This window comes from Microcoleus sp. S28C3 (assembly GCF_036700785.1).
Taxonomy (GTDB): domain Bacteria; phylum Cyanobacteriota; class Cyanobacteriia; order Cyanobacteriales; family Microcoleaceae; genus Microcoleus; species Microcoleus asticus.
On record NZ_JAUBPO010000041.1, the window covers coordinates 1 to 57,671 of the forward strand.

Below are 57,671 nucleotides of genomic sequence, written 5' to 3' on the forward strand. Positions count from 1 at the left end.
AATCCAAACTACCGAAAACTCCTAGAATACGGCTCTCTCAGAGCCTGACTCTCCCAAAATATGTCCGAACTGTTGTATTAAGTTTAATTAGGGGAGTTCTGCCAACCGCTTCCAGAATATTATTGTAAGTCGCCATCAGAATGTCTCTAGTATTTTATAATGTTGTATTGCCGTTTGATGTTGAGAAAAAAACTTCCGACTAAACTCCACCCAATGCTTGGGCAGTAGCGTGTTCTATAGCTGCTTGAAATTTCGGCAGGGCACGGGAAATCATGTCTTGGTTGGCAGTCAGAGAAATTCGGAAATAACCCGGTATTTCCTGGGGTGTCCCAGGGAAGACAAAAACATCGTGGCGAGCTAGCAATTCGGCAAAAGCACAATCGTCTGACCAAGGTGACTCTACTAACAAAAAGAATGTCCCTTCAGGTATTTGTAATTTGTAACCCATTTCCTGGAGTGCCTTCACCATCCGATCCCGCTTGTGTTGTAGATGCTCCATATCGATGGTGAGTTCATCCAAATCTGTGAGGGCGTATTGCATCAGGGCACTGGGGAAACACCAACCAAAGGGACTACCTTGCAGTGTCCGAATTATGCGCCGTATTGACTCACGTTCAGGCATTGTGGGTGGCAAGGCAATATAGCCGATGCGTTGACCGGGAGCCATCCAGACCTTACTGTAGCCATAGATCAGGAAGGAAAACGGGTAGAACTGGGTGGGACTGGGACAAGTTCGTCGATCGAATACAATGCGGCTGAAGGTTTCATCGGAAATCAGGTAGATTGGTTTACCGTAGCGATGGGAGGCATTGGTGAGCAGATTTGCTAATTGTTGTAGGGTTGTTGCTGAAAAAATCTTGCCTGTGGGGTTGTGGGGTGAATTGATAACGATCGCTCTGGTACGTTCAGTTATGGCAGCGGCGATCGCATCGAGATCCAGATCGAAAGTAGTTGGATTGACTGCAACGCCAACCGGAACTGCACCAGCGACATGAATCATCCGCCTGTAATTTAGCCAAGGTGGGGTGATGATAATCACCTCGTCTCCTATTTCGGTCAGCATCTGAAGACAAATATTCAGACTAATCAGACTACCGTTGGTCAGGAAAATATCTTCAGGTGCGATCGCGATCCCGCGTTGCATCTTCAGACCTTCTGACACAGCGACTCGTGCTTGTGGAAGGTTGTCTTTGTAACCGAACCAACTCTCATTTTGCGGAATGCTCCAGCGCTGAAGGGCTTCTACAAAGCCTGGTGGGGGCAGTTCGTGAGCGTCACCCTCAGTAAAATCAATGCTCCCCGGTTCATGCTTGCGATTCATGTAGTTTGCCTTGGCAAGAAGTTCGCTGGGGGTCGGGGCTTGAATCGCCTTGAGCAGTCGGGACGAGATTGTATGAGTTTTTATATCGAAATTCTCTTTAGTATCGGCTTCTTGTGCCTCCTGTGGCGTTTTACTTGGTGGTTGTTTTTGATCTGCCATAATATTAGTTAAGTTGACCTACTTATGTTAATCATAATCGCTGTTAGGACTTACGCACTGAGTGCCAAATTGTGTCATTCTGAGCGATCGCATTAGCGCAGTGGCTCCGCAGGATCTAGAACCTCAAACCCTTGTCCTGAGAATTACGGTGCATAAGTCCTAATTAGGTTACAAAAGTTTTGGCGTTGGTGAACAGAGGTATGATTTGGCTCTCACCGATGACGGAGGCAGGTCGAATAGCGTTCAAATCAGAGTATCTAAATAATTACTTGAATATGGAATGGGAACTTCCTCGAATTTGAGGAGCGTGAATTAGTAAACGAATTGAATGTTTGAGCATTTCTTCGGATTTAGAATTAAAAAATAGTTTTTCTCTTCAATCGAGCCAGAGCGTATCTGAGTCTTGTATTTTCACCTTCAGCAGTTGCGAGCCAAGCAGGTGTTCTGGACGACGGTTGCTGTGCTAATTCCTGTTTGGCTGTCATACTTTTTAGCAAATGTATTGACATCGAGTTGTGCAGATTTTTTGAGCCAAGTCTTTTTCACTTGCTTACCGTTGAAAGAAACAGTAATGGTGACTAACCGCTCTCTAGCCGATTTTGTGGGAGACGAACAACAGCTTGGCTAGATACGGCTAGGTATAGACCGATGAGAACTAGGGCAAAACCTACCCAATTCGAGAAACTTAACTTTTCCCAAAATATTGCCCAAGCCAAAATGCTGCTAAATACTGGCTCTAACAAATGTACTAAGGAGACAACCACTGAGGACAAGCCACCAACGCTATAGGTTAAAAGTCCTTGACCTAAAACTTGGCAGACGAGGGCGAAAAAAATGACGCACAGCCATCCATTCAGTGAAGAAGGAAAAACCCGCTCTTGAGCGAACACAAGCATCGGCAAGATGGATAGGGTAGCGATCGCACAAACCCACAACTGAATTGTGATGGGGTCAAATTTGGTTCTCAGTTGTTCTACCACCAGCAGATATGCACCCATGAAAACCGCAGAAAGGATGGCAGCTATGCCTCCTGTTACCTCACCAGCAGCCATTTGTATTTGCTCGATTTCAATGGCGATCGCTCCCCCAATGGCGACGACCATCCCAATCAGAAATTGGCGGTTAAAGCCTTGACCGAATAACAACCACGCTCCTAAGCTGGTAAAGATCGGGGTGAGATTGTGTAGGATTGTCGAGATAGCGACGCTGGTTTGAGTCAGCGACCAAGCTACAAAGGCTAAGGTGGCAGCAAAAAAAATCCCAGCACCCAGCAATAGCAAAAGCTCCTGACTGGTGTATGAATGCTGTTGAACGGGTTTGTCACCAGAAAGTCTCTGACGTATCGCCTTGTATCCTTGCCACAGCCCGAATACGACACTACCTAGCCAAAAGCGATTAAATATTGTAGCATTGGGGCTGAGTTCAGCTTCACTCCATCTAATGAAGATAGAGCCAAAAGATAGGGCGACTACACCGACAAATAATGAGGCGAGCGCCATCGTCGTTTTATTGGATTCATTCATTAGGGGTGAAACAACTATAAAACATAAAAAATTATGATTGGCTGTGAAGCAACTGTGCTTCGTAGCGATTGAGAAGTCTTCTCTAGCAAATCCAGGAGCTAAATGCTGGTTTTAGTTTTTTTATATTTCTATTTTTGAAAAAGCATCCCTTTCATTAATTAACACCTATCTAATACTATGTCAAGCACTATTTTTTACATACTTTACGGATCTGTGGAGCCGGTTTCCAAATGAGGACGATCGGCAGTTCTACGTTTCTGTTAGCTATTTTGCCTGCTCCAGGATGGGGTGCATTGTTGCTTAACTTCGGCATTCTTGGTGTTGTCGTTATTGTTCTCTACCTACTGTTTGGTATTTTGCGGAGGGTTTTCCGTCAATTTACCTCCGACCTGGTGTTAGTTGCACTCAACGTCTCACAAACGCCGCTGACACTCATTGTGTTCGCGATCGGTTTCAAGCTGGCATTGCAGACGCTATCTATCGCTCCTACAATTTACATTACTTGGTTCCAGCGAGGCTTGACCGCTTTTCTTGTCCTTATCGCCACCTTTTGGGTGGTTCAATTGCTCACCGAGGTTGTGCCTTATGCTTTTAGCCAGTATGCCGCACGCTCCGAGGCAATGTGGGATGATGTTCTCACTCCGATACTACAAAATGTTCTCCCTTTAATTGTTTACTTGGTGGGTGGACTGCTGTTTCTCCAGGCATTCGGTGTTGACATCCAAGGTTTGTTAGTTGCCATCGGAGGAATCAGTTTTATCTTGGGGTTTGCGCTAAAAGACATTCTGGCAAACTTCTTCAGTGGGTTAGTCTTGCTCATCGATACACCGTTTCGCTTTGGGGATGTGATTGAGCTAGCCAACGGTAGAAGAGGCGTGATCAAACACATTGGGCTGCGATTAACCGAACTGTATCTCATTGACACGCACTCACAGATTTACATCCCCAATGCCGCGTTTGAAGGGCAGGAAATTATTAACCTCAGCCGTCCGACCAATCATTACTACTACACGATCGCCATTCCCATCAAAGCAGATGTTGCGCCGGCTCTAGCCATCTCCATGATGGAAAAAGTCGTGCTGGCGCACCCCGATACCATGGGCGAAATTGACAAGAAGTTAGAATTAGTTGACGAGTTTTATGGTTGCTCTATACCTGGGATAAAAGCGCAACAGAAGCGAGAAACGGGACGGCAACGCTTGTTAGCTGAGACTGAGGTGAATACTTTACTAGCTGAGATTGAAATGGGTTTGGCGCACCTAGCCGATCTCATCTCCCAATTAGAAAGGGGTGGATTAGATGTAGAGGAGCGGCGAACAGTGCAAGCATACTATCTGGAACTTTGTCAAAAGATTGGACTGGAATCAACAAAGTCCGATCGCCATGACCGTCGCAGACGCTTGCTCAGTGAAGCTACGGGAACAGTATCCGAGAGTACGTTGATTGGGCTGATACGCCGTTGGTATAAATACTGGTTGAAAGACCCTGACCTATTTCAAGAAGACCAGCAAACGTTGAAGCAAGAGTGGGAACAGAAGATTGATTTGTTGAAGATCAAAGTTAACAAGCTGTTATGGGCAATTAGTAATCCCAAAGGGTTAGACACGCGATTAGACGAATTGGTAGAACGCTTTCGCGAATGGTTGCGAGAAAACTTCAAGAGTTCACGCAATGAATGGCAAGACCCCAAAATCTGGATCAATGACTTGAAGGGAGATTACACGCGAGACACGCTGGTGCGGTTCTATGTCGATGACATCAAGTTGGAACATTGTGAACGGGGACAGCGGATTCTCAGCGAAATGCGGCGCGAGCTCGTCTGGCATTTGCGTCAGTCATATTTGTCTAATTGATTGTGAGAATGTCGGTCAATATTCTCAAGGCAGCTTCACGCTAGGTAGGGGTGAGAGCAACATTGCAGAAGCTGTTAGACATTCGCGATCGCAAACGTATTAAGGAGGCTTGCACGATCGCCGAAGAATACATCAAGGATTTGGAATCGGCTCTCATCAGCGGCAAATTCCTTCACGAGACATACCGTTTTGACCTTACGCTGGTTGATAAAGCTCCATACTTTTCGCCGGAGGAGGAGTTTGCCCGCAGCACCGTATTCGTGGAACTTGCATAAATATCACATTCTTTGCCTCACCTGACACAATCGGTTTAAACAGACATCTTGCATCATTGTCAATAAGTCTTTCAAGGATGGGCATCCTGCCGCCCCACAAGAAAATTCATCTTTTGTGGAACAGGCCGGAAAGCCTGTTCTTGAGATTGGTGCAAGATGTGAATTTAAGTAGACCTCTGGTCGCATTCTTAACACTCCCCTTCTCTTGTAAGATGATGTTAGCGAATCAGGGGTGATATCAAATCCGGCTAATTGCACTGACTTCCCTGATACCTCATGCGCCATGCCTCATATCCCCTGCCCACTTCCTTGTGTGGCTGATTAACCGGATTTGATATTATCAGACCCCGGACGGCTTCCATTTTCTCGTTTCTCGTTCCCAGACTCAGCCATATCTTAATTACTTAATTTTTATAAGTATGGTAAAATTCGACGAACATAAACTCAAAACATAAGTTGATAAATCAACAAAGGATAAGTGATAAATGTGACAAGCAAAATGAAAAAATTCTCTCAAAATCAAGCTTGGTAATCAAAGCCGGGTAAAAGACTTTCTCCTCACCGATCAATTTGTATCAAAAATTTTATCCCAGGTATCCCAAGAGCCTGATATAATGTCAATCTATCGTGATTTGTTTTCATCGGAAGGTAGCGAACTGTATGTCAAGCCAATATCGCTTTACTTTCCCCCAGAACAGATTAGCAAGCTGACTTTTGCTGATTGTGTATTAGCTGCACAAAACCGTAATGAATTGTGTATTGGCGTAATAATTAGTACCAGAGCCAAAGATAAAAATCAAAGCTTTGGTATTGATTTAATACCTTTGGATAACCAGTTAAATCTCACCTTAGATGATGGACTGATTACTTTAGCTGAGGATGAAACTTGATGGCGCTATCGATGTACAATGTACAATAGTTGCAATAATACGGAGCGATGAACTTTGGTCTGAGAGGGGGTATATAAAGTTAATCTAATTTTTTTCCTCATTTAGAAAATAGCTTGTTGAGTATACATACTTTGTGCAGTTCCTGTGAGTACAAGCTTAAGTTTTCTAACAACAGAACGAGATAAATTATGAGCATAGAATCTATCAAAGTTCAACAATATACAACCACCACAGCCGACTGGCGACTAACTCCTGGCTACTTGCATGAAGGCAGATCGGATTTTGAATCGGCACATATTTTGTTAGGTCGTTTTTTAGCCGATAGAACTTCAGAAGACCCGCTTTTGGAAAAAGAACTATTTGCCAGCGACGGCATTTTTGAGTGGGGACACGCCAAGCCTTTAGAAAAAGTGATTAATTCACAGTCAGACTTGGAGTTTCTACTGTTGCATCCCAATTTGTTACGCAACTGTATTACTATTATAGAACCTTGGGAACACGTAGGCGTTAACGCTAATGGCGAAGATGTTCGGGCTTCCAAAAATGTCGCATACATTGCTCAGAAAGTCGCCGATATGGACTCAGTATTACTACCTGTTTGGTCAACAGGAGTCCTCGATCCAGAAATAGTTGTTCCGGCAATTAACTCTGGTTATGCAGTGGTAGTCGAAGGTGGCCATCCATCGACATACGATGCCTCTACCTGGACAAGTCCGGCCTGTCCGCGAGAGGATATGTTTGCATTAGTGGAAAAATTATTGATCTCGCGATCGCCCACCAGTGCCCCGGCAATATTCATTTGTGTAGGACACCAGTTAGCTGCTGAATGTCACATCCGACTCATCCGGCGTGCAGTCAAACAAGTCCTCAATATGACATCTTTAGAACGCGATAAGGAGAGCAAAGCACTCAGATCGTTGCAAGGAGTCTGCCAGCGCATCGAAGCAATGGGCAAGACACTCGAAGTCAAAAAGCGTGATGGACGAGTTGTTGCTACAGGCTGGAATGACGAGCATTTTGCCGTGACGCGCAATGAATTAAAAGAAGTAGGCGATCGTGTGTTGTTGCCTTATCAGTCTCCCGACGGCGATGCTTTAGGTATTCCTTGGGAAATTATTCATGCTCATGATGTCACAGCCGACAGCCATGAAGGCGTGATTGACACAACAATTCAATATGAGGCAAGAGTGTCAATTTCGATGTTTCATTCCGATGAAGTCAACGAAGAAGCAATATTGTTTGCCAACTGGGCTTACCGCAGTATTCATGACGCTATTGTTCCCTATCGGCACATCATAGCTGGTAGCTCTCTGAGTTGGCTAATACAACTGCCCGACGCTATTGAAATTCTTTGTTCAACAGCAGAGGAAGATGGTGAAATAGTTACCGAATGTTCGGCAACCTGCATTAATTACAAAGACTTTGAAACTAAGAAAATTAGACGCTCGTTTACTTGCCAATTTCATCCAGAACTGCTCTCGGATTTGCGTGCGATCGGTAACAGTAAAGCTCCCTCCTATTCAACTTTGAAAAATGATGATGGTGTCCGCTTATTTGTCCGACTCCTGTATGCGGGAATGCAAGAGTAATGCTATTAGCTTGCGCCACGATTTGCGTGGCGCAGATACTACTTTGAGAAGTGAAGATGACAATTGAACTGAAACCATCACAGCAACAGATAGAGCAGACACCAGGTGCGATCGCGCAGCCACTCCAAGGGAGTATCGGACTAACTTCATTATTTCTGGCGATCCTTGCCTTATCCTTTGCCGCCATCTTCATCAGATTGAGCGAACGGGAGCTGGGTCCGGTTGCGACAGTATTCAATCGCTTCTGGGTAGCCACTATCATTTTAGGATTAGGGAAGGTGTTCGAGACCTTTAGGGAAAGACACTTCCACGACTCCTTGCTCGAAAAGGAGCATTACACAGTCAGCGATGTAGTCTTGTTGCTAGTAATGAGTTGTTTGTTCTCAGGCACATTAATAACCTGGGCTTGGTCACTCACCCAGACAAGTGTGGCTAACTCTAATCTGCTGCATAACGTAACCCCGCTGTTCACGACTCTGATGGGATGGCTGTTTCTCAGTCAATGTTTTGAGGGCAGATTCCTCATTGGCATGGTAATCGCCATCAGCGGATCAATCTTAATTGGACTGGGCGATTTGCAGGTAGCGAGTGATAACTTCACAGGTGACTCGCTGGCCCTACTATCTGCTGTCTTTTCTGCAGCCAATCTGCTGACTGTAGAAAAACTTCGAGCCAAGTTTTCAGCAACAACCATACTTTTGTGGTGTTCCTGCTGCGGGGCACTGTTAACTTTCCCCATCGTTCTGCTAACGGAAGATGTACTTTTTCCCTATTCCTGGGCTGGCTGGTTAACAATAATTGCCCAAGCCTTGGTCTGCCAAGTTTTGGGTCAAAGTCTTCAGGCTTATAACCTCAAAGGATTTTCTTCTGGGTTCGTTGCCGTGTTCTTGCTGCTCGATCCGGTGATTACTGCTATACTTGCTTGGATAATTTTTTCAGAACAGTTAAGTCCTCTGAACTGGTTGGCTTTTTCTATAGTTTTGGCAGGCATATACATCGCCAAGCCTAGTCAAGGAGCCGAAAAAGTTACCCCTTTTGGAAATTAAAAGTCAAAAAATATTTTTTCTGTGTTTAAGTAATGGAGGTTTTTAGTCAGGGTAAGCTCATCTAATTTGGTATAAATTGTACTTGACAATGAGTCAAATAAGTGAGATGACAGCAATGTCACCCATAAAATATTTAGGAATACACTTTATGTCTCAGGGTTTTGAGAGCAAATCTACCTCTGCCAAAAAAAGCTCTCTTCCTCAACTACCGCTTCGGGAAGTAGCAGAGATTCAATATATTCAACGCCCGTTTAGTCGCACATTTTGCAGATATTAAAGACCCCAGAGTCGAGCGAACTAAGAAACATCAACTCACCGAGATCCTAGCGATCGCAATTTTTGCTATCATCGCCGGAGCGCAAGGGTGGGAAGACATTGAGAATTATGGCATTAGTAAAAAAGGCGTTGCTTAATCAGCGTATGAAAAAAATAACTTATAAATCCCGAAGTTTTGTGGATGCTGGTTTCTATGACTTGCATATTTAGGCTTTCATACCCTAAATCAGCAACGCCCCAACGAGACTTTTGTCAAGTTCCCGGAATCTCGATCGAAGATGGGACGCTTGATTCCTAACTCCTAACTAATCACTGCTGACTAACTAATGCAAAAACTTGCGAACTTGATATTCGCGACTTTCGGCGATCGCAATTTGCAAATCGCCCATTTGGGCATCCAACTCATCTATTGTGCTTTGCGGAACCGACTTCCACTGCTCCCTAGTCTCCCAGCGAATCAACATCACCACCTCATTTTCCACCGCATCCACCCAAATTTCTTTGCCCAAATAACCTGGGAAATTTCTTAGTCCGGCCGTCCAAACTTCTTCATCTCGCCGAATAAACGCCTCCCACTTTTCGGGAGGTACTTTAAATCTCAGCCACTCAATTATCATATTATTTTCCCATTTTTAATCACTCGATTTTAGATTTTATGTTTTAGATTTTAGCATTGACTCTAAAACCGCACTCTGGGCGTTTAAACAGGCGTTACTAAAAAAATGTTGGACGCGCGAATTATAGCGGTAAGGTGTGCCGAAGAACACCTACATACAGAAGTTCTGCCTCCAAGACTGTTCAACTAAAATCTCAAGTTTTTTGCTCTGGGTGACTTTGGGCGAGAGCTTGTCTCCAGCTTTGGGTGAAGTCAATTAATCGTTGCCGATCGCAATTTTAATTATCAACTCAGTTCCCTGTCCCGGACGCGAAACACAGTGCAACTTACCGCCGTGCTTTTCTACTACTAAATGTTGGGATATTGCTAGACCCAAACCTGTGCTAGTGTCCGGACATTTAGTGGTAAATAAAGGGTCAAAGATGCAGCCGAGGACTTCTTCAGTCATGCCAGGGCCGTTGTCGCTAATCGCGATCGCAACTTCCTTTCCCTCTACCACGGAGGTCCGAATCCGAATTTCGGGATTGAACATTTCAGATGCCGGCCTGACCGAAGACAAGAAAGATTTATTTGGCATTTTACCAGGCTTTTCGGAATTTCTCCCCCCTTCTTCTAAAGCGTCGATCGCATTTGTCAACAAGTGCATGAACACTTGGTTTAAGTGTCCCGCATAGCAGCGGACTCGCGGCAAATCCCCGTATTCTTTAACTAGAGATATCCCCGGGCGTCCCCCTTTAGCTTGCAGGCGATTTTGCAAGATCAGCAAAGTGCTGTCCAAACCTTCGTGGATATCTGCCGGCTTCATTTGGGCTTCGTCGGTACGCGAGAACAACCGGAGCGATCGCACGACATCCCGAATCCTTTCGGAACCGACTTTCATTGAATTTAACAATTTTGGCAAGTCTTTTTTAATAAATTCTAAGTCTAATTCGTCCATCAGATATTGAATTTCCGGCACGGGATGGGGATAATACTTTTGGTAAAGGTCGATCGATCGCAGCAGTTCTTGAATGTAGCCCGTGGCGTGGCTGACATTGCCGGAAATAAAACTAACTGGATTGTTAATTTCGTGGGCTATTCCTGCTACTAACTGCCCCAGAGAAGACATTTTTTCTGTTTGAATCAGTTGAGTTTGAGTTCGCTGCAAAATTAACAGCGTCTGCTCTAATTTCGCCGCTTGCTGCCGCAGGCGTTCTTCTGATTCTTGCAAAGCCAAAAGAGAGTGTTTGCTTGCTGTAATATCTACTCCCACAAATACCGCAGCCGCACTGTTATGGTATTTTTGAGCGACAATTAAATAAGTTTTATTTTCTCCTCGGATGCTCGCTGTTACTTCCTGAGATGTCTTCTTTTCAGGGTTGGCAAAGAAATCGTATACTAAATCGTTAAATTTGGGACTTGTCTCTAAAAAACCTACTTTTTGACCGGCAAATAGTTCGGCAGGCATTTTGTAAGCGCTAGCTAAATGTCGGTTTACTCCCAAGTAGCGCAAATCGGAACTTACCCACGAAACTAATCCCGGCACGGCGTCCAAAACAGCTTGAAGTTGCTCTTTCGCCTCTACAAGCCCTGATTCTGCTACTTGGCGAGCGGAAATGTCGCGGGCGATCGCGCAGCGGTATTCGCAGCCGCCGTATTCTAAATAATTGACTTTAACTTCGACGGGAAAATGGGCACCGTCTTTGGTTGTATAACTGGTTTCAAAAGTGAGGTTGGTTTGCTGCTTGAGTTGCTCCCAGTGTTCTGGCCAATCCGATGCTGACAACTGCGAATCGATGTCGCTCACCCTCAGGTTAAGCAGTTCCGATTCCGAGTAGCCGAAAAGATGGCAAGCAGCTTTGTTCGCATAACAAATTTCACCGTCGGAGGTAGTAAAAAAGATTGTATCAGCAGCATTTTCGAGGGCAATTTGAGTTAGTTGCGGTATTGTTTCTAACTGCTTGCTTTTGGCCTCAGACTGAAATTTATTATAGCCATGTGTTTGAGCGAGATCCTCAGCTATCTCAGAGGCCAACAGGATCAAACCGCCGATCGCACCTTCGTTATTTTTCCAAGGTTGAAATATCCATTTTACCGACGCGCTGAAAGAACCGCCTGCGATTTTTCCTGATACAGATGCGATCGGTTGCCCTGTCACAAACTCGCTGTATTTCAAAACTCCGGTCAAACAAGCCTGGGCGTTTTGCTCCCAATATCCCGGGAGATTCGGGAACAGTTCCCAATGAGATCGGCCGATCGCCTCCCCGCGGCCAATCCCGCAATCTGTTTCCCAGCGACGAGAAACCGACAGATAGCGCATTTCACAATCTACCATTGCCACGGCGTCGGCGGAGCGCTCAACAAACCGCCGAAATCTGTCTTTACTATCGGACACGGCTGCCTCTAGGGGTTGTTGGGCGAGCGGGACAGTCCCGTCGGCGTACTTTCCCAGTCCCTGACTTTTTTGCTGAACTGGCTTAGTTTGCACGGTTTGGGATTTCCTCCATAGCTGTCTAGTTTGAAAAATTCTGTTTGAGACCAAAAATGCTGTGTTTCCCTGATTGGCTCTCTAGGACGATCCCCTTAGAGGGTATCACCCATCAGTGATATCATTTTTGATGGGGATATGTCTATAGGCATTACTGTCAACTTAAGAGCAAATCTAGTGTCCGAGTGCTGTTTGACGATTAGCCACAGATCGGCGGAGCGCCCCCGAATACTCGCAGGAGACTGGAGTTCTCTCTTGCGTCCCCCGACTATTCGGGGGCGCAAGAGGGGAACGAGACTAGGCAAAAACGAGATAGACAAAGGGTTTTAGGGGATAGTTGACACCAATAGTCTATAGGTAGTCAAGAAATTTTTCCCCAAACTTGGAGATTGAGAAGATTTCCTGGTAATTGTTCGGTATTTTATACAATTTCCCAAAAGAATGCAACTGTAGGCCTGCGATCGAAACCTTGAGCTTCATCAGTCATTCCCCATTCTTTAATTGAAAATCGAAAATGGAACATGGTATGAGATCGTGTAGCCAGTGCGATCGCCCAGATAGCTTGAGAATTTAAGAGACCGCTCAAACAAATTTGTGCGTAAATTCACTGGTAAAATCCACTCTCCCTTTGCGTAACATTGCAGGATCTAATCTTTCAGTAGTGTTGCAAGTCATCAAAACTACGAGCTTTTGTCCAAATTGAATCCCGTTATCGTCGATGACACTTTGATACAAAGTTCCATCCAGCAAACTCAAAATGTGTTCAGTTTTGTTAGTGCGTTGACCCTCTGCGGTCGATCGATCTTGAGCCAAATTATCAGCCTCATTGATAATAATACAAATCCGCTCTAAATAACTCGGAGGCACAAAATTTTCCACAGCATCGTGGTCTAAGATAAAAATTACATAACCCAGCGGCACTAAAATTTCCTTTGCTACCGCTTGCGTCCAAGCAGTTTTGCCCGTCCCCGGTTCGCCGCTGACCAAAACAGCCAACTGATTTTGATCCAGAATTGCTTGCTGAACTGTATCGGTAAAACTTTGAACCTCCGCAGAAAACGTCCGAATGGGGAACTGGCTGTGAACCTGTCCGACGCGGCTTTTGTACCCGCCCAGAATCACCGCTAAATTGTAAGTTGCCTTGCTAACGAGCGGCGCAATATCTTGGGAAATCAGAGTGTAGCAGCGTCTTCCCCTGTCGTAGCTGTCAATTTGCAGCCAACAGCCTAATCGGGCCCAATAAGCATAAACAGTACCCAAAACTTCCAAGCGTTCCCAGCTAATAAAGCGCTCCGGGGAATAAGAAAAATGTCGCTCCATAAAAGACTGGGTGATCGCATCCGGTTTTCCCAGCAAATCCAGAACTTTGAAAAGAGTAATTTCTTGGAGTTTGTTGAGAACGTAGTCAATGGGAATGCTAGCGCGGCTGACCAATTGTACCACCGGCGTTTCGGTAACTAAAACGTCTTTGTAGCGGTAATCCGGGTAAACTGGCTGCGGAGTAATGTAATCCCAAAACTCATCAATTTCGTAGCGAGTATTTTCCGAGAATACATTTAAAATATTTGCCCACCAGGTATATTGATGTCGTCCCATTGCATCGGCAATGTCGCTAGCTGCACCTAAAGTTTTTTGAGCTAGTTCTAAGGGGTCGCTAGACGCTAAGTGTAGCAGGTGATCCCAATCAAATTGACGGTAAAAAGGTCGCCACCCAGAGCCGAGAAGCCCTCGATTTTGAGGATTGTTTTGATTGAAATTGTTGTCGCGATCGCCCATATCTGCCGCACTCATTTTGCAAAACTCCTACTTACTCTTATGTTAAAACATTTTTTGTACATTTTATACAAAAAACCGGAAATTTATCAACTTATTTTGAGATAATTGGGTGGCACAAAATCTACTAGCCAAACTTTGTTAGCTGAGCAGTAAAATGTATGGCCGTCGCGTTGCATTGCTGCGGCATCTACAGTAAAGATAGCCGGGATGCCATGTCTTCCACCTACTTGGCGCGCCGTCGGGATATCTACCGACAAATGAACATGATGCCGCGACATTTTCCTAATTCCTTGACTGAGAATAGACTCGACGGCAGTGCTGCCTGTTCCGTGGTATAAAATATCCGGGGGAAGCGCGGGTTCTAACTGCAAGTCAACCTCTACGCTGTGTCCTTGGTTGGCACGAATTAGAGTGCCTGTGGAGTTGAATGAAAAGCGTTTTTTGTCGTTTTGCACGACTACTTCCTTGAGTTCTGCAAGCTGAACAGGGAAGTTATTTTTTTGGCACGCAGCGAGGAGTTCGCTAACAGGAACCCAGCCGCCTGGAGCGAGTTGAATGCCGATGCGATCCGGAGCGTGTCGCAAATGTCGGCTGAGGTATTTGCTAATTTTGACTAAGCGTGAATTATTCATTTGGTTTTTTCAAATAAAGTCTTTTTTTCTCATATATACAGCAGATTCCAGGCAAATAGAGTACACCTTAATCCCAAGCACTTACCAAAATGGTTGACAAACCCTTGCAACCGTACTCCATAAACCTGGAAATTGCTGTATATTTACCAGCTTCTAAATCTGTGGCTAACTGTTCCAACCATTCTCGCCAACTTTTAGTAATAAAGCCTCTGTAACCATCATCGTGGCACATAAAAATAATTTGCCCAACTTGACCTCCTAGTGCTGGATCTAAATCCAAACAAAGACTGTCGCCGCTGAGGTCGGAAGCGATCGGAATCCATTTAGGATTCCACCATAATTCTGTCCGAATCAGTCCATCTGAAGCGCAGCCATAATCATTGCCATCTTCCTCATTAAAGTCGCCTGTATCCAGTAATTTTTTCCAAGAATTCCACTCTCTTATCATTCCTTCTAAACAAAGAAAGTGCCCGTACGGCATTACTGAATAGCTCTCTTCAAACTGACCGTTATGAATGCGGTAAGATGATTTTACATCTTCAGGAAACTCGATTTCTAAAAATTGTTCGGCTGCTTTTATAGCTTCAGGGGTTGCTCCCGGTTGCAGATTGTTCAGGATTTCTGGCGCATTAGCGGCAAGCCAAGAGTCAATGCGATTCCAGATGGTTTTCATGATAGTGAAACGTTAATTTATAGCATATTTAGATACTAAATTCGCTCCGTTAAGATTTTTGTCGCAATCGCAGATTTATCCTAAGGCAGCCTAACCCAGTTGCATTCACTTCTTAACTCCGCCAAAAATAGCAAAATTCAGGTAGCGCCAGTGACATCCGGCGTCTGCAAAACCAGCTTCTGCCAGCCACTTAGTCTGCTCTTCCACAGAGGAGGGAATATCTTCTTCTAAATATTTTTGGAACCAGGCTGCATCGTCTTCTCCGTTAGCTTTCATGTACTGCCGCCACAACTGTTCGTATTGCTCAGTCAGCCGGGGAGTAGCACCTGTGACAATATCTCGAATTAGCAAGATTCCCCCTGGATTCATGGAGTGGAAAAGTTTCTGAAATAGCTGTCGTTTACCTGCGCTGTGGAGGTGGTGGATTGCCAACCCAGAAACTACCAAATCGTAGCCGCTGCCGAAATCGTCTTCGGCAAAGTTTCCTTGCTGCAAGGTCAGCCTTTCTCGGAAAGCGGACAAGTTAGTTTGGCAAATTTTTAGCATATTTTCCGCTATATCAAAGGCGAGGACAGTTGCCCGAGGAAATGCTGACAAAATCACAGCCGACAGTATGCCAGTTCCCGCGCCTAAATCCAGAACTTTTATGTTAGCATTAGTTTCAGAAACGAGTAACTGCAATATTAGCTCGTGTTGCTCGCGATACTGCGGAATGAGGCGAGGAATTAAGCCGTCATAATTAAATGCTCTTTCTTCAAATTGCTCGCGTACAGCGTCTAAATTCACAGACTATTTTTCTCAAAATGTTAATAGTTGAGTGCGTCAATAGTGCGTCAATACACTTTGACTGCTCTCGTTTGAGGGTATACTACATTTTATAATACAAATAATATACAGACCTGTCAAGATCTAGAAGGAATTAATTTAACAGAAGTTGCGGACGATCGCCAGACACGGACTTTATTCGCCAAAACCCGCCAATGATTTGGGAACTGTCTAGCCCTGCATATATATCTGCTGGAGAGGATATGAGGTCAAAAGCCACAAACCCGAAAGCCTGCGCAAGAGGAGACTTTGCGCCAGATCCGAGGAGTAATTGTGAGCAAAAAATTGACGCTTATGATACCAGTTTAAAACAAGAATGCAACTTGAGGCTCGCGATCGACACCCTAAATTTCTCCGTAATTCCCCCTCGTAAAAGATAAAAGATCGAACATCAAAGCAAATTAGCCAGCAGCCGATGGTCGGCTAGATATCAGAAAATCAGTCCTCAGATTGACAAAGTTTAGCCAACTATCAACAAAAATTGAGGTGACTCCCGAGTGGATGTGGTACCTGCCAAATTTTCAGGAAGATGTAGAGATACAAAATATTACACCCGCCGGCGCGGGAAGCAAAATAGTGATAATGAATCAGGATGCGAGTAGATTAGGTGTCAGCCGTCAGGGGAAAATAGAAGCAATGGAAATCCAACAACGGAGCAAGGATAAGACCGATCGCCAGCAACCGGACACGACCGATCGCCCAGGCAAAATTTCTACGGTAAAAGAACTAGATTCGTCGCTGCAAGAATGTTTAGATTTTAAGGGGGCGATCAACAGATCGGCACTTGCGGTGAGGACGAACGCGCGAGGAATTATCACCTACGTCAGCGATCGAGTTTGCTCAATGTCCAACTATTCGCGCGGAGAATTGATCGGCAGCCACTTTGGCATCCTCCATTCGGAATATAAGTCTTCGGAATTAATCAAAAATATGCTGTCAACAGTTGCCAAAGGTGAAGTTTGGCAAGGAGACATTAAGAATACAACCAAGAATGGAAGTGATTATTGGGTGTACGCAGCAGTAGTTCCGCTGTGGGGCTGCAAGGGAAAACCCTGTCAGTATTTGGCGATCGGATTCGACATCACCGATCGCAAAGCCGTTGAAGCAGCCCAAGCCGAAGCAAACCGGGCAAAAGACGAATTTCTGGCGATCGCCTCCCACGAACTGCGATCGCCCCTGAGCGCGATTTTGGGATGGGTGCAGCTAGCTCGATCGCGCCATTTAAACGAAGCCACCACCAGCCGCGCTTTGGAAATCATCGAGCGCAACGCCAAATTACAAAACCGGCAAATAGACAATCTCCTCGACCTCTCGCGGCTGCTGCGGGGGAAAGTGTGCCTGAACATCGGCCGAGTTCACCTCCCGTCTATCATAGAATCTGCGCTCGGCACCCTCCGCCCCGCCGCCGATGCCAAAAACATCCGCGTAGAAACACATTTTGACCCCGCCGTCAGCTACGTTTTGGCAGATGCAGAACGCTTGCAGCAAGTAGTTTGGAACCTCCTTACCAACGCCATCAAATTCACCCCTGAATCGGCACGAAACCCAGTTCAAGTGCGGACCGAGCCTACTGCGTCGGGCGTCTTGATTCGCGTCAGCGACAGCGGTTGCGGGATCGATCCCAAATTTCTGCCACACATCTTTGACTACTTCCGCCCCGCAGAGAGCTTCCAGACCAAGGAACAGCACCGGCTTGGTCTGGGGCTCTCAATTGTGCGGCAGTTGGTGGAACTGCACGGGGGAAGTGTTTGGGCTTCGAGTCCCGGCCTCGGTCAGGGGGCGACCTTTGGGGTGCTGCTACCGATTGCCAAGAAAAATGCACCCGACGATCGCACTGCTGCGATCGCCCAAATGGAAAGCAGACCTGGATCGGTCTCCAAACCCCTAGCGGGAAAGCAAGTCCTGGTGGTGGAAAGCACCGCCGAGATCCGGCAATTTCTCAAAACTGGTCTCGAAGCATTTGGAGCCAAGGTAATAGCAGTGGGTAGCGCCGGCGAAGCGATGGCCGAGTTGCAACAGTCGCGGCCCGACGTGTTGGTGAGCGATATGACCGTTTCCGGAGCCGACGGCTGCGATTTGATCCGCCGCATCAGAGCAATGGAAATGTCCGAGCACAGGGAACTGCTGCCGGCCGTGGCGCTGACGGGAGGCATCCACGAAGAAGATTCGGCATCGGCGCTGGAGGCGGGCTTTCAGAGGCATTTGTCGAAGCCGGTGGAAGCGAATCAGTTGGTGAGCGCGATCGCCCAATTGGCAGGACTGACTGGATTCGGCTCAGGAGAGTGGGGTACGGGAAATAGCGGGGCGATCGCACCCCACACCCCGCTGCCGGAACATCACAGTTTTGACGACAAAAATAATGGCGAAGAATTAACACCAGACAGCAGAGAATTACCGCTGTTGCTGGTAGTAGAAGACAACGATTTTCTGCAGGCTTACCTCCAAACTTTATTAACTCCGTACTATAGAGTCGCCCTGGCGAGTGACGGGGTTGAAGGTTTAGAAAAAGCAAAAACTTTGCAGCCAAATTTGATTGTGAGCGACCAAATCATGCCGAGACAAAACGGACTAGATTTGCTCAAGGAGATTCGCAGTACGCCAGAATTGAAATCGACTCCGGTAATCTTTTTGACAGCGCGATCGGGGATGGAAGCTCGGATCGAAAGTTTGGATGCGGGTGCTGACGATTATATTGCAAAGCCTTTTGACGAGAGGGAATTGCTGGCGAGGGTGAGAAATTTGTTGCGATCGCACTCAGCCGAACAGCAGTTGGCGGTTCTCAACCGTCAGTTGCAGCAGCAGAAACAGCAGTTGGAAACTGTGAATCGAGCCTTGCAGTATTTAGCAACTTACGACAGTTTGACTGAGGTAAGAAACCGCCACTCTTTTAATGAATACCTCGATACTGAATGGCGGCGTTTGGCGAGGGAAGAAGCACCGCTGTCTTTGATTATGTGCGACATCGATTATTTCAAACTTTACAACGACACTTACGGGCACCAAGCGGGGGATGAATGTTTGCGGCAAGTGGCGGCGGTTCTGCAGCGTTCGGTAAAGCGATCTGCCGATTTAGTAGCGCGTTACGGTGGAGAAGAATTTGTAGTAGTTTTGCCGAATACGGATATTCAAGGTGCGGCTTGCGTAGCTGAAATGATCGCACAACAGGTGCGGGGTTTGCAGATAGCTCACGCTAAGTCTGCTGTCAGCGAATACGTGACCCTGAGTTTGGGTGTAGCTTGCTGCATTCCGGCGCCGATGTCGCAGCCGGGGACGCTAATTGCGATCGCCGACGAGTCGCTTTATCGGGCGAAAGAATCAGGGCGCGATCGGGTTTCGGTTGCTTCATTTGAAGGATAATATAATAGTTAAATCAACTTGTATGGTGCGTCTGACATCGATCGTTTCGATTTAAACAGGTTTTTTGGATGTCACGCACTATACCAATGTGCTTGCAAAAGTGTGCGAATTTAAATTGCTATAAAATAGTTAAAAGAGGTCGTGCCATGACAGCAACATTAGACAAGCCAAAAGACCAGCGCCTAATTCACTCCGGGATTGATTGGCCACAATTCAAGCTAATCGAGCAGGGGTTTTCTGACACCCCCGGCATCCGACTTTTTTATTTCAAAGGTGAGGTAGAAATCTTGGCAGTTTCGCCAGAACATGAAGTCTTCAGCGGTGTCGTCGCCCTGTTGCTGGGTACGTATTTTTTAGAAAAAGAAATCGATTTTACTCCCACAGGAAGCTTTACCCAGGAAAAAGAAAGAAAAGCATCCGCACAAGCAGACCAATCTTACTTAATTGGCGGACCATCCGGAGGCATTGCAGACCTCTCGATCGAAGTTGTATTTACTAGCGGCAGCGAGAGCAAGTTGAATCGCTACCAAGCCTTGGGAGTGCCGGAAGTTTGGTTTTGGGAGGATGGAGTATTTGGCCTGTATCATTTGCGATCGCACGGTTATGAAAAAATTGAGCAAAGCGAAGTTCTGCCCGGTTTAGACATCAACCTGCTGTCTCGCTGCTTGCTGATGGCTTCTAAGGTTGAAGCAGTTAAGGAATTTCGGCGCGGGATTTCTGCGGTTTAGAGGAAAAGTGGCTTGGGCGATCGCTCCCCCATTTATAAATATATTGTTAGGATACAATACTCACCTTTATATTCTTTCATTTGCTGGCGCATAGCTGCTTCAATTTTAGGATAAAAATCAGAATTTTCCACTTTTGTTATGATTGAATGCGAGCGCTTTTTCCGCCTGTCTAATTAGGCATATCGTGCAGCTTGGTTGCGGCTATTTTTAAGGAAATAAAGCTTCAATGCTGTATCGAACTTTGCAGTATAATCTACTTGCATAATTTAAAAAAACTCCCCATTTGGAGGAATTTTAACATCAATCTCTTCCTCCGACCCAACCAATACAAATAAGTTGTAGGTTCTCTCGTCAACAAAGATGATGTGAATAGGTTGCAATGCCAAATAGGTCAAGTAATAACTGCTTCGATAAATTAACCACAATATTTGTAGGGATGGCTTTCACCAACAATCTTTCATTAATATCGACAATATCTATCAAGCCGCCCTCACCCAGGCTAGAAACTCGCCTCTATTATCGCATTTCTGTTTGCGATCGCACTTTCACACTCCAAGATAACGTCTGTCAGTGCAGCAAAGAGTTATTGAACTTGGTTTGTGGCTCTTGACACCAGTGTATTACGAATGTAGTATATAGTTGCGGTAGAAAAGCTCGATCGACCGACACCAGCAAACAAAAATTAGAAAAAACCTATGCAACCCATCCGACAAGGCGACGTAATTCTCACCCCCGTACCGAAAATCCAAGGAGAAAAAAAATCTCACCTAACTCTCGCCGAAGGTGAAGTCACCGGACATTCTCACCAGATTATTGAGGGACAAGCTGAACTTTACGAAAAAGACGGCACTTTGTACTTGCGGGTGCTTTCACCGACAGCTTTATTGAGCCACGAAGAACACCATGCGATCGCAATTCCCGAAGGTAATTGGATGGTGCGAATTCAGCGGGAATATGAGCCCCAAGGTTGGAGGTATGTCGCAGACTAAGGTTAAAAAACTAACGCCTGAACAAGCAGCTTTGATTCCAGTTTATCGGGAAAAGTGGAGAGCGATCGCGCTTTCTACTGGCCCGATAAATCGCTCGCAAGCTGCGGAAACAATAAAATCGGCTTACAGTGCGATCGGCCTAAAAGCACCGGAAATCATTTTTGTCGATCGCCCCTACGAAGCTGCCGATATAATCGTCAGTCGATTGGACAATCCCAGCAGCGAACTGCGGAGCGAATTTGAGAGAAAACTTCGCAGCCAGCTAGAAAAACAACTGCGACGTTATTGGCGGGGCCAACTCGAAAGCGAACTGCAACACCAACTGCAAACTCAACTGGAAGCTCGACTTTATACTCAACTGCAAACGCCATTGTGGGAGGCGCAGCGCGAGGATTTAGTCCGTGAAATAGCCAGCAAATTGCCATCGCAACAATCGATCGATCCGTGGACTGGAGAAATCAACTGGCAGACACAGGGAATTACTTACGATCGCATTTGTCAAGAATTAGAGGTGACAGAATTAGATAGTTGGCAGGAATACACTCTATTAAGCATCGAGTTTGACGATGATTTTGATAACGCGGGTAATGCAAAGCCTGTTTATTTGTTAAAAATGACTTGTCCGAGCACGGGACACATTCATGCGTTGCGAGTGCCGCCTGATGTGCGATCGGCTAAAGAAGCAATTCGCTGGGTAAATTGGGATATTGATCCAGAGGATTTTTCCGTGCAAACCTGAGTAATACCAATTTTAAAAAGTCTTGCTACAATCATCAGTCTTATACCAATTGTTAAAAGTCACAGAGCCCCGCGCCGGACTTAGGATCAGGCGTTTCCCTAGCCGATCGTCTGTACTTTACTCAACTGAAAACGGCTATTTTGACAAAAACCTTAATTCATCAAACAGTAATAACATCCCCGCATTGTGCCAGTTCAAAGGGTGGAATGCACAAACCCTCGATCGCCCAAAAACGGTTAATAACATGAAGAAGAAGCCCACCCTCGGATCGAAGGTGGGCTCTGTTCATGCCAGCTTACCGACAGCTAGGCAATCGGGTCTCTTCGCTGGTAGACGTAAAAGCTCAGAAAAAGATCCGAACGTCCGAAAAAACTTATCGCCCACCATTAAGCTTCAGTTTACCCAACCGGATCGGGAAAATTGCGCCTGCAGCGCTGTTCCCCTGACATCGGGGAACACTGGGGCTTCAACTTTTCAATAGACTCCTACAAAAAAGCGCGTCTTGGGCCGGCAGGATGCCCAACCCCTCCTCCCCACCAGAATTAAAATTGTTCGATAAGTCTCATATTCTCCTGTTTAACTTTGATTTCTCAACCGATTAGGCATCGTGATCGTGTGCAAAGCGACGGAACAGGAAATCTAGGGCGTAGTTCCGCAAATTGTAGTATTCCGGATCTTCCATCATTTGAACCCGATCGCGCGGACGCGGAAAAGGAATCTCCAGAACCTCGCCAATTGTCGCCGACGGGCCGTTAGTCATCATCACCAGTCGATCGGCCAAAAACAGCGCTTCATCAATATCGTGAGTAATCATCAACACCGTACAGCGGTGATCGTTCCAGATTTTCAGCAACTCTTCTTGCAATTCCTCCTTAGTAATTGCGTCCAGAGCACCAAAAGGTTCGTCTAAAATCAGCACTTTCGGGCGAATTGCCAAGGCGCGGGCGATCGAAACCCGCTGCTTCATCCCCCCCGAAATTTGCGGCGGTCTTTTCTCAGCAGCTTCTGTCAATCCCACCATCGCCAAATGCTCTTTGACGATCGCATTTTTTTCGACCTTCGACTTATTCGGAAATACAGCATTAACCGCCAGGTAAACATTTTCAAACACCGTCCGCCAAGGCAGCAAAGCGTAACCCTGAAACACCACCATGCGATCGGGGCCCGGCTTCGTAATCGGCTGCCCGTTAATCGACACAGTGCCCTGGCTGGGATGGCTAAAACCCGACACCATATTTAACAGTGTTGATTTGCCGCAGCCCGAGTGTCCGATCAGAGTAATAAACTCTCCCTCAGCTACATTCAGATTGACGTTTTCTAAAGCCCTGTAACCGTTTGGATATTCTTTGTAAACATTGTCCATCACCAAAAAAGGTTGGCGGCGGCCTTTTCCCCGCTGGATTTGAGTTTTGGTGTTCGTCTCGTTTTTAGTGGTGTTGAGCATGGATTTAGGAAATTGTGAGTGGGTGATTCGCAAAGAAAGAAGGAAGTTCGGCAACGAGCAATGTACGGGATTTAACGGATGTAACGGAGGTCATGAAGAGGGAATTGCTCATTAGCAATTAACAGCTAAAAACCAAAAACTAACAATTAGCAATTCCCTTGTTTTTATCCAACTAAAAACTGCTCTAAGCAGCTCTGCGGCCGGAATCGAGTACAACTTCCGCCATCGTGAAATCGCGTTTAATCGCCAGATTGTTGAGATAGCCGATCGGATCGTCAGCATTAAACACCGAGCCGTCAAACAAGCTGAGAGAACCGCGAGTGTAATTAATATCAGCCATCCCCAGCTCTCGCGCCGCCGTGCTGAACGCACCGACTCGCACCACCCGTTCCAGAATTTCCACCCAGTTGCGCGGGAACACAGTATCGCCCCAGCGCGCCATCTGCACCATGTGCCAGAGTTGTTCGGTCCGGCTTGGGCGATTCACCCCCTCTCCAGAAAACAAGTGGTGGGCGTATTCCCGCATCGGAGTATCGAGGTTGCAAGCAAAAGAGTTCGGGTCGCCGAGTTGGATGTAATTTTTGTCGGTGGCGACGTACTCCCTTCCCGCGACAATTTCCGAAACCTCTTGGGCGTGATTGGGATCGGCGCAATAGTTGCAAGCTTCCAGCAAAGCTTTGACTAGAGCAATGTGAGTGTTGGGATAAGCATTTGCCCAGTCTTCCCGAACGCCGAGAATTTTCCCGGGGTGTCCGGGCCACAGTTCCAAATCTGTCGCCACCGTAAAGCCTACTCCTTCCATCGATGCCCGCAAGTTCCAAGGTTCGCCGACGCAGAAACCGTCAATAGTGCCGCCCTGCAAGTCAACGATCATCTGAGCCGGTGGGATATTTTTCAGCAACACATCGCGATCGGGGTCAATGCCGCCGGAAGCCAGCCAGTAACGCAGCAACAGGTTGTGCATCGAAGAAGGGTGAACGATCGCCATACGGTGCGTTTGCGCGGGCGTTCTCTGGAGCATTTTTTTAAAGTCTGCCAGAGTGTAGATCCCTTGGTCGTAAAAGCGCCTCGCGAGGGTAATTCCGTTGCCATTGCGGCTCATGGTGAGGGCTGTAACCGTCGGAATCGGCTTCTCTTGGTGGCCCCCCAAGCTCAACCACAGCGCCATTCCAGAGGGCATTTGAGCTGCGTCTAAGTAACCTGCGGCGATGCCGTCTACGATGCCGCGCCAGCTTGTTTCCCGCACGAGGTGGACTTCATCGAGGCCGTGCTTGGCAAAAAAGCCTTTTTCTTTAGCAACAGCGAGGGGAGCGCAGGCTGCGAGGGGGACGAAGCCGAGTTCGAGGTTGACTTTTTCTAAGCCGTGACGGGCGATCGCGGGTACTTTCCGCGCCCGCAGTTTTTTGACGCGCTTCTGCTGGTTGAGGAAGTAAATCATTTCGCTACGTAGAGCGTAGTAGCTGGGGTGTGAGACTACTTCCATCCGTTTGCGGGGGCGGGGGATGTCTACTTCGAGAATGCCGCCAATCTTCGATTCTGGGCCGTTGGTGAGCATGACGATGCGATCGCTCAGCAACACGGCCTCATCCACATCGTGCGTTACCATCAGGGCGCTGATTTCGTACTCTTGGCAAATTTCCATCAACTTTTCTTGCAAGTTGCCGCGAGTCAAAGCATCCAAAGCGCCGAAGGGTTCGTCTAAGAGTAACAGTTTGGGGCGCAGGGCCAGAGCACGGGCGATCGCCACGCGCTGTTTTTGTCCGCCCGACAGCAGTGCGGGTTGCTTCTCGGCGTGGGCCGTCAAGCCCACCATATCGATGTGTTTTTGAATGATTTCGAGGCGTTCGGCTTTGGGTAAGCCGCTCATTACCGAGTCTACGGCTAGGGTAATGTTTTCTCTGACCGTCCGCCAAGGTAGCAGGGAATAGTTTTGGAATACTACCATGCGATCGGGGCCTGGCTGGGTGATTCTTTGCCCTTCAATTGTCACCAATCCGGATGTCGGCAAATCCAAACCTGCCACCATATTGAGCAGCGTAGATTTGCCGCAGCCCGAGTGTCCAATTAATGAGATAAATTCGCCTTTTTTAATTTCCAGATCGATGCCTTTGAGGGCTATGTATGTGCCACCGTCTGATAAATTAAAAACTTTTTCGACTTGTTCTACTGCAATCAAAACAGACATGATTTTCTTGCCTTTTTTGTAGGTTTGTTATTTTGCTAGATCTTGATTGTTGACTGTTGACTGTTGACTGTTCGCTGTTCGCTGTTGATATATAACAGCTCATAGCTAATAGATTCCTGAAGGCATAAAACTTGTCTTTAAACTAACCAAAATACTTTATTGAATCCTTCAAGAATAGTTTAAAAAATTGGTTTCTGAGCCTCGGAGTTCGTAATTCCTGTAACAGTCACCCGTCAACAGTCACCCGTCAACAGTCAACAGTCAACAGTCAACAGTCAACCGTTAACCCATCGAATTAGCTACTTTCCTTGAGGGGGAGCAATCTTTTGCTGCAACCAAGCCATCATGCGATCGAGCAACAAACCAACAGCCCCAATGTAGAACACCGCTAACAGAATTTCGCTGATGTAGTTTTGCTGGTAAGCATTCCAAATAAAGAAGCCGATACCTGTAATCCCCGACATCACAATTTCCGCAGCAATAATCGCCAGCCAAGCCAAACCGATCGCAATTCTCAATCCTGTGAAGATATAAGGAAGCGCTGACGGAAACAAAATATTCATGTAATATTCCTGACGAGAAAGTTGCAGCACTTTCGCCACGTTGTTATAGTCGTCGGGAATTTGGCGAACACCTTCAGCCGTGTTGATTAAAATTGGCCAAACTGAAGTGATAAAAATCACGAACAAAGCAGCAGGTTCGTTTTGTTGCAGTGCAGCCAGGGCAATGGGCACCCAAGCCAAAGGCGCCACCATCCGCAAAAACTGGAAAATCGGATCTAAAGCCTTGTTCAAGAAGGGATTCGTACCTACCAAAACACCCCCAGCAATTCCCACAGCAGCGGCTAGAGTGTAGCCTTTTGCCACCCGTTCCAAACTAGCCAAAGTTTGCCAAAACAAGCCGATCCCGTAGGTTTTGGAATTCATGAAAGGATACAGCAACAAAATCCGCGTCCGTTCGTCAGTCCAAACGCTGAGCGGCCCCGGCAGTTTGATCAGTCCCGTACTTGACAAGAATTGCCAAACCAACAGAAACCCCAAAACTCCTAAAATTGGCGGCAAGATATTTGGGGAATGCTTCTTCCAAAACTCGCCAAATGCTCCTTGGACAGCGACTCCGCCTCTCCGATTTGTGCTGACAGCCATCTTGATAATCTCCTATGTTTCTGCTGTTTTTTTCGAGAATAAATTAATGGTAGGGCGTGCATTGGTGTTAACAAACACGTTAAACCTTTAGTCCCTAGCGGACTGAGAGAAAGATCGTTAATTTGACACCAATGCGGGGCCGTATCCACCCTACAATTCGAGACTAAATTATGCGAATCTAAGACATCATCACACTTTTTTAATTGCTAAACTCTTGAGGTAAGCTTCTGGCTGAGCCGGATTAAATTCTGTACCGTCAAAGAACTTCTCAACGCCGCGAGACGTACTTTTCGGAATGTCAGCATCAGCAACTCCGGCTAATTTTGCTGCGGCTTTCCACAAATCTTCGCGGTTGACTTTATCGATAATTGTCTTAGAATCTGCCAAGGTTGTTGTCGGCAGGAAACCCCAGCGAACGCTTTCGGTTAAAAACCACAAATCGTGACTCTTGTAGGGATAAGAAACGTTGCCGAGGTCGTCTTTCCAGTACAGCGGACTCATCTTGAAATCGTCGATCTCTGGTTGGCCGTCACCCATGAGGTACTTGCCCTGGTAGGGAGGTGTCAAAACTGCCGGAGCTACGTCAAAGTAGTTTCTACCAGAAGTAATGGCTACTAATTCTGGGCGATTTTCTGGTTTGTCGCACCACTGCTGCGCTTCGATCAGTCCTGCTAGCAGGGCTTCTGTGGCCTTGGGGTGTTTGTCTACCCAGTCGCCACGAATAGCGAGATATTCCTCTGGGTGATCTTTCCAGATTTGGCCAGTCAGGGCGGACATGAAGCCGATGTCCTCTGTGACGATTCGCAGGGGCCAGGGGTCGCCGGTACTGAAACCGTCCATGCTGCCGGTTTTCATGTTGGCTACGGTTTGCGCTGACGGTACTGTTAGCAACTCGGCTTCTGTGTCGGGATCGATGCCGTTAGCTGCTAGCCAGTAGCGAATCCAAAAGTCTTGGTTGGCTTTGGGGAAGGTGTAGGCTGCTTTGAAGGGCGTGCCTGCTTTTTTGAGGCCTTTCATGTAGTCTTGGGCCGCTTGGTCTAGTTTGAGCCCGATGCCTTTGCCTCGGTGTTTGGCTGCGATCGCAATTCCATTTCCCTGAGTGTTCAACTGGGCCAGAACATACATCGGGATTTGGACGCTGTTTTTCGTAATCAACCCTTTACTAATTTGATAAGGCATGGGCATTTGCCACTGGCCGCCGTCAATGCCGCCGCCTGCAGATCCGATTTCTACGTTATCTCTTGCCGAACCCCAGTTGGCTTGCTTGGCAATCGTGACTTCGGTCATGCCGTATTTGGCAAAAAAGCCTTTTTCTTGGGCAATGATTAAAGGTGCTGCTTCGACGATCGGGATGTATCCCAATGTGATTTTAGTGCTTTCAATTCCTTCGACTCTTTTCTCGTTGGCAACAGCCACTACTGAGGTAGCTGCGGGTATCGCGCCGTCAGCACCGGCAGTTGCACCGGGTTCTGGGGGATTTCCCAAACAACCTTTGAGCAGTATTGAACCCAGGGCAGATGCACCTGCTGTGACGATAAATTTACGCCTGGAAAATTGATCGGAAAACTTTGTCATAGCCTAGCCTCGCTGCAATTCATAATCTTCTGTAACAACATTCACTGAAGGTTATCAAGGCGCTTTTTTGCTGTTCGCTAATCGGGTTGAGCGAACTGTTTTGAGCGCAGGTTGGCAGAAGCGAGCTAAAGATTTATTGCTAGCATAAGTCTTTAAACTATCCCTGCTGATTTGACTTTTTTGATTAATATCGATATTTCGATCGGCCGAGTTGTGTGAACTCACTTTTTGCGAGTCGCACGTTTTCTTGACTTGGTTATTAACTCTACCGTACTCTTGCGGAAATTATAAAACAATTATTAAATTTGATTGATAAGTAAATCTTTTAGGATCGCGCTATCGATAACGAACCGTTGTGAAGGGCGATCGGGTTTGCTTATCAAAACTGCTTCAAACCAAGACTTGCTGGGTAAGGGTTGTAGCGAATGGCGATCGGGGGGCCTTCAAATCTATTGTCAATAAGCGGCCAACATCGCAGCCACCGCACATTTACTTTGTTAATATATGTCTACTTTTTTAAGGTGGCGGTTAATTGTATTTTAAAATACAGAAATAATTAATGTTTTACGGTATTGCGGTTTTCGGTTTAATGGGTAGTGGTAGGGTGAGTAATACCAATTTTTCCTGAGGCTGCATAGAATTAGAGCCCCCAGCCCCCTAACAAAGGGGGATCAAGAATTCTTTCGTCCCCTTTGGTTGGGGCGATTGAGGGGGATAGGGAGATGTGCAACTTCACATTAAATTGGTATAAGACGGCAAATAACTTTTTTTTCCAATATAATTACCACCTAACCCACCCTAAAAATTAATTTATGAATTTGACAAAAGGTGCAGCAATAAGACTAACAATTCTCTTTGTTTGTCTCGGAATAGGCGGTGCTTATTCATGGTCAATCATGTTCAATCCGGCTTCTTTAGAACAAGCTGAAGCACAAGCTAAATTATTAGAGCAAATCTATGTAAATGGCAATTATATTGAAGCATTTCTCTGGTTTTCCTTTGCTATGGGTTTCGCTCTTAATGCAGGAAAAACCTCAGGAAAAACCAGAAATCATCGCCTGAATACTACCCTAATTTTTTTCTTGTTTGGTGGCTCAGATATTGTCGAAGTACAAACCGGCGCGTGGTGGAGTCCTTGGTGGTTATTTGTTTGGAAAGCTTCTTGTGTTGTATCTATGGTGATCTTATTTTGGGTTTATTTACGCGATCGCCCCCTTGCTAATAAACCATAAATAACTGGTTCCCAGGAAGATCCCGCTCACCGAGGTTCAGAGTCCGAGCATCGCTCTTCTAGCAGGAAAATAGGAGGCAGAGTCCGGATCTGTGTTAACAGGCGATCCGATCGCCCAAGCTGTAGCGATGGGCCTGCGCTCCTTTTGACTTGGATGCCGCAGGTTTGACACGCTTACGGCTGCGATCGCAATTCATGACTCAATGCTATCAATTGTTAGTCTGCTAGCCCCAAAAACTGAGCGCCATTTAGACAATTGAATTTAGATTTTGGGCTGCATCGTTCAATTGTTGAGTGCCTAATTTGGTTTGAGTAATACCACTAGCAGTTTCTTTTGCCGATAGATTGATGCTGTTCATAGCATCGACTACTTGTTGAATGGCAACTGCCTGTTGTTGGGCAGTTAGAGAAATTTGTTGATTGTTCAATACCACATTGTTAACAGCCTTTGCCACTTCCGAGAAAGCTGCTGCCGTTTCTTGACTAATCTTGGTTCCTTCTTCTACTGTTTTAGTTCCTTCCATTGTCACCGTTACGGTGGAATCGATCGAATTCTTGATATCAGCGACCAGGTTGTTAATCTTCTCGGCAGATTTCTTACTTTGATCTGCTAGTTTGCGGATTTCTGTGGCTATGACAGTAAAACCTTTGGCGTTTTCGCCCGCCCGCACCGCTTCTACTGAGGCATTCAGTGCCAGCATATTTGTTTGATTGGCTAAATCTGTGACAGCACTAGAGATATTGCCAATCAGATTGGTTTGTTCGCTCAATTGCAGAATTTGTGCCGCAATCGCCCTGACATTTTCTTTCAATATTGCCATCGATTCTAGAGTTTGCTCCACTGCTAGTGCTCCCCTTTCAGTGATCTTTAAAGCTTGCCGTGCAGATTCAGCACCAGCTTGGGCTTGCTGGGCTGATTGTTGGGAAGCAGCGCCCAACTCATCCATGGTGATGGTAGTTTGATTTACAGAGCTAGATTGCTGCGTGGCTGTGCGTTCCTGCTGTTCAACTGTGGCAGCAATCTCTGTGGAAGAACTGGCGATCGTATTTGCTACCTGATTGATTGGTCGGATAATTTTATCAAAAATAAATAATACAATAAATGAACCCAATACTACAGCAACAACCGTACCTCCTATAGAAACAGTCGTCGCTAATTGCTCCGACTGTTTTGCTATTTTTGTTCTTTGAAGCAGTAGATTATCTTCTAGCTTAAGCATTTCTGCCAGCTTATCCCTGATTTCATCCATAAATATCTTGCCTTTACCTGACATCACCAATGCTCTTAGTTCTGGTTCTTTTCCCGCTCTTTTCAGGGAGATTGTTTCCGCTAATTCATCGAGTTTTTGCTGACCCAAATTTTCAACTTCCTCCAACTTTTTAACTTGTTCAGGGTTATCTTTTATTAACTCTTTTGTCTCATTTACTGTTTGATTAAAGGCGACAGTCCCCTTTTTGTAAGGTTCTAAAAATTCCTCCTTACCAGTGAATATAAACCCGCGCTGTCCTGTTTCAGCATCCACTAATTTTTTTTCTATGGCTTGCAAGTTTGTCTTAACTACATAAGTGTGCGTTTGCAACTCAATAGCTTCGGCTAAATTATCCATACTCAATTTAGTGGCCAATCCGATGCTAATCATTAACAAAAAAATGGAGCCGAATCCCAACGGAACTACTTTACTCAGCCGAATAATATTTGGCGACATTTCACTTTTTACTGCTTGATTAGTTGTTTACTTTTGCGTTGGAATTTGCGTCGTCAACAATTTCCTGCTCTTTTTCACCAAAGTAGTTATTTAATTCCTAATACTCATTCAGAATTAATGCCCCTTTTTTGGTGGAAAAAACTTCCAGCGCTTGTTTTTGCTTTCCTTGCTTTACTAACTCAACCATTGACTCAGACTCATCAAGAAAAATCTGACCTTGATATCGAGCAAGCGATGCAGGTCAAAGTGTTTAGGATTGAGGGTTGTTTTACCTGCTTAGATTTTCGATAAATCCTGTTTATTCGATTGTAGCAGGAAATTCAGGAACCAAAGCCAAACATCGTCAAATTCTCTCCCCCACTCTTCCTCTCTCCCACTGTTCCTCTCTACTACTATTGATTGGGGTGCAAGTCGATCGCATAAATGTTACAACCTAGTTAAGCGATCGACTTCTGAACTTATGGAAATATTTGTGACGCTGGTGCTGGGTTCGGTGCTGTTTGTCTGGGGAATGCGGTTCGGACGGGTGTTAGTTCGATCGGGAGTGACGGCTAACGATTTGTTTAAGGGCAGAAATTCGATCGCCCTGCTGTTTTTGGGTTTTTATATTGCTTTGCTGCTACTGGCTCTAAATATGCCTCAAATGCCTGTTTTGCCGATCGAGTGGCGCTTTCACGGGATGCGAGTTACTTGGACTTTGCTACGAGTGATGCTGATGGGAATCTGCGGTATTGGCTTTACTGTAAGCTGGCAGACGGCGCGATCGCAAGTAATAGCAGTAATTTTAATTTGCTTGTTGGGATTGGGAGGATTTACCAGCGCTGAAGCCTATTTTCTGGCGCCAATTTACGCTGATTTAATAGATAATTTGCGGCCAAACGGTGTGTTTCGGCAAACATCTAACAGCAGTTGCGCGCCGGCGGCGCTAGCAACAGTGTTAAGGCGTTGGGGAATGGATGCGACGGAATCGAGTGTAGCGCGTTTCGCCGGCACGAGTCGCTTGGGAACTTCCATGCCGCAATTAATTGTGGCAGCGAGGGCTTTGGGTATCAATGCGATCGAACTAACGCCGACTTGGGAGCAAATTCAGCAAATTAATCGCCCCGGAGTGCTAGCAGTTTGGCTGTTTGACGGCCCTCGGAAGTTACCGCACGCGGTAGCTTTGCTGGGAATGAATGACAGTGTAGCTGCCATTGGAGATCCGGCGCGGGGCAGGATTTTCTATTTAGATAGGGCAACTTTTGCTCAGATTTGGCGAGAGGAATACGTGCCTATTTTTCGTTCTGCCGATATCTTGTTAAGTGACAAACAAGCTATTGACTATTTGAGTAAATTAGGCTATAATAGCGGCGATTTAAAAGCAGATATCGAGCGCTTTCAAACTGATAAAAAATTAAAAGTGAGCGGCAATTTAGATCGGATGACTGAGTTAATGTTGAGCGGCAGTTTTTTGGAAGGAGTCCCCAGATTGGATGGCAAATAGTTAGGGAAAATCATCAACAGCAGAGGCTTTCTTGACGGAGAGGGAAGAGTACCTCTGAGGTTTTTGTCAAACAATAGTTGAGCCATTCGTTGATAGCGATCGCCCCAGCAGACGATCGACGATCGCACCTTCCTAGCGTGGTTGCATGAAATTACCAATGTAACCGCAGGCAGTTGCATCTAATGTGGCGCGTGGAGCTCCCATAAAAAACGGTTTATTTGCCAGAAAGTCCGAGAGGACTTGGAAATCAGCGTAGATAATCGGACTGATTTTTTCATGACTATAACAACCGATATCCTACATTTTCATCCTATATTTTTACGGTCGATCGCAGCTTAGCCGCGCCTCACCGTTTTTGACAATTGGGAACAGTTGAATCGCTCCTTTTAGGCTCAGACAGCTTGACTTCCCATCCATTTGAATTCCACCAATTAACTCGCTGATTCGGCTGAATCCAGAAGTTTAGTTTCGCGATTTTGCCATCCTCAAATGTGAGTGTAGGAAAGGTAGGATAACTGGTATCATCGGTTTCGCGATAAGTGCGTCCTAGGTAATTAATGCAGGTTGTTAATCCCTCAGCAATTCCCAATTCTTCCACTCCAGTTCCCTTCAATTTCGCATCATCGTAGCTGAAAGAACCGTTGAATGAATTGCCGGCTAACCTACCTTTGGTAACAGTGACGGTGAAATCGTAGGTGACGGGAACTGCGTAGGCTTGGGTTGCAGTTACAACTGTGCTCAGAAGAGTCGTGGCCATAGCCACCGAGAGTTTTGAAATTGCTTGCACGCTCGCATCCCGAAAAAGAACAACACTATTAATTTCGCTTTCAATCATCGGGAAACTCCTTAACTACGCTTCTGTCGTAAGTGATTTACCGGCTATGATATCATAAGTAATGAGTTAAATGCGATCGCAGCAGACTGCCAAGGCAACAAAACTTACCACCTATGGTTAATAATGTATACTTTTTTGGTACTGCAAAACCCCACAGAAAACGCTCGTCTTTAATCGCCCAGAATTAACTGAGTAGATTTAACCACATTCATTCCCGCCGCAGCAAATCTTTGAAAAGCTGCATCTGCTTGTTCCGTAAAATCAACAACACCCGGAACAACGACAGGCGAAGTGCAATCTTCCAACAAATAAACCTTCTTTGCCAAATTCGGATCTCGCCCTAAAATTTCAGTCAGCAAATCATCAATCGTCCAAGCCACGCAGTGACTTTTCGCTTGTCCCGCAATAATTACCGCATCAAAACCTAGCAACTTATCAATAAAAGAAGCATTTTTTTGAGCAATAGAACTGCCATCCGGCCCGTCTAATACTTCCGGCCGCAAAACCGAATAGTTTTCAGTTAAGGGATTGCCGCCTTTAATCTCAAAAAGTGCTTGGCTGTTGCGGGCGATGCCGTGAAAAAATATTGCTTCTTCCACAGCGGAAACCAGGGCGTGTCCGACGCCGCCCAGCATTGAGTGATAGGGCCAAATTGTCAGGGGATATTTGCCCTCATCACTGAGTTTCTGCACGTAGTGGAGTGCGTGTTTTTGCAGTGCCGAATAGTTACCATTGGCGATGCTTTGGGCGACGGCGGGATTGACTTTCCAGATGCCTTGCTGCACCTCTTCTAAAGTAATTGATGTGGCGGCTGGTAGGGGGTGTTCGCCTGCTTCATTTATCCAAAAGATTGGATGAAAAATTTGCATGGCGGTGTGGGTGTCCATTGTCGGCGCAATGGTTGTAATTGCATTTAAATTGCTGTAGATAAATTCGCACAGCCGCAGGTTGTCATCGACAGCACCGCTACCGGAACGCCCACCCACAAATAGTTCAAATTCGGGCAAGCAAAAGGTATTTTGGGCGTCGATTATCAGCAAACAAATGCGATTTTTGTCGTTGGCGGCGGGATGGATGCTGTATCTTTCCGCCCATTCTTTAGCTTCAGCGGCGCGTTCTTGGTAGGGAACTCGCCAGACTTGACCTACTTTTTTGGTGTCGAAATAGTCGGGGGTTGGGAGTTGGGTTTTTGCTTTCATGGCTGATTTATTTTGTGGTGAGTTATCGGATTTGAAAGTTTAGATTTGAGATTTTAGATTGAACAGTAGTATAATGCTGAGAGCTATTTGCGGGTGAGTCATGCCAATCAAACAAATTCAAGATTTTGCTAGGGTAAGTTTTAAACGAATATTATTGCTTTTTTCCCTTGCAACTTTATTTGGTATCTTAATTCTAGCAACTAGGTCTTTTTATGTTCAAGAATTTTTAAGAAATGTCTTAATGCAGATCGAGCATTTAGGCGCTTGGGGCCCAGTAGCTTTTATTGTCACCTACAACCTAGCTACTGTACTATTTATACCTGGTTCTGTGTTGACTCTTGGAGGCGGGGTGATTTTTGGTCTGTGGTGGGGGTCGGTTTACGTGTTTGTTGCGGCAAGTTTAGGTGCTACGTTTGCTTTTCTGATCGGGCGATACTTGTCGCGCGATCGCGTGGTAAAATATATGGAAACTTATCCCAAGTTTAAAGCTTTCGATCGCGCAGTTTCTCAACAAGGATTTAAAATAGTTTTTTTGACTCGTCTCTGTCCTTTATTTCCTTTCAATTTATTGAATTACGCTCTGGGAATTACTCAGGTTTCTTTAAAAGATTACGTGTTAGGTTTTTCGGGCATGATACCGGGAACTGTTATGTACGTTTACTCAGGTTCTTTAGTGGGAAATATTGCAGCGATATCTACGCTAAATCTGCCGGAAAATCCGCAAGCAGAAGCAGCAAAATGGTTGATTAATATCATCAGTTTTACGGCCGCTGTCGCCGTCACTTTATCGCTCTCCCGTATTGCTCGCAAGGCTTTAGATGAAACTATTTAATTAGGAAAATTTGTTAATGTCGCAGTCAAAAGTCGATCGCGTAACAGTCCCCCCGATGGACGAACACAACCAAAAATTAGTCTCCTATTTGCATCCGCCAGATTGGGTAAATCCGCAGCCCGCTAGCAGTTATAATTTAGTAGTAATTGGAGCCGGGCCCGCCGGATTAATTGTGGCTGCGGGTGCCGCAGGTTTGGGCGCGAAAGTTGCTTTAATTGAAAAACATTTAATGGGCGGCGACTGTTTGAATGTCGGTTGCGTGCCGTCAAAAGCTTTAATTCGATCGTCCCGCACTGTCGGCGATATCTGGAATGCCAGTAAGTTTGGCGTTCATGTTTCTAACGGTGTAGAAGTGGATTTTGGCGCTGTGATGGAACGGCTGCGCCGCATCAGGGCGGGAATCAGCGATGTTGATTCTGTTCAACGCTACCAGCACAAATTAGGAGTCGATGTTTTCTTAGGTTCCGGTCGTTTTATTAGCAATAATACAGTAGAAGTTGCAGGTCAAAATCTCCGCTTTAAAAAAGCAGTAATCGCCACCGGTGCAAGGGCGCTACAACCGCAAATTCCCGGTTTACAAGAAGCTGGATATCTGACAAATGAAACTGTCTTTAACCTGACAGAAAGACCTCAGCGTTTGGCAGTAATTGGCGCAGGGCCGATCGGCTGCGAATTGGCTCAAGCCTTTCGGCGGCTGGGTTCGGAAGTTTTATTGCTGCACAAAAATGCTCAGATTTTAGACAAAGAAGATGCGGATGCTGCTAAAATCGTGCAGCAGGCTTTTGTACGCGAAGAAATTCAACTAATACTAGAATCCCAAATAGAGCGCGTTGAGAAAACAAATGCAGGCAAAGTAATTTATTATAAATCTCAAGATAAGGAAGCATCGGTAACAGTAGATGAAATTATTGTGAGTACAGGGCGATCGCCCAACGTGGAAGGATTGAATTTGGAGGCGGTCGGCGTCGAATACGATACACAAACGGGCGTATTTGTCAACGACAATTTGCAAACTACTAATCCCCGCATTTATGCTGCCGGCGATATTTGCATGAAACATAAATTTACTCACGCTGCTGATTTTGCCGCGAGGATGGTGATTCAAAACACTTTATTTTTCGGGCGCAAAAAGCTCAGCGCTTTGACGATACCTTGGTGTACTTATACTGATCCGGAGGTGGCCCGCGTCGGAATCGGCGAACACGAGGCTCAGGAAAAAGGAATTGATGTCGATACATTTTTAATTCCTTTCAGTCAAGTCGATCGGGCAATTATTGACGGTGAAGACGAGGGCTTTGTGAAAATTTACGTCAAGAAAGGCAGCGACAAAATATTAGGTGCAACTATTGTGGCGCGACACGCTGGGGATATGATCGGCGAAATTACTTTAGCAATGGTTAACAATATTGGTTTGGGAAAGATTGCTAGCACAATTCACCCGTATCCCACGCAAGCTGACGCGATTCGGAAAGCCGGGGATGCTTACAATCGCACTCGTTTGACTCCGCTTGTCAAGAATTTGTTTAATAAATGGCTGGCTTGGACGCGATAGATTAAACTGTATCGAATCAACCTTATTTCGTCTCACCCGCCCATACAGAATGTGCTGTTATCACCAGATAAAATTGGTGGCAAACAATGAACCGTAAGGGTGTGTTCACCAACCATCTATGGTGAACGTGAATAATCTCGTCTCGCCCGCCCCCACCCGATCGCAAATACAAATCTACCCTTAATTTATTGGATATAATCTTGATGTAAAATCGGGCGGGGCGGGTTTATCAGATTGTTTGATTCGTGTTCGAGATTTCGGCGAACCCGTCCCTAGGCGGATTGCGGTTTTCGACATTCCCATTTACGTTTTTGTACATTGATTGACTAATCAATTAAATGCAATCTATCCTCATAACCCCGCATTATCTTCTGTAAGACGTGCCTTAACCTTTCAAAGTCAGCATCTTCTAAGGAGAAAGTAATTGCAACCTCATCATATTCTGGAAGAGTTCTTGTATCGGAACCGAAACGAACAGTAAATTGATTGCGACTAAGAGTAACCCAATCGACACCTACATCTTCTCCCCAATTTTCATCGTCCAGCTCTGCATAGATATTTTTTCTGTTAGGAAGAGGAACCATCTCTTCTTCACACTCTTCTTCTCGTGTCAGGAGGAAATAATGTTCGCCCCCTTCCGCTTCAGAAAAACCCACATACAAATTGGCTTTAATAGCATCAAAGCTAGGAGCGAAAATTTCATATTTCATAAAACATTCTACCTTTCAGTGTCCCTTGCTGAAACGTTAAAAAAATCGTTGAACCAAAGAGTCAGTCAGGAGCGATCGCATTCATCAAGCGGCTTCAGGAGGATTTTGAGTTCATCAACGGGAATATTCAGGTCTTTGGTAGTAGTTGCTGCTTTGGGGTCGGCTGGTTTCTCTGGTTCAACTTGTTCCACCTTTGGAGTGTTGGCATCTTTAGCTGGCTCTTGCTCTTGCTCCTGCGATCGCACTGGAGTCGTCCATACCACGGCAACACAAACGACTGCTGTCAGGATAATTGCTCGAATTTTATAACGTGACATTTGCTAAATTCTCCCGATTTTGATATCTAACAAGTTCATTCCAAAACTATGTTTTTAAATATAAAATTTGATGTACTGTGGAGCGACTGAATCTGTAAATTGCTCCTGTCTTGAACTTGGAGCTGACAGAATTTCCCAAAATTCTGTCAGCTCCATTAATATCAACTGTGGGCGATCGCCACTTATGCTCCACCTGGGGATGCACTAGCAGATCCGACATTCAAGTTAGCAACTAACCCATAGGTTGATATGTACTCTTCTAACTCTGCTAAATCAACACTGCCATTTTTATCGGAGTCAAGAGTATTAAAAAGATAATCAGTGATGTAACTTCTGACTTCTTCAGAGCTACGTTCGCCTGTTGTCATATCTTCGATTAGGCCTAACAACTCCATAATCTCAGTTCGTTCTAGCGACTTACTTCCATCCGTATCCAATTGCAGGAACAGCTTTTTGATATCTGCTGTTGCCACTCTCGAAGAACGCAGGGTTTCTCTCAATATGTCATTGCCAAATGAATTCATGAACAATATCTGTTCGATGAGTGGTATGCAGAAGAACCCCAGCGCTGCCCAAAAAATTGCATATTTTACGGCTTCTGGATTTGCAGTTGCACTAACTCCGATGAAAAGAGCCGCCCAAAGGAAAAAGTTTGGATTCACAAGCAGGATATAAGCATCCCGAGCTTCTGCCTTGCTTAGCTTGCCCTTTGTCACTACTGAAGTTAATGTAGCTACTACGCGCATCGAGACAAATACCAAAGTTGCAATTGCCAGTTGTTGCAGACAAGCTAGCGATCGCGCTGTATCCGTTGAGGAAAATATATCGCTGAGGAATGTTGCCGGAGTAAACTGAAACCCGGTTGCCAAAGCCATGAATGCGACAGCAAGCACACCGATAAATTTCCAGTTTTTACTGTGGTGGTTTGATTCCACCGGGGATTTGTCGCGCCAAAACTGGGCGATCGCACCCGGTATTGCCAGACCTAGAATTAAAATGACGCCGAAAAAGATCAGGCTGTCAACGTTAATGGGTAAATTGGCAACCTTCAATGTAGCCAGAAGCGCTAGTGGAGCAACGATTGATAGGGTTCTTGACAAGAGAGCCGACGGATAAAGATTGCCGCCCCAAAGCACTGATAAAACTGGGGAAGTCAGGGCTGGCGGAACCATCCAAAACAGCACCCACAAAACTTTGTACAAATCAGCTTCGCTCTGATACAAAAGTCCAGAAAATATTAAAAATAGCCCAACTACCCATCGCACTGCCATCCACCCGTAAACTAGATACTTCACAGTTGAAGTTACTTTGCGTTTACTCGCGGCAAAGTCGATGTCCAGGTAAGTATAAAACGTTGAAGCGGCAAGACACACAACGACGATCGCTCGAAATAGGGCTGACGGAATCCCTCCTGCTGCGCCGCTGATTGCCCCTACCAAGCTTCCCACCAAAAAGGCGGCGGCATAGATCAAAATCGCCCACATAATTGAAAGATCGTTGATCTCTTTACGCAGGGAAGCAGCACCGCCGGATTCCTTGTCCCGAAACTTGACGAGATCCACACCGCTGAGAGCTTTACCGTTGGGGAGTTTCAGGTGTTTATAAGCAGTCGGTGGCAGACCGCTTAAATAAAGTGCTAGAGGCTCCAATACATATTGGTGGCACACTACTAGAACTGTTTCTCCGCGTTCCAAGTGCGGTACAATTTTGTCTTCGTAAAAACGGGCAGCGCGAGAATAAACTTGGGCAATCTTTTCGCCAGCCGGGGGTGCTTCGTTATGTGAATGCAACATTTCCTCGAAGCCTTCGTAGCCCAGGGCTAGACGCAGCAGATTCAGGTTGCGACCGGCAAAAATGCCAAAGGATTTTTCGCTAATTCGATGGTCTATCTCAACCGGGGTATTTGGCGATTTTAGTGCTTGACTTTCAGCAAGGGCTATTTCACAGGTTTGCCGTGCGCGTCTCATGTGGGAGACATATACTGCGTCAAACTTTGTACCTTTTTTCTTCAGGTCAACACCTGCACGGCGCGCCTGCAATCGGCCAAATGATGTCAGGTCAACATCCAGCACTCCTGCAAAAATGTTGCGTTCGTTACTGGTACTTTCACCGTGCCGAATAAAGTAGACACGTCCTAGCTCTTCTGCATTAAATTCTTTTGGTTAATCGGCAGAAGTAGCTGTGGTTACATTATGGGATTTACCTGTAACTTCGATCGATCCATTGTCGCTACTTTCTACCGACTCATCTAAATCTCTAGTCTTCATGATTTATTTTCACTAAGCCTTAAACAGGATTTAGATTGTCTAACGTTGAACTTTCAGACTTTAAGTCAGACCAGTTAACGACCAAAAGCACTCTACCACGAAACCACGGTTATTTACCGTGCTCAGCATCATAATTTGCACGATCGAAGACAGTGGTTTTTGTCCAGCAAAATTTCTGGTAAAATCACCCGAAGTAAAAAAATCCAAGTAGTCCACTTTCTCGCGCTTTACCTGAAAAGAGAGAGCTATGCTAAAGATTAAATGTACTCGGGTTGATATCAAAAATTTTCATGATTACAATAGTGCGGGCTGTTTGGAATTCCTAGTCTGAAACCCGTAATTTTCAGTTGAGCGATCGTCGTGCGATCGTTAGCGCCACCCTCCTAATGTTCGCCCTGCAACCCTTCTTCTACAGTGGATTATCAAAAACTGTCGGAAGTGTTGCGATCGGCGATTTCCTGAAAGCCCATTCCCGCGTGCGACTGAATACTATATTTTTTCTCCTACTCACCCAACTTAAGTTTGATAGAAAGCTTGTAATAATTCGTCAATAAAAACTGTTTGTTCTCGAAGTATTGCGCCGATTTTTTGGGGTTTACAACAGCAAAATCGAACTAAATCGCGACAAATCCTAGGACTCATAAACAAGATTTAGTTTCTCTTGTGACTTTAAACTTTGAGAAATTTAACTCAGAGCGGTTAACGACAAAAAACACTCTGCTGCGAAAGCACTTTCTTTGACCGTGGTGATTATAGTCTGAGTTTAACCATCGGAGTGTAGCAATACTAACTAATTGATGCAGGAGCGATCGCACAACTGACAACATGAAGAACACCCAAATCTTCAAAGGATCTGAGACAAAATTTTAGATAAAAAAAGCCCAGCTCGCTCTTTCCCTCGCAAACCAAAAGATTCTTGAGATGGACAGCAGCTTAAGAGCGAGTTTAGGGGATCGATCGCCCATCTAAGCAATAACTTTTGTGAAAAACCCGCCCGACACTTCGATAAATATCAATTTTGCACCTGCATGAGAGCCAAAAAGATTATGCTAGAATCCATCAATACGTAGTCGTAGGTTGGGCACAGGCCGAGAAGAGCAATCTTCTTGCAGTCTAGGGGAGGTTGTAGGTCAGCCACCATTTGGGTCTTCCCAGTTGAAAGCCATCCTGCAACGGCAGCCTAGAATCTGCAACCGCTTTTCCAGTGCGGCAGAGCGGTTGGGAGTGTCACGCTAGAATAAGCAGTACGAGTAGGGACACGGCAATGCCCTGTCCCTACGAGAACACAAACGCTCGTTGTGCGAGCGTGACCTCGAAACGGGCACATAGCAGCAGGTGATGGGAATAAATCATGTTTGAACGCTTCACAGAAAAAGCAATAAAAGTAATCATGTTGGCCCAGGAAGAAGCTCGCCGCCTGGGTCACAACTTCGTAGGGACAGAACAGATCCTCCTGGGTCTGATCGGTGAAGGAACCGGGGTGGCAGCTAAAGTCCTCAAATCAATGGGTGTCAATCTCAAAGACGCTCGGATTGAGGTCGAAAAAATCATCGGCCGCGGTTCCGGCTTCGTAGCAGTCGAAATTCCGTTCACTCCCCGCGCCAAGCGGGTTCTAGAACTATCCCTAGAAGAAGCTCGCCAACTCGGACACAATTATATAGGTACCGAACACCTGCTGCTGGGCCTGATCCGCGAAGGTGAAGGAGTAGCGGCCAGAGTCTTAGAAAACCTGGGAGTAGACTTATCGAAAGTCCGCACCCAAGTCATTCGGATGCTGGGAGAAACCGCAGAAGTCGCAGCCACTGGCGGAGGTGCCCGCACCAAAACCCCAACCCTCGATGAATTCGGTGCCAACCTCACTCAAATGGCGGTCGATGGCAAACTAGACCCAGTAGTCGGACGCCAAAAAGAAATCGAACGGGTAATTCAAATCCTCGGTCGGCGCACAAAAAATAACCCGGTGCTCATCGGCGAACCCGGAGTCGGTAAAACCGCGATCGCCGAAGGTCTGGCCCAGCGCATCGCTAACAACGACATCCCAGACATCCTCGAAGACAAGCGCGTCGTCACCCTCGACATCGGCCTCCTCGTCGCCGGTACCAAATACCGGGGCGAATTTGAAGAGCGCCTCAAAAAAATCATGGACGAAATCCGCACAGCGGGTAACGTGATTTTGGTGATTGACGAAGTGCACACTTTGATCGGTGCAGGTGCGGCTGAAGGCGCGATCGACGCAGCGAACATCCTCAAGCCGGCTCTGGCAAGAGGCGAACTCCAATGTATTGGCGCTACGACCCTCGACGAGTACCGCAAGCACATCGAGCGCGATGCAGCTTTAGAGCGGCGCTTCCAGCCCGTCATGGTCGGCGAACCGACCGTTGACGAGACGATCGAGATTCTCTTCGGTCTGCGGGAACGCTACGAACAGCACCACAAGCTGAAAATTTTGGACACGGCCCTGGAAGCCGCAGCCAAACTCTCACATCGTTACATCTCCGATCGCTTCCTCCCAGACAAAGCAATTGACTTGGTAGACGAAGCAGGTTCCAGAGTCCGCCTGATCAACTCCCAACTGCCCCCGGCAGCCAAAGAACTTGACAAAGAACTGCGCCAAGTCCTCAAAGATAAAGACGAAGCGGTGCGTTCTCAAGACTTTGACAAAGCCGGCGAATTGCGCGATCGAGAAATGACCATCAAAGCCGAAATTCGCGCTATTTCCCAAGCCAAAAAAACCGACTCGGCCCGCACCGGCGAAACAGACCCATCGCCAGTAGTCACCGAAGAAGATATCGCTCAAATCGTGGCAAGCTGGACGGGCGTCCCGGTCAACAAACTGACCGAATCCGAATCCGAAAAGCTGATGCACATGGAAGATACCTTGCACCAGCGCTTGATCGGTCAGGAAGAAGCAGTGAAAGCCGTTTCCCGCGCCATCCGCCGCGCTCGCGTCGGCTTGAAAAATCCCAATCGCCCGATCGCCAGTTTCATCTTCTCCGGGCCCACCGGCGTCGGCAAAACCGAACTCACCAAAGCCCTAGCCGGCTACTTCTTCGGTTCCGAAGACGCGATGATTCGGCTGGATATGTCGGAGTACATGGAACGGCACACCGTCTCCAAACTCATCGGTTCCCCTCCGGGCTACGTCGGCTACAACGAAGGCGGCCAACTCACAGAAGCAGTCCGCCGCCGTCCTTACACCGTCGTGCTGTTCGACGAAATCGAAAAAGCCCACCCCGATGTCTTCAATATGCTGCTGCAAATATTGGAAGACGGCCGCTTAACAGATGCCAAAGGTCGCACCGTGGACTTCAAAAACACGCTGCTGATTATGACTTCAAACATCGGTTCTAAGGTGATTGAAAAAGGCGGCGGCGGCCTCGGCTTCGAGTTCACTGAAAACCAAACCGATGCCAATTACAACCGCATTCGCTCCTTGGTTAACGAAGAACTCAAAAACTACTTCCGCCCCGAATTCCTCAACAGGCTCGACGAAATTATCGTCTTCCGCCAGTTGAACCGGGAAGAAGTCAAGGAAATCGCCGTCATTATGCTCAAAGAAGTGTTCGGCCGCTTGACAGAACAGGGAATCACCCTCGAAGTGACCGAAAAATTCAAAGAACGGCTGGTAGAAGAAGGCTACAACCCCAGCTACGGAGCCAGACCCCTGCGCCGCGCCATCATGCGGTTGTTGGAAGACAGTTTGGCTGAGGAAATCCTTTCTGGCCGCATCAAAGACGGCGACACCGCTGTTGTGGATGTGGGCGAGGACGGAATTGTTAAGGTGCTGCAAGGTCAAAAGCGGGAATTGCTGCCCCAAGGCGCTGAGTAAGATTGAGTAAGTGCGATCGCCAGTAAAGTTTGGAAATAACCAATCTCGCAGTCGCAAACAACTCAAAATCCTCACATAAAAAAGGTAGAGAATTTAAATTCTCTGCCTTTTTTATGAGTTAATATCAAGAGGAGACTTATTGCATAAATCTTTGATTGATAGGGAAACCGCAGATGCAACGCAGATGCCTTTCAAGATAGTTTGCAAAGGCATACTCTTCAAGTCTAGTAATTAAGAGCGACATACTCCAACGGTAAGCTGTACTGCATTTAAATTGTATATTTTGGGCGGGTTCGCGTTTCCAGCCCGCTCATGGTTTGATTATTTCTGGAGATGCAATTTAAATGCTGATGAGCTTAATCAGATAATTAGTGGCAACTATATAGCGAGGACTTTCATGACATCTGAAAAAAATAATTTGGGTACAAAAGTAGCAGAAAATCCGCCGGAAACCTGGTGGCAGAAAGCGTGGAAGTCGCAGCGAGAAAATCTTCAGATAGTGATTATTGCTTTGAGTTTAGCAATAGTGATTCGAGCGTTGGTCGCCGAACCGCGCTACATACCCTCAGATTCTATGGTACCAACTCTGCACGTGGGCGATCGCGTCGTAGTCGAAAAAATCTCCTACTACCTCGAACCTCCAAAAACTGGCGACATCGTAGTATTTGCCCCTCCCGAAAAGTTGCAAGAACAAGGCTTTACCCAAGACCAAGCATTCATCAAGCGGATAATTGGCTTGCCGGGTCAAACCGTCGCTGTTAAAAAAGGTTTAGTTTATCTCAACGACAAACCCATCGTTGAAAAATATATTGCCGAACCTCCTAAATACCAGTGGGGGCCTTATCGCGTCCCAGAAAATGAATACTTTGTGATGGGAGACAACCGCAACAACAGCAACGACTCCAGCAGGTGGGGATTTTTACCCAAGCAAAATATCATCGGCCGCGCTGTACTGCGGTTTTGGCCTCTAGAACGCATCGGGGAAGTTTGAAGTTAGTTGACTGTTGACAGTTGACTGTTGACAGTTGACTGTTGTCATCGCAAGCCCGATGCCCGATGCCTCTCCTGTACGGAAATTTCTACTTATTCTTGTACCTTGAGGGGTAGGGACTTCCGACGGCAACTGATAAAATAGTACAAAAAGCAGTGGGATTTCTCGCCTCGATCAAAATTAGTAGAATATTAAAAAATTAGGAAAGCTATGGGATTTTTTGATTCAGAAATTGTTCAGCAAGAAGCCAAGCTGTTGTTTGAAGACTATCAATCTCTTATCAAACTAGGTGGCAATTACGGCAAATTCGATCGCGAAGGCAAGAAAATGTTCATCGCTCAGATGGAAGCAATGATGGAGCGCTACCGTATTTTTATGAAGCGCTTCGAGCTTTCTGAGGACTTCATGGCTCAGATGACTGTTGAGCAGTTAAAAACACAGCTCAATCAATTTGGCATCACGCCCCAGCAGATGTTTGAGCAAATGAACTCAACGCTGGAGCGGATGAAATCAGAGCTGGAAAAACAATCCTAGTGAGCAGAAGGAAGAAGGAAGAAGGAAGAAGGAAGAAGGAAGAAAAAGAAAGTATTCCCAATGCCCAATGCCCAATGCCCAATGCCCAATGCCCAATGCCCAATGACTGATAGTTAAGGCCGCTCAAAAGATGAAGCAGGTTTGAAACTTTCTGCGGGAACGCCTTCCAAAGCTTGGCTCATAAAATCGCGCCAAACAGGGGCGACAATAGTACCGCCAGTAGCACCGTAGCTCATCGGTCTATAATTGTCGTTGCCCATCCAAACAGCCACCGACAACTGCGGCACGTAACCCACAAACCAGATATCCCGTTCTGAGGAAGTTGTACCAGTTTTCCCGGCAGCCGGCCGCCCAAGTTGAGCCGCCCTTGCCGTTCCGTTGTTAATTACCCCTTGCAGAGCGCTGTTGACAGATGCCGCTGCCCAGGAATTGAGAACTAATTTGGGTTTGGGCGTATTGTCGAGCAAGACGTTGCCGCTGCTGTCAGTGACTTGCACGATAAACGTGGTGTCGGAATGCCAGCCGTTGTTGGCGAAGGTAGCAAAAGCTCCGGCCATTTCTAAAGGAGTCAGGTCAACCGCACCCAAGGGCAAAGAAATTACCGGTTCCATCGGACTTCTGATGCCGAGCACCCGGCAAATCTCAATCACTTTATTCAATCCGACTTCTTGACCAAGCTTGACCGCGGGAATGTTGAGAGATACTTCCAAAGCTCTGCGGATGCTGACGGCACCGGAGAACCCGCCGCCGTAGTTTTGAGGGTAGTAGTAGCCGTCGCCGTCGCGGTAGCCGACAGGGGAGTCGTAGACAACTGAATCGGGGCTGTATTTGCCGCTAGCAAAGGCAGCGTAGTAGATAAAAGGCTTAAAAGAAGATCCGGGCTGGCGGCGTGCTTGAATGGCACGGTTGAACTGACTCTTTTCGTAATCGACACCGCCCACCATTGCTTTGACGAAGTGGGTGCGGGGATCGACGGCGGCTAGGGCAATTTGACCTTCCTCGCGATCGTAAAACAGCCCTTGGTAGTAAAGCCGATTGTGCCACGCTTTGACGGTCTCTTCGGCTATGCGCTGCATTTTGAGGTCGATCGTGGTTTGAACGCGCATTCCTCCCTTAACCACGGCATCTCGCCCGAAACGCCGAGTCAGTTCCTGGACTACGGCTTGTGTTACGTAAGGAACTTGAGAGCCGCCAAAAGAGGTAATTTTGCCTAGCTTAATTTTTTCCTGGCGGGCAGCAGTCTCTTGGGCCGGCGTAATCCATTTAAGATCCTTCATGCGGCTTAAAACGGTTGTTTGCCGCTCTTTTGCCAACTTGTAATTGACGAAAGGACTGTATTCTTCGGGGGCAGAAATTAAGCCGGCCAGCATCGCTGCTTCTGAAAGAGTCAAATTACTTGCTGACTTGTTGAAATAGCTTCGAGAGGCTGTCTCCACGCCGTACAAGTTGTGACCTAAGTAGATTTGATTCAGGTATAGTTGCAGAATTTGGTCTTTGTTGAGAATTTGCTCCAAGCGGATAGACATTACCGCTTCAGCTACCTTGCGACTAAATTTTGACTGGGGAGAAAGAAACAGGTTCTTGACTAGCTGCATAGTCATAGTCGAGCCGCCTTCAACGGTTCTACCTTTCTCTAGGTTGACTATGAGAGCTCGGGCTATCCCGCCGGGGTTGATGCCTTTGTGGGTAAAGAAGTTGCTATCTTCGATCGCCAGAACAGCTCGTTTCAGGTTCGGGGAGATTTGGTCAAGGGGTACGACATCCCGGTTGGCTTCGTCGTGGATGCTGGCTAGGGGCTTGCCGTTGATGTCGTAAATGTGGGTAGTTTCTGTAGGAGAGTAGGTTTGCAAGATCCGAACATCTGGCAAATTGCGGAAGCTGATAGCTAAGCCAACCAGTCCGCCAGCGACTACGGAACTGGCAAGCATTGTCATGCTGAGTATGGTTCCGGCAGTCACTTTACTGACTGACTGAACAAACTCGAATACGGGGGCTGAGTTTTCCGTGTTTTTGCGGACTGCGTTGGTTGACACGTGGATTTCACTTCCTCACTCGATTTGGGGTTTAAGACTTTTAATTTTAGATGCGAACCCTAGAGACAGTCAGTCGATTTTAGATTTTAGATTTTAGATTTTAGATTTATTCCACAGATGAATCTGGGAGTTTGAACAAGAGTCTAAAATTTGGGGATCTCCACGACTGTTGTCGGGGGCTGGTATCCGTTTTTGGGCGGGGTCAGCTAATGAAAGCCGGTCAGCTTTGGGATTATAGTAGCTTGATAGTTATGTTTTTATGCGTCAACCAGTGAGTGTAACTAATTCTGCTGCACTTTGGCAAAATATGATGGACGATCGCTCCCCGATGATAACTCCTAACCTTTCAGCGCTTTACCGCGGCGTCAGCCAGATTTTTCCAGATCGACCTGATTCTAGCAACCCTGACGAAAATTTAGCCCAACTGCTGGCAAAAGTCGATCGACCGTTGCGCGTCAAACTCGGAATTGACCCCACAGGGAGTGACATTCACTTAGGACACAGCATTTGTGTCCGCAAGCTGCGAGCTTTTCAAGATGCCGGTCACACAGCCGTACTGCTCATCGGAGATTTTACCGCAAGAATTGGCGATCCGACAGGGAAGTCGGAGATGCGCAGCCAGTTGACGGCCGAACAAGTGGCGGAAAATGCCAAGACTTATTTAGACCAAGTGCGTCCGATTCTAGATTTTGACACACCCGGGCGTTTGGAAATTCGCTACAACTCCGAGTGGTTGTCGAAACTGGATTTGGCGAAGATTTTGGAACTGCTGGGGACGATGACGGTGCAGCAGATGCTCGCTAAAGAGGGATTTGATAATCGGATGCAGCAGGAAAATGCAATTTATCTGCATGAGTTTCTGTATCCACTAATGCAGGGTTACGATTCGGTGGCTTTGGAAGCGGATGTGGAGTTGGGGGGAACCGACCAAAAGTTTAATATTGCGGTGGGGAGAGATTTGCAGCGGCATTTTGGGATGAAACCGCAGTTTGGTTTGCTGATGCCGATTTTGATCGGGACTGACGGCGTACAGAAGATGTCGAAGTCTTTGAACAATTATGTGGGTTTGTCGGAAGACCCGCTGACGATGTATTCTAAGTTGGAGAAAATTGCTGATAGTTCGATCGCCCAATATTTTGAACTATTGACAGATTTGCCACTTGATGAATTGCCAGAAAATCCGCGAGAAAAACAGAAACTTTTGGCTGTGGATGTGGTGCGCCAGTATCGGGGGAAGGAAGCGGCGGATCGCGCACAACAAGATGCAATTGCGCTGGTTAAAGGTGCTGCGGGACAAGCTGATGCTGTGGCGGAGTTTTCATTGGCAAACGTTCAGTTTCCGGCTAAGTTGTTTTATATTCTGAGTGCTAGCGGGCTTTGTAAAAGTAGCGGTGATGCGCGGAAATTGATGCAGGGCGGCGGGGTAAAGTTGGAGGGCGATCGGGTTTCTGATGTTAATCTTACTTTTGAATCACCTGCTGATTTATGCGGTAAGGTTTTGCAGGTTGGGAAGAATAAGTTTGTGCGATTGGTGTCTTGAATCTCTTTTTTAACCGCAGATGAATACTGAAGATAAACGCTGATGAACGCTGATAATCGAATTATTGTTGCTTTGGATGTTTCGAGTCAAGAAGAGGCGATCGCACTCCTCGACAAACTGCCTGATGTATCTTTCTGGAAAGTCGGTTTGGAACTGTTTGTGAGTTCCGGGCCGGGGATTTTGGAAATTTTAAAACAACGGGAAAAGCGGATTTTTCTGGATTTGAAATTTCACGATATCCCGAATACTGTGGCTGGTGCTTGTCGGGCTGCTGCTAAGTACAATGTGGATTTATTGACTATCCATTCTACTTGTGGTAAAGATGCTTTGAAAGCGGCACAGTTGGCTTTGACTGAAGGGGCGGCGGCTGTGGATAAACCGAGTCCTAAGTTGATTGCAATTACTCTGTTGACGAGTTTGAATTCGCGACAGTTGGCTTTTGAGTTGAAAATACCTTTGGAGTTGCCGGAATATGCTTTGCACATGGCATTGTTGGCTAAGGAAACGGGTTTAGCTGGTGCTGTTTGTTCTCCGCAAGAGGTGGAACAGTTAAGAATGAGTTGCGGGGATGATTTTCTGTTAGTTTGTCCCGGTGTGCGTCCGAAATGGGCAGATGGAGGCGATCAAAAACGATCGATGACTCCGAAGGCTGCTTTGAAAGCTGGTGCGGATTATCTGGTGATTGGGCGGCCGATTACTGCTTCGGACGATCCGGTGGCGGCTTTTGCGCGTATTTGTGAAGAGTTGGAGTAACAATAGGAATGTTGTTTTTTACCGCCGATAAACGCCGATGAACGCCGATGGAATTTTATCTGCCTTCATCTGTGTTTATCTGCTGATATATGGGGTTGCAACTCCGACTTTGGCAGTTAATTTTGTGACAAATCCTACTAACAGTATCAATGCAAGTTGGTATGGTTTGTTAGTGCGATCGCCCTGTCCTGCTGATTTAGAAACTTTGGTCGATCGCCTCTTGCAAGATTTGCCGAGTTATGCTAATCGCGTAATTGTGCGATCGCACTTTTCTCCTAACACTAACACACCGCCCGGTTACGCGCTGCCTCAAATAATTTTAGCCGGCCGCCCGGAGTTTGAACCGTTACCTTTAAATTCTGGGGATGCACTTCCAGAAAATGCCAGTCAAGTTTTCATTACGACTTTGGAACGGCAGTATCGCGGGGGAGAACGAGTCGAAATTCAGCAATATCATTGGTTATTTTTCACTAAAACGGAGAACGGATGGGAGTTGGCAAAAATCGTTTCTCGGTTTGGTACTGCGGCGGATATTCGTCCTTTATTAGGCCAAGATAGTGAAAGCGAAATTGCTGAGGCTATTCGTTTGTGGTTGCGCGATTGTCAGGCAAAAAATAAGTTGTCCCACAACTAAATTGTATTTTTGGGCGGGCGAGACGCCCACCCCACAAGAAATAATTGCGATCGTGGAACAGGCATCTTGCCTGTTCAAAACAAAGGTGTGAGAAAATTTAGTCTTTGTGTGCGGAACAGGCATCTTGCCTGTTCAGAACAAAGGTGTAAGAAAATTCACGAATTTTAGGTTGAGTGGGGGCTGGTTTTTGTAGATTGTGGGTGGGAATTGGAGATTTTTGGTGAACACGCCCTACAAATCAACCATAAAAATTCATTACATTGGCTATTTAAATTCATCCAATTTAGCCTTGATAGCCTGCATATCTTGCCACATAAACCATTTCGGAGTTTCCGGTTCGCGGGAGGGATTTCGCAGCAAGTACGACGGGTGAAAAATTGGCATACACAAACGATTTTCCCATTCAATCCATTGACCTCTGATTTTACTAATGGGTCGCTTGTCGCTTAGCAAACCTTTCAGGGCTGTTGCACCGGTTAATAAAATAATTTTGGGGTCTAAGATGCGGATTTGTTCGAGCAAGTAAGGTTTGCAAGCTTCGATTTCTTTTGCTGTCGGAGGGCGGTTGTTGGGAGGGCGACATTTGATGACGTTGGCAATGAATACGTCGGTTTCTGCACTCAATCCTACGGATTCTAAAATCTTATCTAACAGTTGGCCCGATCGCCCGACGAAGGGCAATCCGGTTTCGTCTTCGTTTTGTCCGGGCGCTTCTCCCACAATCAAAATTGAGGCTTGAGGATTGCCGCGCCCGATGACAGCGTGAGTGCGCGTATTGCCTAATTCGCAGCGATAGCAGCGGTTGCAGTGCTCGCCGATTTGTTCCATATTTTGATAAGTGCCGGGAGGAATGGGAATTTTGGCATTTGCTGGTATTGAGTCAGTTTGGAAAGTGGCACTTTGATTGTTGTCAAAAAGGCTCAGTTGCAAGTCACTGGACATAAATTTTACAATTAGGGAGATTTTTTTGAGTCTAGAGTTTATAGTTTAGATCGGGTTTGGTGATTTGAGATTGGCTAGAAGCTTGTATGCGATGCTGTCGATCCCACAATCTCAAATTAATACTCGCAAGTCTCACATTATTTCGTTGAGCTCGTACAGGCAAAAATATGTTCTCTAACCCGTTTTTTGACGATCGCGCCGATGCAGGCGAAAAACTGGCCGAGGCAGTTCTGGACGAGCTCGGTAAGTTGAATTTAACCGCACAGGAGGCTGTTAAACCGATTGTTTACGCCTTGCCGCGCGGAGGTTTGCCAGTTGCTGTGCCGATTGCGCGCCGCTTGGGCTGTCCTTTGGATGTGGTTGTCGCCAAGAAAATTACTCGCTCAGATAATTTAGAATTGGCGATCGGGGCTGCAACTGCTGACGGCCACGTTCTCTGGCAAAAGCAAAAGCAGCACAATTTGCGCTTGCAAAAATTAGCACTGCCCGTGGCTCAAAATAATGCTCAATCTCTGCTGGCGGATTTATCTGCGGGACGCCCCAACGTCAGCGCGACAGGGGCTTTGGCGATTGTGGTGGACGATGGCATTGCTACGGGGATGACGATGGCTGTGGCGGCGCTGGCTTTGCAGTCGCAGCAACCTGCGGCTTTGTGGATTTGTGCGCCTGTCGCCCCGGTAGAATTGATGGGATTTTTGGCCGAAATGGGCGATAAGTCGATTATTTTGGAAACCCCAGACCCTTTTTACAGTGTCAGTCGCTTTTACGGGCAATTTCCGCAGGTTGAGACGGCGGAGGCTTTAAAGTGTTTGCAGCAACAAACTGAGTGGCGATCGTAGGTTAAGCTAGAAGGCTAAATCCAAAAGCTCGATCGCTAAAAAATGAGACCTTGGCAATATTGGTTGGACACTTTAATTCTGTCTACTCAGCACGATCCGCCTCGCTTTGTTGAGTTGGTGATGTTGACTTTGGCGATGATTTTGCTCGTGCTGTGGAGTGTAACATTGGAGTGGCAGTATTTAACGCTGTCTTTGAGTTATATAATTGGTTCGTCTTTTTCAATTTTGGTGCGGGAATCGATGGGCCCGCGGCCTCAATTTCAACTAACTCATCTGACAGCCTTGTTGTTATTAATAATCAGTTTTTATAGTTTTGCTGAACTGATTAGATAGTTAAGGCAGTTTTGATTTGTAGAGGCAGGTTTTACAATCTCATTGCGAAGGTCGTGAAGCAATTGTATAACTTATATAGCAATCCTCAGCGGGTTGTGAACGAGATGTTTTTTTGAACAAACCGCGAATACCCGAAGAAAGAGAATATTGAGAGTTGACAAATCATTAGCCATCATCCTACATTCTCATAGAATTGATGTAAAATTATGCGGTTGCCGGCGGGATCGAAGGCATAGATTTCTAAACCGTGAGAAGTTTTGATAATTTCTCCGGCGGGGGGATAACCCAAAGCCCAAATTCGGGCGATCGCAGTTTCGATATCGCTGACTTCCAAACACAAACTCATGCCTGTTTTTGCTCGATTGGCAAATTCCGATTTGTGGGAATCTTTGGGTTTGAATATGCCGAGTCTTAAGCCGGGGAGTTGAAATTCAGCATAAGTATTGGGAATGTAGGGGTTCGGTTCTAGGTCGAGAAATTTTGTGTAAAATTTCACGAGAACTTCTTTATCAAGGTCTGCTAAAGTCACTAGGGCGGCGCTGTATAGGAAACTCATATAAATTGGTAATGGAGAATTAGTAATATTATAACTTTCTCTCTCTTTAAAATCCTCCAATTCGTCCGACTATTTGGATTTTACCTTGTCGAGATCCTTTGAGAATCACAGCTTCGCCGCTTTGCGGAACAATATCAGTAATCGCGGTAATATTTACTTGATGAGTTACCAGAATAATCGCGCCTTTAGTGTTGCGGTTGTCAAGAATCAACTTGCGGAGTGTAGCTGTTTGTCTGGCTTCTTTGCTGCTGTCGCTAAAGAACGAGTTCAGTGCTGGGAACGGTTCGACTTTGCCTAAATTTGTCAGTTTTGCTGTTTCCAAACACCGACACCACTGACTCGATAAAACTCTGGCAACTTTGATGTTGCGATTGCGAAATTCGGCTCCAATTTGCTTGGCTTGGGTTCTTCCTTGTGCTGATAAATTGCGCTGGGTGGAACAGTCGCCTAACTTAAAGTTAGCAGGATCTCCCGTACCTGGGGCGATCGCGTGTCGCATTGCTACCACCAACCCAGTCTCGCCCCGCTGCAACAATTGCCACCCTGCTTGAGTTTGCGTGTTGGTTGCTGCGTCAGAAGTTGCAGTTGCAGTAATTAAGCCGATCGACAATACTAAAGCTAGCAAACCGAAAAAGCCTTTCCAGTTGAGGTAAATCCGCGCCGCCATTGTTCAAGAAGTTATAAATTATCTTATCATATTAAGATACAACAAATATTGCTCTATGGAACTCACCAATTTTATTGCTCTGTCTGTCATTGTTGCCCTCGTGCTGGGGATTGGGTTGGGAACAATGACTTGGGCTTACTTCGGCAAGGGCAGCATTTCTGTACTCTTTAAAGAACCAATTTTAACTTACCCAGAATTTCCAGATACCGACAGCGGCAGTAAAGCTTCCGTTGATTTTCAACAAGGAATTGAGGCTTATCAGTCGGGAAATTACCGCAAAGCCAAAGATAAATTTACCAGCGCTGTAGAACTGGTTTCAACCTTGGCAGAAGCGTACCACAATCGCGGCTTGGCTTTTGCGAATTTGCGATCGGATGACGAGGCTGTTGCCGATTTGCTCCGCGCCAGCGAATTATACCAACAGCAGGGGACTGGATTTGCGATCGACACGATTAAACAAAATCTTGCCGCCTTGAAGCAGCGCAAATTAGAACGAGAAAAACAAAAAGCAGTAGCGACATAAATTATTAGTTTTAGCCCGTATAACTCAACCTAAACCTGGAGTTGTGAGCGAAAAAACCCGGTTTCTTTAATGCCTTTCGGAGAAACCGGGTCTGTTTACACAAATTTTATTAAAGTTAAAAATCAAGATTTAACATTCTCCAGATTGACTAATTTTTTCTAGCATCTTCTATTTTGTCGATTTGAGAAATCATCATTTCTCGGCTAGGTGCCACAACTCGATAATTAGTAATGGGATCGTAAGCTTCCCATTCTTGAGTTACTTCGCTGTCTTGCCACAAAAACCATTCCCGATAAATTTCGCCGTCATCAATGTCGCCGCACAATGGAAGCCAATCATCTCCTCCCAAGCTATCAAAATCTCCTCCTACTAAGTCAATCCAAGCTGCAAGGATACAAGATTCAATAGCATTATTGTTAACAGCAACGGTGTTATATTCAATAGAAGTTTCGGGAAAACAAAGTGTGGATTTCATAAGCTGTACCTGAATGTTATGTTATTAATTTATAAAAAATTCCTCAACGGCAGTGAAAGCAGAATGCCGCTATCTCAACCTCCACAGTTCCCACCTGGAAACACATTGAGAACCAAAGCGCTCAAATGCCGATTCTGTAAGACTTGAGAGCGATTTGAGTCAAGTCGCTACAGAGGCTAAATTGAGCCACTTTGCCAACTGGCATAGAAGAAAGCCGGATCGACAGATATTGCTGGCGAAGGATCTCGCGCCTTGAGGAGCAAAGACAGCGCGACTGCCAATTGTATACTTGGTAAGTTGGCGAGTTTCAGTACAGTTTTTGTGATAAAATTAGTAGCAAGCGAACTTTCATACCGACAGCCCGGTTTGGTCAAAAGCTTTCCAACGGTGGTGCGATCGCCAGTTTTGATTTATTGTTAATTTTGCGAAGTCCCGATCGACTGTTAGGGAAAAAAAATTATGCAAGCAACCAACCAAGAAAGAATTATCGATTTGACAATCCACTATACCAATGGCAAACAGCAACACTTCCAGTTCATTGCTCCAGAGGGAACAGTAGGAGAGCAAGCAACTTTAGGCACTCGCCTGCACAAAATGTTGACGGCAGACCCGATAATTCTCGAATTGGCAGATAAACTGGTAGTTATCCCAGTTCACAACATACAAAGTATTGAAATATCGCCGGTTCCTCCCAAATTGCCAGAGGGTGTCATTTCCCCAATGCGAGAAATCAAGAAATAGCTAAGCTGTTCTGCATCTAAATTCAACTGAAAAGGCGGGCAGGATGCCCACTCCACGCAAGCTTTTAATAAACAGAAATGTTTTAATTAAAGGCGCGGCAACTTATTACAGCTAACAGATTGAAATTACCCAAAAACTTGTCGATCGCAGGGACGTTATATGTCGCGTGAGTGAGGGGAATAATTGCAGATTTCGCAGACTTTGACTTACCAGAAAAAATGCTAGAACTCCACTGTCACACTACTTATTCCGACGGCACTCTCACCCCTGCCGAACTCGTAGCCGCCGCCGCGTCTTCGGGGGTTCGCGCCTTAGCCGTCACCGATCACGATACGATGTCGGGTTGGGATGAAGCCTTCGCCGCCGCTGCTTTGTGCGGTATCGAAATAGTCCCCGGACTGGAGCTCAGCACCGTTCACAACGGCCGTTCGCTGCACATTTTAGGTTTTTATCCCGATGCAAATAAGTTGCGAGTTCCTTTGAACGATCGCCTGGAAGGAAGGTTTCGCCGATCGCAGGAAATGGTCGAAAAATTAGCAGCAATGGGATACGCGATCGAACTGCCAAAAACATCTCCAGGAATGGCACCTGGACGGCCTCACATTGCCTCTGCGCTAGTAAAAGCAGGTCACGCCAAATCATCGCGGGAAGCATTCGATCGCTGGCTGGGAGATGACGGCCCTGCCTACGTGCATTACGAGAAATTCTCGATCGCCGAAGGCATTGATTTATTGCGAAGTTGCGGTGCAGTACCAGTTTGGGCTCACCCTTATTTATTTCGCGGCGGCGCTGTTGAGGAAGTCTTACAAGAATTAGTAGATGCTGGTTTAATGGGAGTTGAAGTATACCATCCCAGCCACAGTTCTAGCCAAATCCAAAAGTTAAAAGATTGGTGCCTTCATTACGGTTTGCTGGCAACTGGTGGCAGCGATTATCACGGCCCAGATCCTGAAAGGAAAGCAGCAGATAGCACTCAATTGAATATGCTGCATTTGCCGTTAGAATTACTGGAACCGATTAAAGTTGCTGCGGCGAGTTTGAAATAGTTTTTTAGGACGAATTTTGCGGATGTATACAGTTGTCAAAAAAAAATCCTTGGCTTTTTGAGTGACGAGTTTGACGGAAATAAATCATCAGAAGAAGACCGAGGTCAAGCAGAATATAAATTAATATGAAGTTAAAGGCAATTGCAGGCAAGTTGATTTTACAATGTTACTAAAGCAACTTGCCAAACGGAGCTTATCATGAGTACAGAAGACAGAGCGAAGGCGATCGGCAAAAATTTAGAAGGCAAAGCTCAGGAAATTTTCGGCAACATCACGGGCAACAAAAAAGACCAGGTTGAAGGCAAAGCCAAACAAGCGGAAGCCTCCGCCCGACACGCCGCAGAAGATGCTAAAGATGCTGTGAAAAATCTGACAGATAAAGCCAAAAGGTCGATCGACAAATTGTAGAAACCGCGCTATACCAAATCCTGGCTAATAGAATTCGCTTCATATCAAATCCTTTGCTATCAATAGGGTTTGATATGATTTATTTTTAGAATGTGCATAAAACTGGGTGACTCCTGCGATATCTCTTCAAAAGCGCAATGGAGAAGTCCCTATGATGATTGATTTTACACCGGATTAATTTCGTAGTAAGGACTTCAGTCCTTATCGCATTGCCTTTACGAAAAATTTTTGCTCAATTCTGCATAAAGCCGCCAAAACCTGCGATATCAGAGTATCAACACGCAAAAACTGGACTATGACGAGACATGATACGCCCGTCGAACCCTTAGCAGGTTTAGTTCCTGTAGCGGCAAGTTTCAGCTTGTTGCTTCCACCCACGGGTTGGGAACTCAAACCGATTTCCTTGACTTTGTTATTGCTGGCACGTTACAGCGCTATTTTCCCTGGGATAATCGAATTATCTCGATGTCATCAGAACGTGCCTGTGAACACCGACGAACAGTTACGCCAACTTCTACAACTCTTGAAAGACTCGCCAGAGGGGAGTAAGGAACAAGAAAGACTCAAAAATCAATTGTGCCAACTCATTCCCGATTTGCCCGGAATTCGCAA

General features: G+C 46.2%; 55 protein-coding genes and 1 pseudogene (1 of these 56 running past the window's edge). 29 read left to right on the plus strand and 27 right to left on the minus strand.

All coding sequences use genetic code 11. From position 1 onward, the window contains the following. Nucleotides 1-199: 199 nt before the first annotated feature. The 3 genes from QUA13_RS14225 to QUA13_RS14235 form a co-directional block, all read right to left on the minus strand. Nucleotides 200-1,480 (minus strand): aminotransferase class I/II-fold pyridoxal phosphate-dependent enzyme, encoded by a 1,281-nt coding sequence (locus QUA13_RS14225; protein ID WP_333199422.1) that lies wholly within the window; start codon nt 1,478-1,480, stop codon nt 200-202. A gap of 417 nt (nt 1,481-1,897) precedes the next feature. Next, nucleotides 1,898-2,026, minus strand: a complete 129-nt coding sequence (locus QUA13_RS14230) for a hypothetical protein (protein ID WP_333199424.1) — start codon at nt 2,024-2,026, stop codon at nt 1,898-1,900. A gap of 32 nt (nt 2,027-2,058) precedes the next feature. After that, a complete protein-coding gene (locus tag QUA13_RS14235; RefSeq protein ID WP_333199426.1) occupies nt 2,059-3,003 on the minus strand; it encodes a DMT family transporter in 945 nt (314 codons plus the stop codon). A gap of 230 nt (nt 3,004-3,233) precedes the next feature. Between QUA13_RS14235 and QUA13_RS14240 the strand changes: the two genes are divergently transcribed. From QUA13_RS14240 to QUA13_RS14265, 6 genes and pseudogenes are all read left to right on the plus strand, one after another. After that, on the plus strand, nt 3,234-4,856 hold the full coding sequence (locus tag QUA13_RS14240) for a mechanosensitive ion channel family protein (RefSeq protein ID WP_333199428.1): 1,623 nt from the start codon (nt 3,234-3,236) through the stop codon (nt 4,854-4,856). Between the two features lie 62 nt (nt 4,857-4,918). Further along, nucleotides 4,919-5,131, plus strand: a complete 213-nt coding sequence (locus tag QUA13_RS14245) for a hypothetical protein (protein WP_333199430.1) — start codon at nt 4,919-4,921, stop codon at nt 5,129-5,131. 614 nt (nt 5,132-5,745) lie between these two features. Beyond that, nucleotides 5,746-6,021, plus strand: coding sequence for a hypothetical protein (locus QUA13_RS14250; RefSeq protein WP_333199432.1), 276 nt, complete (start codon nt 5,746-5,748; stop codon nt 6,019-6,021). 188 nt (nt 6,022-6,209) lie between these two features. Further along, nucleotides 6,210-7,610 carry a hypothetical protein gene (locus QUA13_RS14255; RefSeq protein ID WP_333199434.1) on the plus strand — a complete coding sequence of 467 codons (1,401 nt, stop codon included), beginning with the start codon at nt 6,210-6,212 and terminating at the stop codon, nt 7,608-7,610. Between the two features lie 56 nt (nt 7,611-7,666). Next, nucleotides 7,667-8,656 carry a DMT family transporter gene (locus QUA13_RS14260; RefSeq protein ID WP_333199436.1) on the plus strand — a complete coding sequence of 330 codons (990 nt, stop codon included), beginning with the start codon at nt 7,667-7,669 and terminating at the stop codon, nt 8,654-8,656. Nucleotides 8,657-8,892: 236 nt separating this feature from the next. Then, nucleotides 8,893-9,057 (plus strand): annotated as a pseudogene (locus QUA13_RS14265) (transposase family protein); the annotation flags it as partial. A 198-nt stretch (nt 9,058-9,255) separates the two neighbouring features. Here the strand turns inward: QUA13_RS14265 and QUA13_RS14270 are convergent. From QUA13_RS14270 to QUA13_RS14300, 7 genes are all read right to left on the minus strand, one after another. Next, a complete protein-coding gene (locus QUA13_RS14270) occupies nt 9,256-9,549 on the minus strand; it encodes a TIGR03792 family protein (RefSeq protein WP_333199438.1) in 294 nt (97 codons plus the stop codon). Nucleotides 9,550-9,804: 255 nt separating this feature from the next. After that, on the minus strand, nt 9,805-12,015 hold the full coding sequence (locus QUA13_RS14275) for a PAS domain S-box protein (protein ID WP_333199440.1): 2,211 nt from the start codon (nt 12,013-12,015) through the stop codon (nt 9,805-9,807). Between the two features lie 421 nt (nt 12,016-12,436). Beyond that, complete coding sequence (locus QUA13_RS14280) at nt 12,437-12,601, minus strand: hypothetical protein (protein ID WP_333199442.1); 165 nt, start codon at nt 12,599-12,601, stop codon at nt 12,437-12,439. Next, entirely contained in the window at nt 12,598-13,806 is a 1,209-nt protein-coding gene (locus QUA13_RS14285; protein ID WP_333199444.1) for an AAA family ATPase, read from the minus strand. Before QUA13_RS14285 ends, QUA13_RS14280 begins: the two co-directional genes overlap by 4 nt. A gap of 71 nt (nt 13,807-13,877) precedes the next feature. Beyond that, complete coding sequence (locus tag QUA13_RS14290) at nt 13,878-14,423, minus strand: RNA 2'-phosphotransferase (RefSeq protein ID WP_333191098.1); 546 nt, start codon at nt 14,421-14,423, stop codon at nt 13,878-13,880. A 67-nt stretch (nt 14,424-14,490) separates the two neighbouring features. Continuing rightward, on the minus strand, nt 14,491-15,096 hold the full coding sequence (locus QUA13_RS14295; RefSeq protein ID WP_333199446.1) for an SMI1/KNR4 family protein: 606 nt from the start codon (nt 15,094-15,096) through the stop codon (nt 14,491-14,493). Between the two features lie 105 nt (nt 15,097-15,201). Next, on the minus strand, nt 15,202-15,882 hold the full coding sequence (locus QUA13_RS14300; protein WP_333199448.1) for a methyltransferase domain-containing protein: 681 nt from the start codon (nt 15,880-15,882) through the stop codon (nt 15,202-15,204). Nucleotides 15,883-16,371: 489 nt separating this feature from the next. On the opposite strand from QUA13_RS14300, the gene QUA13_RS14305 reads away from it, so the two are divergent. Together QUA13_RS14305 and QUA13_RS14310 are read left to right on the plus strand one after the other, a co-directional pair. Continuing rightward, complete coding sequence (locus QUA13_RS14305; RefSeq protein WP_333199450.1) at nt 16,372-19,278, plus strand: diguanylate cyclase; 2,907 nt, start codon at nt 16,372-16,374, stop codon at nt 19,276-19,278. A 146-nt stretch (nt 19,279-19,424) separates the two neighbouring features. Next, a complete protein-coding gene (locus QUA13_RS14310) occupies nt 19,425-20,006 on the plus strand; it encodes a Uma2 family endonuclease (protein WP_333199452.1) in 582 nt (193 codons plus the stop codon). 266 nt (nt 20,007-20,272) lie between these two features. On the opposite strand, the gene QUA13_RS32780 is transcribed toward QUA13_RS14310, so the two are convergent. After that, entirely contained in the window at nt 20,273-20,431 is a 159-nt protein-coding gene (locus tag QUA13_RS32780) for a DUF6888 family protein (RefSeq protein ID WP_445242715.1), read from the minus strand. A gap of 270 nt (nt 20,432-20,701) precedes the next feature. Here QUA13_RS32780 and QUA13_RS14315 point away from each other — a divergent pair, with 270 nt between their 5' ends. Together QUA13_RS14315 and QUA13_RS14320 are read left to right on the plus strand one after the other, a co-directional pair. Further along, nucleotides 20,702-20,995, plus strand: coding sequence for a hypothetical protein (locus QUA13_RS14315; protein WP_333199453.1), 294 nt, complete (start codon nt 20,702-20,704; stop codon nt 20,993-20,995). After that, nucleotides 20,982-21,734 carry a hypothetical protein gene (locus QUA13_RS14320; protein WP_333199455.1) on the plus strand — a complete coding sequence of 251 codons (753 nt, stop codon included), beginning with the start codon at nt 20,982-20,984 and terminating at the stop codon, nt 21,732-21,734. Before QUA13_RS14315 ends, QUA13_RS14320 begins: the two co-directional genes overlap by 14 nt. A gap of 598 nt (nt 21,735-22,332) precedes the next feature. On the opposite strand, the gene QUA13_RS14325 is transcribed toward QUA13_RS14320, so the two are convergent. The 4 genes from QUA13_RS14325 to QUA13_RS14340 form a co-directional block, all read right to left on the minus strand. After that, nucleotides 22,333-23,178 carry a nitrate ABC transporter ATP-binding protein gene (locus tag QUA13_RS14325; RefSeq protein WP_333199458.1) on the minus strand — a complete coding sequence of 282 codons (846 nt, stop codon included), beginning with the start codon at nt 23,176-23,178 and terminating at the stop codon, nt 22,333-22,335. A gap of 184 nt (nt 23,179-23,362) precedes the next feature. Beyond that, nucleotides 23,363-25,363, minus strand: a complete 2,001-nt coding sequence (locus QUA13_RS14330) for a nitrate ABC transporter ATP-binding protein (RefSeq protein ID WP_333199460.1) — start codon at nt 25,361-25,363, stop codon at nt 23,363-23,365. Between the two features lie 299 nt (nt 25,364-25,662). Beyond that, complete coding sequence (gene ntrB / locus QUA13_RS14335) at nt 25,663-26,508, minus strand: nitrate ABC transporter permease (protein ID WP_333191107.1); 846 nt, start codon at nt 26,506-26,508, stop codon at nt 25,663-25,665. A 189-nt stretch (nt 26,509-26,697) separates the two neighbouring features. Then, on the minus strand, nt 26,698-28,083 hold the full coding sequence (locus QUA13_RS14340) for a CmpA/NrtA family ABC transporter substrate-binding protein (protein WP_333199462.1): 1,386 nt from the start codon (nt 28,081-28,083) through the stop codon (nt 26,698-26,700). Nucleotides 28,084-28,895: 812 nt separating this feature from the next. On the opposite strand from QUA13_RS14340, the gene QUA13_RS14345 reads away from it, so the two are divergent. Then, nucleotides 28,896-29,315 carry a hypothetical protein gene (locus QUA13_RS14345; RefSeq protein ID WP_333199464.1) on the plus strand — a complete coding sequence of 140 codons (420 nt, stop codon included), beginning with the start codon at nt 28,896-28,898 and terminating at the stop codon, nt 29,313-29,315. Between the two features lie 247 nt (nt 29,316-29,562). Here QUA13_RS14345 and QUA13_RS14350 read toward each other — a convergent pair whose 3' ends face one another. Beyond that, complete coding sequence (locus QUA13_RS14350; protein ID WP_333199466.1) at nt 29,563-31,020, minus strand: CHASE3 domain-containing protein; 1,458 nt, start codon at nt 31,018-31,020, stop codon at nt 29,563-29,565. Between the two features lie 45 nt (nt 31,021-31,065). Between QUA13_RS14350 and QUA13_RS14355 the strand changes: the two genes are divergently transcribed. Both QUA13_RS14355 and QUA13_RS14360 read left to right on the plus strand, forming a co-directional pair. Then, the gene (locus QUA13_RS14355) at nt 31,066-31,311 is read left to right on the plus strand and encodes a hypothetical protein (protein WP_333199468.1); all 246 of its coding nucleotides are present in this window, start codon (nt 31,066-31,068) and stop codon (nt 31,309-31,311) included. 169 nt (nt 31,312-31,480) lie between these two features. After that, a complete protein-coding gene (locus tag QUA13_RS14360; protein WP_333199470.1) occupies nt 31,481-32,503 on the plus strand; it encodes a cysteine peptidase family C39 domain-containing protein in 1,023 nt (340 codons plus the stop codon). 132 nt (nt 32,504-32,635) lie between these two features. On the opposite strand, the gene QUA13_RS32785 is transcribed toward QUA13_RS14360, so the two are convergent. The 3 genes from QUA13_RS32785 to QUA13_RS14370 all read right to left on the minus strand — a co-directional run bounded on the left by QUA13_RS32785 (nt 32,636) and on the right by QUA13_RS14370 (nt 34,537). Next, nucleotides 32,636-32,797, minus strand: a complete 162-nt coding sequence (locus QUA13_RS32785; protein WP_445242716.1) for a glutathione S-transferase C-terminal domain-containing protein — start codon at nt 32,795-32,797, stop codon at nt 32,636-32,638. Nucleotides 32,798-32,849: 52 nt separating this feature from the next. Next, entirely contained in the window at nt 32,850-33,338 is a 489-nt protein-coding gene (locus QUA13_RS14365) for a hypothetical protein (protein WP_333199472.1), read from the minus strand. A gap of 170 nt (nt 33,339-33,508) precedes the next feature. Then, nucleotides 33,509-34,537 (minus strand): isochorismatase, encoded by a 1,029-nt coding sequence (locus QUA13_RS14370; RefSeq protein ID WP_333199474.1) that lies wholly within the window; start codon nt 34,535-34,537, stop codon nt 33,509-33,511. Between the two features lie 100 nt (nt 34,538-34,637). On the opposite strand from QUA13_RS14370, the gene QUA13_RS14375 reads away from it, so the two are divergent. Both QUA13_RS14375 and QUA13_RS14380 read left to right on the plus strand, forming a co-directional pair. After that, entirely contained in the window at nt 34,638-35,369 is a 732-nt protein-coding gene (locus tag QUA13_RS14375; RefSeq protein WP_333199476.1) for a TVP38/TMEM64 family protein, read from the plus strand. A 16-nt stretch (nt 35,370-35,385) separates the two neighbouring features. Next, entirely contained in the window at nt 35,386-36,921 is a 1,536-nt protein-coding gene (locus tag QUA13_RS14380) for a mercuric reductase (RefSeq protein ID WP_333199478.1), read from the plus strand. Nucleotides 36,922-37,247: 326 nt separating this feature from the next. Here the strand turns inward: QUA13_RS14380 and QUA13_RS14385 are convergent, their stop codons facing one another. The 3 genes from QUA13_RS14385 to QUA13_RS14395 form a co-directional block, all read right to left on the minus strand. After that, nucleotides 37,248-37,631 (minus strand): hypothetical protein, encoded by a 384-nt coding sequence (locus QUA13_RS14385; protein WP_333199480.1) that lies wholly within the window; start codon nt 37,629-37,631, stop codon nt 37,248-37,250. Between the two features lie 65 nt (nt 37,632-37,696). Beyond that, nucleotides 37,697-37,948, minus strand: a complete 252-nt coding sequence (locus QUA13_RS14390; protein ID WP_333199482.1) for a hypothetical protein — start codon at nt 37,946-37,948, stop codon at nt 37,697-37,699. Between the two features lie 182 nt (nt 37,949-38,130). Beyond that, the gene (locus QUA13_RS14395) at nt 38,131-40,020 is read right to left on the minus strand and encodes a histidine phosphatase family protein (protein ID WP_333199483.1); all 1,890 of its coding nucleotides are present in this window, start codon (nt 40,018-40,020) and stop codon (nt 38,131-38,133) included. A 542-nt stretch (nt 40,021-40,562) separates the two neighbouring features. Here QUA13_RS14395 and QUA13_RS14400 point away from each other — a divergent pair. The 4 genes from QUA13_RS14400 to QUA13_RS14415 all read left to right on the plus strand — a co-directional run bounded on the left by QUA13_RS14400 (nt 40,563) and on the right by QUA13_RS14415 (nt 45,569). Continuing rightward, nucleotides 40,563-40,769: a hypothetical protein gene (locus QUA13_RS14400; protein ID WP_333199485.1), complete on the plus strand. Its 207-nt coding sequence runs from the start codon at nt 40,563-40,565 to the stop codon at nt 40,767-40,769. Between the two features lie 797 nt (nt 40,770-41,566). Further along, entirely contained in the window at nt 41,567-44,044 is a 2,478-nt protein-coding gene (locus tag QUA13_RS14405) for an ATP-dependent Clp protease ATP-binding subunit (RefSeq protein ID WP_333191122.1), read from the plus strand. A 397-nt stretch (nt 44,045-44,441) separates the two neighbouring features. Next, nucleotides 44,442-45,035, plus strand: coding sequence for a signal peptidase I (lepB, locus tag QUA13_RS14410; protein ID WP_333191123.1), 594 nt, complete (start codon nt 44,442-44,444; stop codon nt 45,033-45,035). A gap of 210 nt (nt 45,036-45,245) precedes the next feature. Next, a complete protein-coding gene (locus QUA13_RS14415) occupies nt 45,246-45,569 on the plus strand; it encodes a DUF1825 family protein (protein ID WP_333191124.1) in 324 nt (107 codons plus the stop codon). Between the two features lie 113 nt (nt 45,570-45,682). Here the strand turns inward: QUA13_RS14415 and QUA13_RS14420 are convergent, their stop codons facing one another. Next, nucleotides 45,683-47,602, minus strand: coding sequence for a transglycosylase domain-containing protein (locus QUA13_RS14420; protein ID WP_333199487.1), 1,920 nt, complete (start codon nt 47,600-47,602; stop codon nt 45,683-45,685). 307 nt (nt 47,603-47,909) lie between these two features. Between QUA13_RS14420 and tyrS the strand changes: the two genes are divergently transcribed. Genes tyrS through QUA13_RS14435 form a run of 3 tightly spaced genes read left to right on the plus strand, consistent with a single transcriptional unit; the run spans nt 47,910 to nt 50,529 of the window. Further along, entirely contained in the window at nt 47,910-49,142 is a 1,233-nt protein-coding gene (tyrS, locus tag QUA13_RS14425) for a tyrosine--tRNA ligase (RefSeq protein ID WP_172187010.1), read from the plus strand. 42 nt (nt 49,143-49,184) lie between these two features. Further along, on the plus strand, nt 49,185-49,895 hold the full coding sequence (pyrF, locus tag QUA13_RS14430) for an orotidine-5'-phosphate decarboxylase (protein WP_333199489.1): 711 nt from the start codon (nt 49,185-49,187) through the stop codon (nt 49,893-49,895). A gap of 37 nt (nt 49,896-49,932) precedes the next feature. Then, complete coding sequence (locus tag QUA13_RS14435) at nt 49,933-50,529, plus strand: hypothetical protein (protein ID WP_333199491.1); 597 nt, start codon at nt 49,933-49,935, stop codon at nt 50,527-50,529. A gap of 264 nt (nt 50,530-50,793) precedes the next feature. Here QUA13_RS14435 and QUA13_RS14440 read toward each other — a convergent pair whose 3' ends face one another. Next, nucleotides 50,794-51,471 (minus strand): uracil-DNA glycosylase, encoded by a 678-nt coding sequence (locus QUA13_RS14440; protein WP_333199493.1) that lies wholly within the window; start codon nt 51,469-51,471, stop codon nt 50,794-50,796. 167 nt (nt 51,472-51,638) lie between these two features. Between QUA13_RS14440 and QUA13_RS14445 the strand changes: the two genes are divergently transcribed. Both QUA13_RS14445 and QUA13_RS14450 read left to right on the plus strand, forming a co-directional pair. Then, nucleotides 51,639-52,310, plus strand: a complete 672-nt coding sequence (locus QUA13_RS14445; protein ID WP_333199495.1) for a phosphoribosyltransferase family protein — start codon at nt 51,639-51,641, stop codon at nt 52,308-52,310. Nucleotides 52,311-52,352: 42 nt separating this feature from the next. Then, a complete protein-coding gene (locus tag QUA13_RS14450; protein ID WP_333199497.1) occupies nt 52,353-52,643 on the plus strand; it encodes a hypothetical protein in 291 nt (96 codons plus the stop codon). Between the two features lie 172 nt (nt 52,644-52,815). Here QUA13_RS14450 and QUA13_RS14455 read toward each other — a convergent pair whose 3' ends face one another. Both QUA13_RS14455 and QUA13_RS14460 read right to left on the minus strand, forming a co-directional pair. After that, entirely contained in the window at nt 52,816-53,199 is a 384-nt protein-coding gene (locus QUA13_RS14455; protein ID WP_333199499.1) for a VOC family protein, read from the minus strand. Between the two features lie 46 nt (nt 53,200-53,245). After that, on the minus strand, nt 53,246-53,866 hold the full coding sequence (locus QUA13_RS14460; RefSeq protein ID WP_333199501.1) for a histidine phosphatase family protein: 621 nt from the start codon (nt 53,864-53,866) through the stop codon (nt 53,246-53,248). 55 nt (nt 53,867-53,921) lie between these two features. On the opposite strand from QUA13_RS14460, the gene QUA13_RS14465 reads away from it, so the two are divergent. Then, nucleotides 53,922-54,389 carry a hypothetical protein gene (locus QUA13_RS14465; RefSeq protein WP_333199503.1) on the plus strand — a complete coding sequence of 156 codons (468 nt, stop codon included), beginning with the start codon at nt 53,922-53,924 and terminating at the stop codon, nt 54,387-54,389. A gap of 148 nt (nt 54,390-54,537) precedes the next feature. Here QUA13_RS14465 and QUA13_RS14470 read toward each other — a convergent pair whose 3' ends face one another. After that, complete coding sequence (locus QUA13_RS14470) at nt 54,538-54,864, minus strand: hypothetical protein (protein WP_333199505.1); 327 nt, start codon at nt 54,862-54,864, stop codon at nt 54,538-54,540. Nucleotides 54,865-55,323: 459 nt separating this feature from the next. Between QUA13_RS14470 and QUA13_RS14475 the strand changes: the two genes are divergently transcribed. From QUA13_RS14475 to QUA13_RS14490, 4 genes are all read left to right on the plus strand, one after another. Further along, on the plus strand, nt 55,324-55,605 hold the full coding sequence (locus QUA13_RS14475; RefSeq protein ID WP_333199507.1) for a hypothetical protein: 282 nt from the start codon (nt 55,324-55,326) through the stop codon (nt 55,603-55,605). 218 nt (nt 55,606-55,823) lie between these two features. Continuing rightward, nucleotides 55,824-56,651: a PHP domain-containing protein gene (locus QUA13_RS14480; RefSeq protein ID WP_333199508.1), complete on the plus strand. Its 828-nt coding sequence runs from the start codon at nt 55,824-55,826 to the stop codon at nt 56,649-56,651. A 198-nt stretch (nt 56,652-56,849) separates the two neighbouring features. Next, nucleotides 56,850-57,059, plus strand: a complete 210-nt coding sequence (locus QUA13_RS14485; protein ID WP_333199510.1) for a CsbD family protein — start codon at nt 56,850-56,852, stop codon at nt 57,057-57,059. 295 nt (nt 57,060-57,354) lie between these two features. Further along, nucleotides 57,355-57,671 carry the beginning of a hypothetical protein gene (locus QUA13_RS14490; protein ID WP_333199512.1) on the plus strand. Its footprint extends 640 nt past the window's final position, so only the first 317 of its 957 coding nucleotides appear in the window; the start codon lies at nt 57,355-57,357; its stop codon lies beyond the right edge, outside the window.

What these genes read in the sequence shown, in the direction of transcription:
- QUA13_RS14235 (WP_333199426.1), bottom strand. Translation starts at nt 3,003, where the DNA reads ATGAATGAATCCAATAAAACGACGATGGCGCTCGCCTCATTATTTGTC.
- QUA13_RS14350 (WP_333199466.1), bottom strand. Translation starts at nt 31,020, where the DNA reads ATGTCGCCAAATATTATTCGGCTGAGTAAAGTAGTTCCGTTGGGATTC.
- QUA13_RS14340 (WP_333199462.1), bottom strand. Translation starts at nt 28,083, where the DNA reads ATGACAAAGTTTTCCGATCAATTTTCCAGGCGTAAATTTATCGTCACA.
- QUA13_RS14445 (WP_333199495.1), top strand. Translation starts at nt 51,639, where the DNA reads ATGTTCTCTAACCCGTTTTTTGACGATCGCGCCGATGCAGGCGAAAAA.
- QUA13_RS14450 (WP_333199497.1), top strand. Translation starts at nt 52,353, where the DNA reads ATGAGACCTTGGCAATATTGGTTGGACACTTTAATTCTGTCTACTCAG.
- QUA13_RS14415 (WP_333191124.1), top strand. Translation starts at nt 45,246, where the DNA reads ATGGGATTTTTTGATTCAGAAATTGTTCAGCAAGAAGCCAAGCTGTTG.
- QUA13_RS14485 (WP_333199510.1), top strand. Translation starts at nt 56,850, where the DNA reads ATGAGTACAGAAGACAGAGCGAAGGCGATCGGCAAAAATTTAGAAGGC.
- QUA13_RS14310 (WP_333199452.1), top strand. Translation starts at nt 19,425, where the DNA reads ATGACAGCAACATTAGACAAGCCAAAAGACCAGCGCCTAATTCACTCC.
- QUA13_RS14390 (WP_333199482.1), bottom strand. Translation starts at nt 37,948, where the DNA reads ATGTCACGTTATAAAATTCGAGCAATTATCCTGACAGCAGTCGTTTGT.
- QUA13_RS14255 (WP_333199434.1), top strand. Translation starts at nt 6,210, where the DNA reads ATGAGCATAGAATCTATCAAAGTTCAACAATATACAACCACCACAGCC.
- QUA13_RS14360 (WP_333199470.1), top strand. Translation starts at nt 31,481, where the DNA reads ATGGAAATATTTGTGACGCTGGTGCTGGGTTCGGTGCTGTTTGTCTGG.
- QUA13_RS14225 (WP_333199422.1), bottom strand. Translation starts at nt 1,480, where the DNA reads ATGGCAGATCAAAAACAACCACCAAGTAAAACGCCACAGGAGGCACAA.
- QUA13_RS14480 (WP_333199508.1), top strand. Translation starts at nt 55,824, where the DNA reads ATGCTAGAACTCCACTGTCACACTACTTATTCCGACGGCACTCTCACC.
- QUA13_RS14470 (WP_333199505.1), bottom strand. Translation starts at nt 54,864, where the DNA reads ATGAAATCCACACTTTGTTTTCCCGAAACTTCTATTGAATATAACACC.
- QUA13_RS14465 (WP_333199503.1), top strand. Translation starts at nt 53,922, where the DNA reads ATGGAACTCACCAATTTTATTGCTCTGTCTGTCATTGTTGCCCTCGTG.
- QUA13_RS14330 (WP_333199460.1), bottom strand. Translation starts at nt 25,363, where the DNA reads ATGTCTGTTTTGATTGCAGTAGAACAAGTCGAAAAAGTTTTTAATTTA.
- QUA13_RS14405 (WP_333191122.1), top strand. Translation starts at nt 41,567, where the DNA reads ATGTTTGAACGCTTCACAGAAAAAGCAATAAAAGTAATCATGTTGGCC.
- QUA13_RS14365 (WP_333199472.1), bottom strand. Translation starts at nt 33,338, where the DNA reads ATGATTGAAAGCGAAATTAATAGTGTTGTTCTTTTTCGGGATGCGAGC.
- QUA13_RS14375 (WP_333199476.1), top strand. Translation starts at nt 34,638, where the DNA reads ATGCCAATCAAACAAATTCAAGATTTTGCTAGGGTAAGTTTTAAACGA.
- ntrB (WP_333191107.1), bottom strand. Translation starts at nt 26,508, where the DNA reads ATGGCTGTCAGCACAAATCGGAGAGGCGGAGTCGCTGTCCAAGGAGCA.
- lepB (WP_333191123.1), top strand. Translation starts at nt 44,442, where the DNA reads ATGACATCTGAAAAAAATAATTTGGGTACAAAAGTAGCAGAAAATCCG.
- QUA13_RS14370 (WP_333199474.1), bottom strand. Translation starts at nt 34,537, where the DNA reads ATGAAAGCAAAAACCCAACTCCCAACCCCCGACTATTTCGACACCAAA.
- tyrS (WP_172187010.1), top strand. Translation starts at nt 47,910, where the DNA reads ATGATGGACGATCGCTCCCCGATGATAACTCCTAACCTTTCAGCGCTT.
- pyrF (WP_333199489.1), top strand. Translation starts at nt 49,185, where the DNA reads ATGAACGCTGATAATCGAATTATTGTTGCTTTGGATGTTTCGAGTCAA.
- QUA13_RS14440 (WP_333199493.1), bottom strand. Translation starts at nt 51,471, where the DNA reads ATGTCCAGTGACTTGCAACTGAGCCTTTTTGACAACAATCAAAGTGCC.
- QUA13_RS14295 (WP_333199446.1), bottom strand. Translation starts at nt 15,096, where the DNA reads ATGAAAACCATCTGGAATCGCATTGACTCTTGGCTTGCCGCTAATGCG.
- QUA13_RS14325 (WP_333199458.1), bottom strand. Translation starts at nt 23,178, where the DNA reads ATGCTCAACACCACTAAAAACGAGACGAACACCAAAACTCAAATCCAG.
- QUA13_RS14285 (WP_333199444.1), bottom strand. Translation starts at nt 13,806, where the DNA reads ATGAGTGCGGCAGATATGGGCGATCGCGACAACAATTTCAATCAAAAC.
- QUA13_RS14250 (WP_333199432.1), top strand. Translation starts at nt 5,746, where the DNA reads ATGTCAATCTATCGTGATTTGTTTTCATCGGAAGGTAGCGAACTGTAT.
- QUA13_RS14475 (WP_333199507.1), top strand. Translation starts at nt 55,324, where the DNA reads ATGCAAGCAACCAACCAAGAAAGAATTATCGATTTGACAATCCACTAT.
- QUA13_RS14315 (WP_333199453.1), top strand. Translation starts at nt 20,702, where the DNA reads ATGCAACCCATCCGACAAGGCGACGTAATTCTCACCCCCGTACCGAAA.
- QUA13_RS14260 (WP_333199436.1), top strand. Translation starts at nt 7,667, where the DNA reads ATGACAATTGAACTGAAACCATCACAGCAACAGATAGAGCAGACACCA.
- QUA13_RS14385 (WP_333199480.1), bottom strand. Translation starts at nt 37,631, where the DNA reads ATGAAATATGAAATTTTCGCTCCTAGCTTTGATGCTATTAAAGCCAAT.
- QUA13_RS14270 (WP_333199438.1), bottom strand. Translation starts at nt 9,549, where the DNA reads ATGATAATTGAGTGGCTGAGATTTAAAGTACCTCCCGAAAAGTGGGAG.
- QUA13_RS14380 (WP_333199478.1), top strand. Translation starts at nt 35,386, where the DNA reads ATGTCGCAGTCAAAAGTCGATCGCGTAACAGTCCCCCCGATGGACGAA.
- QUA13_RS14345 (WP_333199464.1), top strand. Translation starts at nt 28,896, where the DNA reads ATGAATTTGACAAAAGGTGCAGCAATAAGACTAACAATTCTCTTTGTT.
- QUA13_RS14460 (WP_333199501.1), bottom strand. Translation starts at nt 53,866, where the DNA reads ATGGCGGCGCGGATTTACCTCAACTGGAAAGGCTTTTTCGGTTTGCTA.
- QUA13_RS14435 (WP_333199491.1), top strand. Translation starts at nt 49,933, where the DNA reads ATGAACGCCGATGGAATTTTATCTGCCTTCATCTGTGTTTATCTGCTG.
- QUA13_RS14320 (WP_333199455.1), top strand. Translation starts at nt 20,982, where the DNA reads ATGTCGCAGACTAAGGTTAAAAAACTAACGCCTGAACAAGCAGCTTTG.
- QUA13_RS14290 (WP_333191098.1), bottom strand. Translation starts at nt 14,423, where the DNA reads ATGAATAATTCACGCTTAGTCAAAATTAGCAAATACCTCAGCCGACAT.
- QUA13_RS14240 (WP_333199428.1), top strand. Translation starts at nt 3,234, where the DNA reads ATGAGGACGATCGGCAGTTCTACGTTTCTGTTAGCTATTTTGCCTGCT.
- QUA13_RS14455 (WP_333199499.1), bottom strand. Translation starts at nt 53,199, where the DNA reads ATGAGTTTCCTATACAGCGCCGCCCTAGTGACTTTAGCAGACCTTGAT.